Raw genomic sequence first — 55,648 nt, 5'->3', positions numbered from 1 at the left:
GAGATTTTCTTCGAGCTGCTGGAGATATTCCCCATGGTTTTCACCACACCGGACACCATCTGGCCGCCGCGGCTGGCTTTACCGGAAGCATCTTCCGCCAGTTTGCTGGCATGATGCGCGTTGTCGGCGTTCTGTTTCACCGTCGCGGTGAGCTGTTCCATGCTGGCTGCGGTCTGCTCGATGGCAGCGGCCTGCTGTTCAGTACGTGATGAGAGATCGGTGTTACCCGCAGAGATTTCGCTGGTCCCGCGATAGATCTCTTCCGCGCCCTGACGCACGGTGCCTACGGTCCCCACCAGCGAACGCTGCATGGTTTGCAGGTCGTGGGTCAGACGGCCAATTTCACTGCGTCCGGTCTGATCCTCGGCCAGCGTCAGATCGCCTTTGGCGATATGTGCAATGCGATTCGCTGCGCGTTGCAGCGGGTTAATCACCGTGCGACGCAGCACAACAAAGGTGATCACCGTCAGCACCAGCGCCAGACCAAAGGCACCGACCATGAACATCAGACCCATTTGGGTGCGGGTATGCGCCTGTTCAGTCAGCATATTGGCACGGTCGGTACGGATCTTGATCGCCTTGAGCAGAACCACGTTATAGGCATCATCCAGCGGACGCGCCGACTCATTTTCATGGTTGATGATGGCTTCAAACATGCCGTTTTTGGCATATTTCAGCATCGGCTTCATGCCATCAATATAGGCCTGGTAGCTCGTTTTCAGTTCGCCATCCAGCGCTTCATCCGCCGGGGTGCGCACACCACGATCCATATAAGCGGCAAAGCCCGCCTGGGATTGTGTAATACGTTTCTCTGCTTCCGCGATGTTCTCTTTCATCGCATCCATTTCCGCAATACGGCTGGCCGCACCCGCATGGATCATATTGATACGCGCCGTGCGCAGGTGGTTAGAGCTGTTTGATAACCCGGTACGCACCTGAATTTCAGCAGTTACATCCCGCAGATCGTTATCGGCCTGCAGTAAAAAATAGCCTGCCAGCCCGGCGCTCAGGGCAAACAGCAAAATAATGCCACCCAAAATCGAGGAGAAAAGTGGAAGCAGCCTGATGTGATGCAGGAAGCCCAGCTTATGTTGCGCCCGAACTGTTGTTGTTTTGTCCATAGCCGTTGACTCTCTCATAGGTAAGATGCGTGGAAACACGCCTGTAAAGTAGTCATCGGCACTGCACTGAATTTAATTACGGCTAAAATCGCAACACTGGTCACACTTTCGCAATGATTTTTAAAGAAATGTCGTCCCGCTGCCCCTGAAGGCGCAGCGGGAGAAAGATTTGATCAGTTATCGCCGAAATGGATAACGGTACGGATGGATTTACCTTCGTGCATCAGATCGAATGCTTCGTTGATCTGGTCCAGCGGCAGACGGTGGGTGATGAACGGATCGAGCTGAATTTTACCCGCCATCGCATCTTCTACCATGCCCGGCAGTTGGGTGCGGCCTTTGACGCCGCCAAAAGCGGAGCCACGCCAGACGCGACCGGTAACCAGCTGGAACGGACGGGTCTTGATCTCCTGCCCGGCCCCGGCCACGCCGATGATCACGCTTTCGCCCCAACCCTTGTGGCAGCACTCCAGCGCTGCGCGCATCACGTTGACGTTACCAATGCACTCAAAGCTGAAATCGACGCCACCGTCGGTGAGTTCAACAATCACCTCCTGCACCGGCTTGTCGTAGTCGTTCGGGTTGATGAAATCGGTCGCGCCCATTTCACCCGCCAGTTTGAATTTTTCCGGGTTGGTGTCCACCGCCAGAATACGTCCGGCTTTCGCCTGAACCGCACCCTGGATAACCGCCAGACCGATGCCGCCCAGACCGAATACCGCAACGGTATCGCCCTCTTTTACTTTAGCGGTGTTGTGTACTGCGCCAATGCCGGTTGTGACACCGCAGCCCAGCAGACAGACCTTATCCAGCGGTGCCTGTGGGTTAACTTTTGCCAGCGAGATTTCGGCGCAGACGGTGTATTCGCTGAAGGTGCTGGTGCCCATGTAGTGATAGATCGGCTCGCCGTTGTAGGAGAAACGGGTGGTGCCGTCCGGCATCAGGCCTTTACCCTGGGTGGCGCGAACCGCCTGGCAGAGGTTGGTTTTGCCGGATTTACAGAACTTACACTCGCGACACTCTGCGGTGTACAGCGGGATAACGTGGTCGCCCGGCTGCAGGCTGGTAACGCCCTCGCCGACTTCCACCACCACGCCGCCGCCTTCATGGCCGAGCACCGCCGGGAAAACGCCTTCCGGATCATCACCCGACAGGGTAAACGCATCGGTGTGGCACACGCCGGTGTGGGTGATTTTGACCAGCACTTCGCCTTTCTTTGGCGGTGCCACATCAATTTCAACGATTTTCAGCGGCTGGCCTGGGCCAAATGCAACAGCAGCACGTGATTTCATCTTGCTTTCCTTTTAGTGATGTCAGGTTTTTATTTTAGATAAGAGCGCAGCAAATGACCGACTTCTGCCATTCTGACGGCCCGCTGATCGGCGGTGGTCTCGCCCGTCACCAGCTCATCTTTGAGGTGAATTTCAACCATCTCGCCCATTAACCCGTTTGCCGCCCCGCGCACTGCGGCGATTTGCTGGAGGATGGCAAGGCAGGGTTCGCCGGATTCGAGCGCCCGCTCCAGGGCATCGACCTGCCCGCGAATGCGGCGCACGCGCGTCAGGACACGTTTTTTATCTTCAGGTGAATGTGGCATAGAAGAGGCTCCTGGATACTGTAGGGGGGTATACTATTTTATTTTGCAGAGGTCTGTAAACGACAATGTTTGTGGGGTTGTGACTAAGGTTGTTATTGGGGTTGTGACTAAGGTAGTTATTGGCGTTGTGACTGGAGGGGCAGACTGGATGACACTTCAGGAGAGGTCACTGCCCTTGTTAAGGGCAGTTTGCGCGAACATTAATGCTTAAATATCATCCCGCGTAAAACCGACAACAATTTCAAGCGTATTTCGGATTACATCGGCAGCCTCTTGATCCGTCGTTTGTTCAAGCGCGTAAATCAACTGGAGAATAATTTGTTTATTGGTCAGGTTATCTCCACTGAGAATAATACATCTTATTGCTGAACCTAAGACGGCAGACTCAACGGATAAGGCACCGCCAGCTGAACTGAAGTACGATGCCAGCGCCTGATCCTGGAGTGCATTGAAATGCTGTGTGTGCTGAGAAATATTGGTTTTCATATCATTCACTCAAAGATTAGTGTTTTTTATCGTATTAATGCTGTTTAGGATTCACCGCCAGATACTGCATGTTACTGATAAAACTCTTTTTTATGACGTCAGAATGCATGCTTTCGCTGGACTTGACCTTTTGGTCCACCTCTGCGACTGCCGCCGATAAGGCGCTACGTCTTTCAGTATCACGTTCTGTACTGGCCATTTTCTTCAATTTAATGGCCAGAGACTTAAAATTTATTGGACCGTTGTCTTTTAAAATTAATAAAACAGCCTCACCAATAAGATCGTCTTTTAGTTTTTCAAATCTCGTTCTATGCATAACTTTTCTCACATTGCTATTGAGCTAAAGCAGCACGTTACGTGTTATCGCTCAAAAAAAAGACTGATTAGCGCATTATAGTGCGCTATTTCTGCTTCATCTTCCGTCTGTTCCACGCGCCGTAATAATTTGGTACAGATAGCCAGTCGGCTCAGATTACGTCCTTCATTCAGAATCTCCCCTACGATTAAACCCAGCGTCTCCTGCTGACTACGCATATGGGCTTTATTAAAGTAGGCCGTGATTGCCTGGGCTGAACTTTGGCGCGAACTGTAACCTCGCATAGATGCTCCGTGCTGATGGTGAGAGTTTTAAACATATGCAAAAAAAATATACCAATTTGCGATAGTTGTACACACCAGCTGTACAACTTTGTACGCTTTTAAATGGCGCTCTATGTGGATTTTTTAAAAAACTCAAAATAAACAACAACTTAAAATGAGAATATATTTTAAGATTTACAAAAATATTTTATCCAGGTTTTTATGAGTCAAATTTAAGTATTACCCATAAAACCGGGAACCTTGCCTCAAAATAAACCTTCCAACGCGTCCTGAACTTCAGTTTTAAAAACTCTGCCTAATTACGCCTGACATCCAGCCACCGCAGTCTATGCCTGTATACGGTTGTCAGGCGCAATTCTTTGCCTTATACCGGCCTGATATTCTGATTCATCCTGAACAAATTTGTCGGGTCGTACTTGCTCTTCAGCTCCACCAGCCGGTTCCAGGTGGCGCCATACGCGAAGGCAATACGGTCGGTCTCCTCCTGGGTGAGAAAGTTGATGTAGGCCCCGCTGCTGGCAAACGGCTGGGATTTCGCAAAAAACTCCCGTGCCCAGGCGATGCAATGCTCATCCTCGGCGGCGGTTTCCCAGCGGCCGTGCACGTTCAGCACGTAGTTCGCGTCCCGGCTGGAGTACGCCATGGCCTCGGGCATAATGCGGGTCGTCTGGCCGCCAATCGTTCCGATGAAGATCTCGCAATGCGGTGACGGCAGTCTGGCCGCGTATTCGACAATGGCATCGATTACGCTGTCGCTGATGTGCACGAAGTTATGCGACTTCCAGTAATTACGCGCGCCTTTCGCCAGCAGGGGATCGAATGCCTGCTGCCAGGCGACATAAGGCTGCACGCCAACGTGTTCGCCAATCACCGTGCCGAACCCGCGCAGCGGATCGATAAGTTGCTCCCCCATTTCAGGATGGCCTACATAGCACAGGGCAAGCGCTACCATCTCTTTGCCGTGAAACGTGTCGGGCAGGAAAGGCAGCGGCGGTGCTTTGCGCGTGACCATCCACACGTTGAGTTCTTCCGGCATCGTACAGGTGAAGCGGGCAAACTGCGAAATCACCTGTTTCGCTTCATCAAAGGGAAAGACAATTAGCCCACTCAGCACATCCGGTCCAACGGGATGGAGCTGGAAGTCAAAGCGCGTCACCACGCCGAAGTTGCCTCCCCCACCCCGCAGGCCCCAGAAGAGGTCCGCGTTTTCTGATTCACTGGCGTTGAGTTGTTGGCCGTCCGCCGTAATCACTTCGGCCGAAAGCAGATTGTCGATGGTCATGCCGTACTTACGGCTCAACCAGCCGAACCCGCCGCCCAGCGTCAGGCCCGCCACCCCGGTGGTGGAATTGATACCCAGCGGCGTGGCAAGGCCATGAGCCTGCACCACCCGATCAACCTCGCCCAGGGTGCAGCCTGGTCCGACGCTGGCCGTACGGGTTGTCGGGTCCACTTGCACGTCCTTCATCAGCGAGAGGTCGATCATCAGGCCGTCGTCGCACACGGCATTGCCTGCGATGTTGTGTCCACCCCCTCGGATGGAAATCAGGAGATGTTGCGTGCGGCCAAACTGGATGGCGCGAATGACATCCTCTGTGGATCTGCAGCGGGCAATGACCGCGGGTTTGCGGTCGATCATGGCATTCCAGATCTGGCGCACGTCGTCGTAGCCGGCATCGTCCGGCAGAAGCATTTCCCCCTGGAAGTGCGTTTTGAATTCATCGATTGTGACTTTCATGATTTTCACCTGGCGTGGTTTAACCCTACTAATTATGGTGGGTTTCATGCGCCATGATGACCTGAAGGGTGATTTATTCGGGCTTGGCCGTAAGAGAGAGGATTTTCAGCATAACCTTAAAGCAGCCCCCGCGGGGATCGGTCAGACTTAACCTTTTTGTTTATAAGGATGCCATGCGATGAGACGTCTGATTACGTCGATTTTCTCCAGCCCGGAGTCGCTGCTGCAGGTCATGAGTCAGCAGGAAATTATTGAGGCCGTCGAGGACGGCGACCGTATTATTATCGATCAGGACGGCAACGCCTCGGTCAACTACAAAAGCAAAGAGGTGCGAGAGGACTTCCTGCGCCATGTTAACGCGCTGAAGAGGGCCTGATATGGGAACGGCGATATTCATGGTGCTGATGGTGTGTGGCTACTGGTACACCAGTCGCGACCTCTCCACCCGCTTTAAAATTAAGCGTTCCTTCGGCTGGGATGTCTATTTTCTGGTTGCGCTGTACGGCTGTATCTTCGTACTACAGGGCGTGATCGCCACCGGCCTGCTCTGGCTGCTCCTCCTCGGGTGCTCTTATGCTGCCAATACGTTCCACTTAATCCCGCAGGCCAACGCCAACTGGCAAGTGGATTTTATGAACTGGAGCTTTTTGGGTATCCAGGCGCCGGTAGTGGTGATGCTGGCCTTTGCCATTCTGTTTTGTCTCTATCGTTCGAACTGGGCAGGCAGCGCCAGGCTGGACGGTGAAGGCCGTAAACAGCTTTATAAGCGCCTGTCGCAATCCAGCGGTATCGAACAGTTGTTGTATCAGTGCATGGAGGAAGGCGAGCTGGCGCTGGTGACCCTGAAGTCGCGACGCATTTATGTCGGCATGATCCATACCGCGACCCTGGAATATGAAAAAACCGCCAATATCGTGTTGATCCCGATGCTCAGCGGCTATCGCGACGGTACGACGCTTAATCTGTGCATTGAGCATAATTACAGCAAGTGGTATGCCGACCACGACATCACGCTTGATTCCCAGCCACGTAGCGCGATGGCCTTCCGCAAGGTGATTATGTTGGATCAAATTGAAAGTCTTTCACTATTCGATCCTGCCAGCGCCAGCGCGCTGGATCTGGAGCAGCGTTCGGAGAAAACAGACTGATCGGTTCTTCGATCATGAAGATGGCTCATGTTGTAGTGAAATTTAGTCGCTTTCCCTCGTACAGAGGCTCTGGCATAAAAGATGCATTAACGTATTAGCAACATAAAAAGTGAAATTCGTGACAACGACGAACATCACTTTTTATGCCAGAGCCGAGGAAGTGAGATGACGATCAATAAAGACTTCACCTTTACGATTAAGCACAGTCGTTTCGATGAAAATTATAACCCCTCCGAAAACACACGTATTACCACCAACTTTGCGAACCTGGCCAGAGGCGATAACCGCCAGCAGAACCTGCGTAATACGTTAGTGATGATCGACAATCGATTCAATGCGTTAGCTCACTGGGACAATCCAAAAGCCGATCGTTATGCTGTTGAGCTGGATATTATCTCTGTCGAGATGAATATTGACTCGGAAGCGGATCGCTTCACCTTCCCGGCCATTGAAATATTAAAAACCAACATTCTTGATAAAAAAACGCACGAGCGTGTTGAAGGCATTGTCGGGAATAATTTCTCTTCCTATGTGCGGGATTATGATTTCAGTGTCTTACTGCCGGATCATAATAAACAGCAGGACGCGTTCAGCATTCCGCATGATTTTGGCGCGTTACACGGCAATATCTTTAAGCATTTTGTCAACTCACCCGCGTACCAGCAGAACTTTAACAAGCCGCCGGTCATTTGCCTTAGCGTATCCAATAAAAATGTCTATCAACGCATCGGGAATGAACATCCGGTATTAGGCATTGAATACCAGCAACAGGGTTCGTCGTTGACGGAAGCCTACTTCAAAAAAATGGGTCTGCAGGTTCGCTATTTTATGCCGCCACACAGTGCCGCGCCGCTGGCGTTTTATTTCACCGGCGATTTACTGAGTGACTACACCTTTATTGAGTTGATCGGCACCATCAGCACCATGGAGACGTTCCAGAAAATTTATCGTCCTGAGATCTACAACGCTAACTCGGTCGCCGGGCAATACTACCAGCCCAGCCTGACGAACCAGGACCACTCCTTAACCAAAATTGTTTACGATCGCGAAGAGCGTAGCCAGTTAGCGATTGAGCAGGGAAAGTTTACTGAGGAACACTTCATTAAACCGTACAAAAATATTCTTGAGCAATGGTCTGCTCAGTACGCGCTTTGATTAATTAAAACAATAAGGTCACCTGTTATGAAAACATTGCTCCCCACGTCCACTGCTGGCAGCTTGCCTAAACCGTCCTGGCTTGCCCAACCGGAGACCCTCTGGTCCCCCTGGAAGCTGGAAAATGAAGAATTAATTGCCGGTAAGCAGGATGCGTTGCGTTTATCCCTGGACGATCAGCTGCGGGCTGGCATTGATATCGTCAGCGATGGTGAGCAAACGCGCCAGCATTTCGTCACCACCTTCATCGAGCACCTGAGTGGCGTCGATTTTGAGAAGCGCGAAGTCGTTAAAATCCGTAATCGCTATGATGCGAGCGTGCCGACCGTCGTGGGTGCCGTGGCTCGCCAGAAGCCGGTGTTTGTTGATGATGCTAAATACTTACGCCAGCTCACCACGCAGCCCATTAAATGGGCGCTGCCTGGCCCGATGACCATGATCGACACCCTCTATGACAACCACTATAAAAGCCGCGAAAAACTGGCATGGGAGTTCGCAAAGATCCTCAACCAGGAAGCCAGAGAGTTAGAGGCCGCGGGTGTGGATATTATCCAGTTCGATGAGCCTGCCTTTAACGTGTTCTTCGATGAAGTGAACGACTGGGGCATCGCCGCGTTAGAGAGAGCCATCGAAGGGCTGAAATGCGAAACGGCGGTACACATTTGCTATGGCTATGGCATCAAAGCCAATACCGACTGGAAAAAGACGCTGGGGTCAGAGTGGCGGCAATATGAAGAGGCGTTCCCGAAACTGCAAACCTCTAATATCGACATTATCTCGCTTGAGTGTCATAACTCGCGCGTACCCATGGATCTGCTCGAACTGATCCGCGGTAAAAAGGTGATGGTGGGTGCCATTGACGTGGCAACCCATGCCATCGAGACGCCAGAAGAAGTTGCCAGTACGCTTCGCAAAGCGCTGCAGTTCGTAGATGCCGACAAGCTCTACCCCTCTACCAACTGTGGAATGGCGCCGTTATCCCGTCAGGTTGCCAACGGCAAGCTGAATGCCTTAAGCGCCGGGGCGGAGATTATCCGCAGAGAACTGAGCACCCGATAATCTGTCAGGCCGGGCAAGCGAAGCGCCCCCGGCCTCTCCTTTTACGCCATTTTTTGGCGTCTACTTCAGCCTTAAACCGGCATCAGGATGTCTTTCCCGATAGCCACGCTGCAATTGCCGCGCCCCTCCCCCGGCTCCTTATTAAGAGTCAGTTTAAATCTGCTGCAATAGTGCGCAGGTCTTCGCACTTAAGTTTATATCGACGTTACGTCTGTTTTTTAAGCTATATGAAACTGCCGTGCCGCTCATCGCGAAAAGCAAACATTCATTGCGTGTCGACATTTTCACTATATGAAATGAGTCTAAAAGAAGATAAGCAGAATAATGCGCAGGCTGCCCCTTCTCTGATAATTTTACGGGAAAAATACATCTGCATCAGACTGATACACTGAAATTGCACAGCGACTGGTTTCGGAAGTTGAGAGTCGTTAATCTGAATTTTTGTTATGCATTCTCGCATCTTAGCCATGCTAATAATGCGGATTACTGCGCTACCTGCCTATTTCACTCCAGGACTGATAATGAAAAGACGTTATGTCATCGCAGATGTTTTTACTGATACCCCCTTTCTTGGTAACCCTGTCGCCGTGGTATTAGATGCTGAGGGAATGAGCACCGAACAAATGCAACGGATTGCCGTCGAGTTTGGTTACAGTGAAACAACATTCGTTCTTCCCCCAGCCGACCCGGCTAATACAGCGCAGGTCAGGATTTTTACCCCTTCCCGCGAAATCCCGTTTGCCGGACATCCTAATGTCGGCACAGCCTACGTGCTGGCATATTATGCCGCACTGGAGGGCGCGCCCTTCCCTGAAACCATGCTGTTTGAAGAAATTGCCGGGCTCGTACCCGTAAAAATACTTAAAGATCACGGCGTGATTACTGGCGCTGAACTGCTTGTTCCAGAGGCATTATCCTGTCGCTCTGAAGTCAGCCCGGAAAACGTCGCCGCCTGCCTGTCTTTAGCCCCAGAGGATATTTGTACCACAACCCATGTTCCGCTTGTCGCCTCGGTGGGTTTGCCGTTTCTGATCGTCAATCTCGCCTCACGAGACGCGTTGCGCCGATGCGTGCCGAATTTACAAGGTTTTCGCCATATTTTACCGCTTGATGGTGCGGTCTCTATTTACGCTTATATCGATGAATCAGATCCTGAGACGCAATGCGATCTTCAGGCCCGCATGTTTACTCCCCGTATGACTGAGGATCCGGCCACAGGTAGTGCAACCGCAGCAGTTACGGCATTGCTGGCAACCCTCAAGGATAAAAAGCAGCTTTCATTGCATATAAGACAGGGGGTTGATATGGGGCGGGCCAGCTCTCTGTATACCCGTTACGATGGTACCTCAGACACCCCGGTGATCAACGTAGGGGGTAAAAGTGTCATTACGATGGAAGGGACATTTAAACTCTGACGCGAATGTACCGTCTGGAAAAGACTATTTCAGGGCGAGCAGTATTTTTTATTGTCTCGCCCACTTTATTGTTCGCTTGCACCGGGTTTTTAGTGGACGGGGGCGCTGAAGGTCCGCGATGAGCGAATAGCGGACATCTACCAGCTTAAACAGATGTCCGCAAAACATGTTGTTTATAAAGATAAGCAATAATCTTTGATTAATTAATCAGTAAGAACCAGCATTTAATACATATCCTTTACGAGCAGTGAGCCAGGCAAGATAAGCTAAGCCCAGAGCAATAAAGGACAGAATAGCGCCCGCCCAGTTAGGTGAGGCCAGACCAAATCCTGCGGCAATGGTTACCCCGCCAGCCCATGCTCCCAGCGCATTTCCCAGATTAAACATGCCAATATTGACCGATGCAGCCATCGTGGGGGCACCCGCCTGGCTTGCCCGTTCCATCACCAACTTCTGAATAGGCGAGACTGTCGCAAAGCCGAATGCCGCCATCAGGAATACTGACATTCCGGCAATCCACTGATTTTCCACTCCCATCCAAAATACCAGCAGTACCAGGCCCTGAGCCGCGAGGGTGACGAAAAGCGTGCCAAACAGGGAGCGATCGGCAAATCGTCCGCCAACCCAGTTGCCAACGGCAAGCCCGAGACCAAACAACACCATTAACCCCGCCACGCCGCCTTCGGAGAAACCGGCCTCCTGAACCATCATTGGGGCAATATAGGTGATAGAAGTGAAAAAGGCAGCCGGGCCGAAAATCGTAATCCCCATGACCAGCAGCACCTGCGGATCAACAAAAGCCCTAAGCTCGTTACGTAAAGCAATAGTCTTACCTTTTGCAATGTGTGGAACCAGTATGGCTACGCTTGCCATTGTTAGCAGACCGATACCAGCAATCACCCAGAATACCAGTCTCCAGCTAAATGTCTGAGCAAGCCACGTCCCGGCAGGCACGCCGAGAAGATTGGCTAATGTCAGCCCCGAAAACATAAAGGCGATGGCACTTGCCTGACGACCGGGCGCGACCAGCGATGCAGCAATTATTGAGCCTATACCGAAAAACGCTCCGTGATTAAAGGAGGTGATAATACGACCCACAACCGCTACCGCCATCGTCGGCGCGAGTGCAGTAATAACATTGCCCAGAGTAAAAATTCCCGCTAACGCGATTAGCATAGCCTTACGAGGAACTCTTGCGCCCAGCACGGTTAACAGCGGTGCGCCAACAAAGACGCCAAGCGCATAGGAGGTCGCCATCATTCCTGCTTTGGGAATACTGACACTAAGTTCTGAGGCAATTTGCGGGAGAATTCCGGCAATGACAAATTCAGTCAGACCGATACCGAATGCTCCGACAGCAAGGGCGAAAAGTGCGATAGGCATTGCAACTCCATTATCTGTTTTGTAGCTTAATAATATTAGGTTAAATAAAGTATATTCATATTTTCATTCAGAATGAGAACCCTTATGAGCGCATTTGATAAAGAAAAAGATGGTATTCGGCAGACAAGGCATAAACCAGCGGAGCTGGACGCCATTGACCGAAAAATATTAGGTGCCTTAGCGGAGGACGCAGGCCGTAGCTACACGGAGTTGAGCGAGATTGTGAGTTTATCGGCCCCCGCTGTTCACGATCGCGTAAAGCGACTGAAGCGTGATGGGGTTATCAAGGGTACTGTGGCGGTACTGGATGGCTGCAAACTGGGACGGACTCTTTTAACGTTCCTTGTTATCGATACCAGCAGCTATCATGCGACACGGGCCCTTTTGCAGTTCACTAACCGCAAGGAAGTGGAAGAATTACATACCGTCGCCGGTGACGGCTGCGTCTTTATCAAAGTGCGGGCCGCCGATACCGAATCACTGGAGAATTTCCTGATGGAGATTCAGAGCCTTGAGGGCGTACGCTCTGTGCGCAGCTATATCGCGCTTTCTACGTTCCTGGAACGTGGCCCATCACCTGATTCAGCTTGATAAGAGCAGGCTTGTCAAAGTTAACTCAGTTCTTTTACAAATAAAGGTCCGCTTCTGGCACAAAGCGGACGATACGTTATTACTGTCATCCTGAAACAAGGCGACCCATTACAGGCCCCTCCTTTTTCATGCATGACATATCTGGTCCATTACTAAACCCGAACTGTTTCACAGGTTTATGCAGGTATATCGCGTGCATCCATGTTCTCGATTCTGTTTTGCAGAAAATCAATAAATGCCCTCACTTTTTTTGGCACATGGCGTGTATGAGGGTAAAGCGCGTAAATGCCTTGTCGGGGAAAATGATGGTCTGGCAGTAAGCGAATCAAATTTCCTTTGGCTACCTCATCTTTTACCAGCCAGTCGGGCAAAATCGCAACGCCAGCGCCTTGCAGAGTAAAAGCCAGTAATGAGGAGGCGCTATCGGCCATTATCATTGCGGGGCTATCGGCACTGAAAATCACCTTTTCTTTCTCTGGTGTAGTTACCTGCCAGCTTAATGGCGTGGATAAACGGCTGTGAGCAATCCAGTTCGCCTTAGCAAGCTGTGCCAGTTCCACGACAACCTGCTCTCCCAACGTATTCAGATAGTCAGGGGAAGCGACCGGATAAATATCGAATCGATCAATAAGACGGGCGTGGTGGCTGGAGTCAGCAAGATGACCCAGCCGTATCGCGACATCAAAACGGCCGGAAATGAGATCGTCATTTTGCGATGATGAAACATGCTGTATACGTAACTGCGGATGGCGAGCGCGAAAGGCCGCCAGTGCCGGGACAACCACGCGCACGCCATATTCTGCTGTTGTGGTAATTCTGAGTGAACCGCTTAATCCAGAGTGATCGCTACGAATGTCGTCCAGAACACGTTCGGCTTCCTGAAGAAGGTGCAGACAGTGCTGGTAAAATCGTTCACCGGTATCCGTAGTTGAAACGTGCCTGGTGCTTCTCGACAATAATGAAACGCCCAACTCTTTCTCCAGCACTTTGATACTGGCGCTGACGACCGCTTTAGTCAGACCCAGCGTCTGGGCTGCGTCGGTGAAACTCCCCGCCTCAACCACCGCAACAAAGATTGCAGCGCGTTGCATATTAATCATTTTTTTGTGCTCGCCGAGATAACTACTGTCAAAATTTTTTTGACAGTGTAACAACAGAGAGGAAATTTATCCCGATTTCCGCAGCGCTTATACTGCGCGCCTGATGTACTTGTTTGAGAACAGAATGAATTATCGTGCACGCGTTACCACCCTCTATCTGCTGGGATTTTTTATTGATCTAGTTAATATGTTTATCGCCAACGTTGCATATCCCGATATTGCACGACGTTTTGATGCCACCGTCAGCGAGGTAGCCTGGATAAGTAATGGTTACATCTTAGGCCTGACACTGGTTATCCCCCTTAGCAGCTGGCTGGCAAGACGCGCTGGTGCTAAACGTCTTTTCCTGTTTTCCCTGCTTATTTTCATTGCTGGCACCTGTGGTGTTGGGGCGTCATCATCAATTTCACAACTGATTGCATGGCGCTGGATACAGGGTGTTGGTGGCGGATTACTCATCCCTGTCGGTCAGGCAATGACCTATGCACTCTATCAGAGTCATGAACGTGCAAAGCTCTCTTCAGTTGTGATGCTGATTGCCCTGCTGGCTCCGGCACTGTCGCCGTTAGCAGGAGGGGTTCTGGTCGACAACCTCAGTTGGCGCTGGGTATTTCTGGCAAGCCTGCCGTTAGCCGTTGTCGCCCTGATACTGGCCTGGCTCTGGCTCAAAAATGAGGCCCGGGAGGGATCGCGCGAGCGGTTAGATCTGGAGGGTTTGCTGAGTGGCTGCGCAGCGTTAACCCTGATACTCCTTGGGCTGACATATCTGGGTGAACCCAATCATCATTTTCATGGCGCCTTGATACTGACTGCCGGCTTGTTTTGTCTGGCGGGCTATGCGTGGCAGGCCCTGAAAAAAAGCAAACCCTTACTCAATTTGCACCTGATCAGAGATCCGCTTTTGCATACCGCCATGCTGATTTATCAGTTTGTACCAGGCGTATTTACCGGTGTGAATATGCTCTGCATGCTCTATCTGCAGAATCAGCTCGGCATGCGTGCCAGCGTTGTTGGCGCGATGATGCTGCCATGGTCACTGGCTTCGTTTGCAGCGATCGGCATGACAGGGAAAAAGTTCAACATATGGGGACCTCGCCCCCTGTTTATCACGGGTTGTCTGGTTAACGCTTTCGGTATGGCTCTACTGGTTCTGACGGGCCACACTCTGGATGTGACCGTTTGTGTCATAGCGTTCACGCTGATGGGTTTTGGCAGCAGCCTGTGCAGCAGCACAGCGCAAAGTTCCGCCTTCATCCAGATAGCAGATCGCGAGCTCGCTGATGCCAGCGCGTTGTGGAATATCAATCGCCAGCTCAGCTTCTGCCTGGGCGTTACCCTGCTTAACCTTCTGTTTAATCTTATCGCCAATACCGGCCTGCCCACAGAAGGGGCTTATCATCTTACCTTTGGATTAGCAGCATGCAGCGCCGTTATTCCCCTGCTGTGCTGTTATCGGCTCAACAATCATCGCGTACTTTATTTCGTTAATCAGGAGCAGCAATGAATCGTTATTTCAAAGAAGTGCTGGATACCCACGTATTGATCCAGGATTGGTTAGGCGATGCTAATGCGCATGCTGATATCTGTGACAAATTACTGTTACGCTTCAGCCTGACATTCTCGATGGTGACACCGGGTGGAGTCTTGCTCGATTTTGCCGCATTAAAAGCTTTTTTCTCTACTCAGCGGGGTGCCCGCCAGGGACTGAATATTGAAATCATTGATATGCAGGTTATCGCTGAAAATGAAAGGGGAGCTACAGTCACCTATAAAGAAATACAGCAATTACCAGGGGAGAAAGCAACGCGCCGTTTTTCAACTGCTGTGTTTGAAATGAGGGATGACAGTCATGCAATCTGGCGGCATCTTCACGAAACCTCTCTGCCTTAAAATCAGGCAGTAATGCAGAGCGCTGCTGGAAGTAACATGGCATCTTGTCAGCAAAGTCCGCCTTTGAGGAGGCGGACAATTAAAGGCCAGCATACGCTATGAGCCAAAAGTGAGTGTATCAATATGCCCTGGCCTGAAATGCTTCTCTTAGAAAAAGGTCTCTGTTTTGGCTCATTATTAAAGCTGATAAGCGAAAAATGTTTGAAAAGTTACTGAGGAGTGGCTTGCCTTTATTGATAGCGACAGCGACTTAACAAGGGAAACCAGAAATGGCGATTATCATACTTTTTGGTCGGGGCCTTCCTCGTATAAAGAGACATGGATTGACTGGAGTGACGGCAATATTTACACCAAATGGCCAGACACGCAGCTATATAGAAAGATGTTAGAAATCGCCGAGTGTCTTAAGGCCCGAGTGATGGACGTCGATGGTAATATGTACAGCCCCCCATCTGACCGGGAGTACGGCCCAGGTAGACTTCTTAATGTCCGCTTCTGGCACAAAGCAGACCCTGCATTAACATGCTTCAAGTTCCCTACAGCTTACCGGCAAGCGGAATCATCAACGCATAGCTTAACTGGCAGCGTGATGCTGTTCTGCCGAATCATCGAAAGCCAGGTCGCTCAGGCGATCACCATAAAGGGAATAATTCACCATGCTGTCATTTATCCTTCCTCCTAAAGACTGATAAAAATGGTTTGCTCGATGGTTTGATTTCTCGGCGTTCCAGCTGAGGTTATAACATCCCTGCTCAAGAGCGAGTTTCGCAATAAAGCGCATTATGGATTTCCCTGTACCCCTACTTCTCTCTCTTTGGGAGACATACAACTCTTTGATGTGAAGCTGACCACTGTATCGAGGAGAAGGATAGAGAATGCTACAGCAGGCCAGCCCAACAATATGAGCGCCACAGCGAGCCCTGACCACCAGGGTACTGGAAAGCTGGCTGAACAATTTATGTTGTAGGTAATCCTTCAACAGCGGTTCCTGAATGATTCCCTTACCATAATAGTGTTCTTCCATTTCGGTAAAAATTTCCACCATGGAATCCCATTCATCTTTAGGACAGAGTTCTATCGTTATTTCCATGTTTACTTCCTTTTGTTAACTCAACGCCCTGGCCGGGTCAGCTTGCCGCGTTGAGTCTACCAACCCACCAGCAGCGCTGTTTTGATTTATCTGATGCAGATTGGTCACGTTAATCAGGAGCTTATCTGCCATGAGTAAATATGAATATGCAGTTTAGATGTGTATGTAATAACCTGCAATTTATGCCAAAATGATTGATATTTAAAGATTAATGGAAACGTACTAATAATGGCTGCGGTTGAAGAGTTAAAAATAAAATATCCAGGCGCAGACGCCTGGCAAGTGGGTGACAGCCCGGCACTGGCTAGCGAGCTTGCGAACCTGATTAAAAAAGGGATCAAAACGGCCTCCTGCGGATCGCTCACCTCTTACCAGCAGGAAGAGTCTGCCCCGAAGATTGGGAGCTATAACATCATCCTTGATGGCCAGGGTCTCCCGGTCTGCGTAATCAGACTGGTTTCAATGCGTCTGGTGCGTTTTTGTGATGTTACGGAGGCGTTTGCCCGTAAAGAAGGTGAAGGCGATTTAAGCCTTGAATACTGGCAGAGAGAACATCAGCGGTTTTTCACCCGCGAAGGGCATTTTTCTGAAGATATGGAACTGATCGCAGAAGAATTTGAAGTGGTTGAGGTCGTCTAAGAGGAGATAACAGTCCGGGGTTTGATCTTCTGTCATTTATCACCCTATCCACTCTGTGCCAGACGCAGACCTGCGTCATCATGCGGGTTAGCTGGCTATCAACCGTTATGCCCAAAATCAGGATTGCCAATATTGGGCCCGGGATACCTTTCATATCACCAGGGGGCTGATTCAGACAGCCCCCTCCTCAGGACGTTACGTTATGCTGACTTTTGCCTGCCGTTCTTTCACGATACCTATAAATGCAAGACCCACAGGCACAAGTGAACCCCACAAGACGGCGTTCCAGCCATAGAAATTGAGCAGCGCACCTGAAGAAAATGACCCGACGATCATCACCCCAAACACCACAAAGTCGTTCAGGGACTGGACCTGGGTTTTCTCTTCAGGACGGTGATATTCAATGATTTTCGCCGATGCGCCAGTGAAGCCAAAATTCCAGCCAAGGCCCAGTAAAATCAACGACAGCCAGTAATGGAAAATATCGGTTCCGCCGAGACCAGCCAGGACAGAGCATGCTGTGATAAGCAGACCCGTCGCGGCGATACGCATGGCACCAAAACGGCTGATTAACTTGCCGGTGAAAAATCCCGGGCCGTACATGGCAATAACGTGCCACTGAATCCCCAGATTGGACGCCTGCTGAGAAATGCCGTGCATGTGCATCGACAGCGGTGCAGCCGTCATCAGGAAGTTCATCACCATATAGGTGACCGCGCCGCTAAATACGGTTCTGGCAAAGCCCGGCTGACGCACTATTTCGCGCAAAGGCCGCCCACCCGCTCTGGCTGCACTGGCAGGTTCGGCTGTTTTTACGCCGTTGAGGATAAACGCCGAGATGACGGCCACGAACGCCTGGGCAAGAAAGGTGACGGCAAAGGTGTGAGGTGGCCAGAGATGCATTGTTGCGGAAACCAGCATGGGCCCCACCACACCGGCGATCACCCCTCCTCCCATCACCAGCGACAACGCCCGTGCCCGTCGTTCCGGTGTCACACCATCGGTGGCGGCGAAACGAAAGCTGAGCGCCACGGCTGCATATGCCCCCCCGATAAAGGCGGCAACGCAGAAGAGGATGAATGAGCCAATCAGGACGGCCAGGGCAGCGATCAGCCCGGTAATCACCCCCGCCCCGGTGCCGACCATAAAGGCAGCCTTACGGCCATTTTTTCGCGCCAGTGAACCTAACGGCAGGATGCAGGCCGCCATGCCCAGAACAAACATGGTGATGGGCAGCGTAGCCAGAGAACTACTGGGCGCGATAGCGTTACCCACAATGGCCCCCGTGGCATAAAAAACCACCGAGTTAGCACCGGCGAGAGCCTGGGCGGTCGAGAGGCGAATGATATTATTGTTCTGGTCTGCAACAGGCAGGAACGGTTCTGTGGACATGGGATTAATTATCCTGATTCATTGTGAGCACCATCCGGTAACGCGCCTGACCCATCTTCAGCCTGTTGAGCGCCTCATTGGCCTGCTCAAGCGGCAGTTGTTCTGTGACGGGCAACGTCTGAAAGAGGTGGCTGAAACGCAGCGCACGTTCGGTTTGAGCGGGTGTGCTGACGAAGGAACCTGACAGCGCGCGTTCCGCGCCAATCATCATGCCCGGCATAATCTGCAGGGGCGTTCGTCCGGTCCCCAACAGGATCGCTTTCCCCTGGGGGGCCAGAGCAGGCAGCAGGCCTGAGACCGTTTCTGAATCCGAAGCCGTGGCCAGAATAAAATTCACCCCGCCGTCAGCTTTCAGGCGCGCTGATGCGTCTTCACTGAGCGCATCGATGTAGTGATGCGCGCCCAGCTGAAAGGCCGCACGTTCTTTTTCATGGCCACGCGCCACCGCCGTTACCTCAAAACCCATTTTACGGGCGTACTGAACGGCCATGTGGCCCAGTCCCCCCATCCCGAGAACAGCGACTCTGTCGCCTGCCCTGGCGCCGGAATGACGCAGCGCGTTAAAGGTAGCCGTACCGGCGCAGAGGATCGGAGCGGCATGCACGGTAGAGAGTTCTGCGGGAATAGCGATCAGCGCGGTATAACGCATGACAACGTACTCGGCATAGCCGCCATCGCAGCTGAGACCTGGCGTCAGCTGGTTTTCGCAAAGATGAAAAAGCCCGCTGCGACAGGGGTTGCAGTGCTGACAGTAACCGCCCAGACGCCCGACCCCGACTCGCTGGCCGGTTTGCCAGATATCGGGCACCCTGTCGCCTTTGCGCGCAATGTATCCAACGATTTCATGTCCCGGGATACGCCCGGGCTGGCCCTCCTGCGGCGCTTTTTCCGCGTCCCGGAGATCGGCACCGCATACTCCGCATGCTTCAATTTTGATAAGCACCTCATCCGGGCCGGGAGCGGGTATCGGTCGCTCTGTCATTTCCAGCACACCGGGGGCAACGATCTGCATAGCGCGATATTTTTTATTCATAAATTGCACCGGTAAAAAGGGGGATTATCAGATGGCAAGGGCGACAAGGAAACGCGACACCATGTTATAGGCCGCAACGGTCGCGACAGCTTCCACGGTCTCTTTTTCACCAAGCCGGCGTTTCAGTTCGTCGATGATGTCTGCATCCACGACCACTCCGTGCGTTGACTGGTCGGTAAGCCGGATGAGCAGGGTTTCGGTTTCATTAAACAGGGATGACACTGAGACAGGCTCAAGCGCAGCCGCTTTTTCAGCCGTTCCACCTGCATCCAGATAAGCAGGGTAATGCACGTTCCATTCAAATTCTGCTTTGTTGAGTGAGGCAACACGCAACATGATCAGTTCCCGGTATTCAAGGCTGAGGGAAAATTGCTGACGAACCCGGACCATCAGTTCGTTCCAGCCTGTGGCCAGCGGAAAGCTTTTAAGCAATATGCGGTCAATGCCAATCAGTTCCCCACCGGGACGTCGGGCTTTCATCGCGTTAAGCAGATCCGCATCGAAAGGCTCACCATCCTGCCAGGGGGTTACTCGTGGTGTGGTCATGGTGTTTTCTCCAGGTTAAACAGGGTATCCGGACCGCATCAGATAAGAATTAAATCACCCTCTATCGTCATGTTCTGAGCCAGTAACCACCGGTTAAGGGAGGCGTTAATGACCCGCTGATGGACGCATTCGAACTGATGGGCCGTCCCTTCCCCGCTGACGTGAATGACATACTGCAGCCTGCCAGCAGAGGTATCTGTGTTTTTTTCACAGTGCCGGGATATTCCCGTCGGAAGCTCACCGCGAGTCTCAATATCAAGATGGGTCAATGTGATGCCCGCACCAATGGCTTCCTGAACAAAGGCGGCCGTCATGCAGGCGTTAAAAGCTGCCAGCAGCAGATCCTGAGGACCGGGTGCCCGCCCTTCGCCACCCAGCGCGACAGGCTCATCTGAATCGATAACGTGGCTTTGGCGCTTGTCACCCGTCATAGACTGGCAACGCGTGCGGCTGGCCATACCCCCCTGCCATGTGGTGACAAGGTCATAGTTTGCGGTCTGGATTTGCATAAATACTCCAGTGCCGCACGCGGTCGCCCGCGTGCGGCAGAGTCATCAGGCGTTACGGCCAGCCATCACGCCGCCATCAATATCCCAGATGGCACCGGTGACCCAGCCAGTCTTGTCAGAAAGCAGGAAGGCAACGGTCTCCGCGATATCGACAGGGGTACCCACGCGGCCAATCGGGTGGAAGCTGTCGAAGCTGTTCATCACGTCCTTCACGTCGTCTTTCGGAATGAAGCCTTCGTAAATCGGCGTGTGAACAACGGCCGGAGAAACGGCATTCACGCGGATCCCTTTTTCGCCCAGCTCAATCGCCAGGTTTTTGGTCAGTGCATGCAGACCGGCTTTCGCCATGGAGTAGGCAGAAGACGGTGTGGCACCAATGGCCTGCTGCGCCCACATGGAGCCGATATTGACGATAGAGCCTTTGATGCCGCCTTCAACCATGTTGCGCACCACGTCGCGGGTAATGAAGAAGGTCGCGCGGTTGATGTTCATGTACATGTCGTAATCAGACATCTCGTGTTCGGTGAACGGTTTCGGGAAGAACACGCCAGCCGCATTGACCAGCAGGCTGATATCTTTATGTTCAGCGTTGATGGTGTCCACCACGTGCTGCATCCCTTCTTCTGTCATCAGGTCGGCAACGATGATAGAAACCTGACCGTCTGCAGCCAGCGCCTGGCGAGCCTGCTCGGCTTTGTCCTGGCGATTGCCAACAAGCACAACGCTGCCACCGTTTTTCAGAACCAGCTTCGCCGTTTCGAAGCCCATACCGCTTGTACCACCGACCACTAACAGTTTTTTACCGGCAAAAGATGCGTTCATCGCTAACCTCTTTAAAATCATCTGGTTGTCATTGATGAAAAGCCCTGCTCCTCATCGTGTGAAACCAGAATGCCATCCGGAAGCCAGGCTGACGACTGAGAAGAAATTGCGACACAGGAAAGAAAATCTTTCTCGCTCAGGTATACTGAAAAAAACTCAATCAGGATACCTGCAATGCGATCGCTTAACCGACTGAAATGGCTGCATGCCTTTGAAGCCACTGCCCGGCACGGCAGCTTTACTGGCGCGGCCCAGGAGCTGGGCGTCACGCCAGCCGCCGTGGGCCAGCTTGTCCGCTCACTGGAGGACTGGGTGGGCCATCCCCTGCTCCACCGTACACGTTCAGGGAAGGAGCGCCTGACCCTGGTGGATGAGGCGCAGGAGGCTCTGCAGGACATCACTCAGGGGCTGGATAAACTGGAAACCGGGTTAAATAAACTGCGCGGCCGACGGGCGCGATCCGTCGTGGTCGTCACCGCCTCACAGGTTCTGGTCATGAACTGGCTGATGGAACGCCTGAACCGCTTCTCAGAAACCCATGAAACAATCGACCTGCGTCTTAACGTGACGGAGAAGCTGATGGACGTGTCGCACGGCGAGGCGGATATCGGTATCCGCTGCGGCCAGGGAGACTGGCCCGGTGTGTACAAAAGCTGGCTGATGGATGAGGAGGCGGTACTGGTCTGCAGCCCGCAGCTGGTACCGGCAGAGAAAATCACCTGCGCTGAGTGGCTTGCCACCCAAAAATTGATCCACGATGACACACCGCATCCTGGCGCGAATTTTCCGTCCTGGGACGATGTCCTGAGCGCGGTTGGTGCGCCTGAAGCGCAGGAAAGTGGCCTGCATATTAACTCCACCTCCGCCGTCATTCTTTCAGCCCTCAGTGGTCGGGGGGTGGCCATTGTCCGTTACGCACTGGTCAAACAGTTGATTGAAACCGGTCAGTTGGTCCAGCTGCATTCCGATCATCGCTGGCCGCTGACCTGGTCTTACTACCTTGTGACCCCACGGCAGAACGCTCTGCGTCATGAAGTTAAAGTGTTTCACGACTGGCTTGTGCAGGACGTTAATTCTGAAAAGGCGTGATACCGCGCCGCAGGCATTATGCCTCATCTTTTCTTCTTCGCAGGCATGATGCTTCCCTGACCGCAAAACCCGGCGACATAGAATTTCTTCTCTGCTTCGCAAGATTATCTGATTTGTTGACGCTCGTGAGCTTTCTGATAATCCCCCTCAACGAACGGCAGTGGCCCCGACGGCATTGCCTTAACCTGAGCGAAGGAGAAAAAGATGGCTTATCTGCAAATCACCCTTGATATCAGCAATGAAAACCGTGCGGCAGCAGCGGGAATCTACCAGAAGTACAAAACCCCGTTTCTGACCACTATCGACGGTGCCACTTCGAAAGAACTGCTTATCCGCGATCAAGACGTGCAGGTACTGCACGGCTTCAAAACCGTCGCCCAGGCGCAGGCCTATCTTAACAGCCCGCTTTTTACCCAGGATGTGGTTGCAGGGCTGAAACCTTATCTGAATAGCGCCCCAGACGTGCGCATTTACGACGTCATGTAATTAATTTTTTCTAAAATAAATAAACACCGGAGTTCTCAATGTTTTTAAACTGGAATGAATATCGCAGCGGCCTGCTCGCCACCATCGGCAAATTTGCCAAACTGCAGCCTGAATTTATGAAAGGCTTTCAGCAGATGGATAAAGGCGCGTCTGAAAATAAGCACCTCGATCCTAAAACGCATGAGCTGATCGCGCTGGCCGTGGCCGTCACCACCCGCTGCGACGGTTGTCTGGCTGTGCATGTGGACGCTGCGGTTAAGCACGGCGCCACGCGGGAAGAGATCGCCGAGGCGCTTGCCGTTGCCATTAACCTGAACACCGGTGCCGCGCTGACGTATACCGCGCGTGCTCTGGATGTTTACGATAACCTGCCGAATAAATAACCCTGACAACGGTACCTGCAAAGGTACCGTTTAACGACTGACTATGATGTTACTGAATGCTGATTTTTCGCAGCGAGCCATCATCACGCCGGATGACTATCGCTGGGTATCTTCCCCGCAGCCGGGGGTGGAACGCGTCATGCTCGACCGGATAGGTCGGGAGCAGGCCCGTGCAACCAGCCTTGTGCGCTATGCGCCGGCATCGGTGTTTCCTGAGCACAGCCACCCCGGTGGCGAAGAAATTTTGGTCCTGAGCGGGACGTTTACTGAAAACGGGGTGGATTACCCTGCTGGCTGGTATTTGCGCAGCCCGGACGGCTCGTCCCATCAACCTTCCAGCCGCGACGGCACGACGATTTTCGTCAAGCTGCGCCAGATGGCTGACGACGAACGCCAGCCCGTCAGAATCAATACAAAAGACGACAAAAACTGGCACGGCCACCCGCAACGAAAAATTTGCCCGCTGTTCTCGGACTCACGGGAAACAGTGGTGCTGCAGAAGCTGGCACCGCGCGAGCGCATCTTCTGTGCACCGCTTGCTGGCGGTGCCGAACTGCTGCTGATTGAAGGAGAGCTCAGCGCACCGGAAGGTCGCTACGAGACAGGAAGCTGGCTACGGTTTCCTCCGGGCGACATGCCCGCCCTGACAGCCACCGCCAGTGGCGCACTTTTTTATCTGAAAACCGGGCACCTCAGCCCGACCACCCTCACCGGAGCAGCATGATGACAGGCAGCGTTATTATCATTGGGGCAGGCCTCAGCGGACTGTATGCCGCCACGCTGCTTGAAAAAGCAGGCGTGGAGTATGTGATTCTGGAAGCGCGGGACAGGACGGGCGGCCGCGTGCTGTCCCCCGACGTTGCAGGGCTGCATGTGGATATGGGTGCAGCCTGGTTCTGGCCGCAGCTCCAGCCTGAATTTGCGCAGTTAATCGGGCAACTGGGACTGACCGTCATCCCACAGGGGCGACCGGGCGATATGTTATATGAGCGTCATCCCGATACCCCTGCGCAACGTTATCCGGCATATGAAACCTCACCGCCATCATTCAGGCTGAAAGGAGGAATGCAGGCCCTGACGACAGCACTCAGGCATCGGGTTCCGGCGAACAGAATTAAGCTGGATCAGCAGGTGAAATCCATTATTCGCACCGGAGAGGGCATGCAGGTCCTGGCGCAGACAGCGGCGGGTGAAGAAACCCTGTATACCGGCGAGCATATTTTTCTCGCCCTGCCGCCTGCACTGGCTGCAAATATTGCGTTTAGCCCGGCGCTGCCTGAGGCGCTGCTTTCACACTGGCGAATAATTCCGACATGGATGGCCCCCCATGCGAAGTATGTCGCGGTTTACAACACCGATTTTTTGCAAGCACAGCGGCTTTCCGGCGATGCCAGCAGTCAGACAGGCCCGATGGTCGAAATTCACGATGTCTCCGAGCCTGACTCAGGAAAAACGGTACTCTTTGGCTTTATCGGCGTACCGGCTAAATCGAGATGGACGGTCAGCGAAGACCTGCTGAAGCAGTTTTGTCGGGAACAGCTTGCGCGCCTGTTTGGTCCTGATGCAGCCGAACCTGAAGCGGAGTTTCTGAAAGACTGGGCAGCCGACCCGTTTACGGCCACAGAATATGATCTGCTTCAGGAAGTGGGACACGCGCTGCCTGAGCAAATCCCTGCTCACGACGCGTGGGCAGAAAAAATAACCGGGATTGCCAGTGAATGGTCACCCCAGTTTTCAGGCTATCTCGCTGGCGCAGTTAACTCTGCATCCGACGGCATTAAGAACTGGCTACAACAGCGATAACCCGTCCTGGTCTGTGCGAACCAGAGGTTAATGCCCGGAAAGCATGATGTCTGGTTCGACAATCCCTCACCTCTATGGCAACCATGGGTTCCAGCAAGCGCGCCGTTGATGTCAGGTTGAATAAATTAAACGCGATATACCGGGACTAATTGACACACTGGGGTTATAGAAATGTTTTAAGTATGGTTTTTTAATAATGTATAAGCATGGGCATTGAATAACGCTATAAAATCATCGAATAAGTCGAACCTTCAGTAAACTGATTGCTTATGGTAATTAATTAGTAAGGTATTTATTTCTTAATTAACAAGCGTGCAGGCAGGGAAAGTCAGGCGTTATTTGTTCATTAATTTAACAAATGCCTTTCCTTATTAACCGCCTGTTAAAGCAACATCTATAAATAACGATAATTGCACACAGGCATACTGACAAGGTTCACGGTATGCGAAAGCAAATCCTTCCCACCCGCGACGTGATAACTCTGGGCTTCATGACTCTGGCACTGTTCCTCGGTGCAGGTAACATCATCTATCCACCCATCGTTGGCAAGATGACTGGCGAATATTATTTAATTTCTTCGATCGGGTTCAATATTTCGGGCGTTGTTTTGCCAATGCTGGCCGTTATTGTGCTCGCCGAAAAGAAAGGTGATCCGCTGGCCGTTTGCGCGCCAATGGGTAAATTCTGGGGCGCGGTGCTGGCATCCAGTTTTTATTTATTCCTCGGCGTGTTCTTCGCCAGCCCCCGCACCGCGACGGTCTCCTATGAAATGGGCGTGGTGAACTTCCTGGACGATACTCCGCTGCACCTGAGCATCTACAGCGGCATCTTCTTTGCGGTCGTGTGGATTCTCGGCCTCTACCCGGGCCGCCTGCTGAAAACCATCGGCTATGTGCTGGCCCCGCTGAAGCTCCTGTGTCTGCTGTGCCTGGCGTTTTACGCCACCCGTTCACAGGTCGCGCCGCTGGTGGCTGCCACCGCTGGCGAGTCCCTGAAAACCTTCTCTGACGACTTTATGAATGGCTACCTGACCATGGATACGCTCTCCGCGCTGACCTTCGGCATGATCGTCATCAACAGCATGAAAGGTAAAGGCGTGACTGACCGCGAGCAGATCAAGCACTACGCCAAAACCTCCGTGCTCTTTGCCGGTATCGGGCTGGTGGCCATCTACCTGTGCCTGATGAAGATCGGCGCGGGCTTCGGTCAGACCGGTGATTTCCAGAACGGGGCGCAGATCCTGCGGGCGTTCATTGTTGAAAACATGGGTATGGCCGGGACCCTCTTCATGGCCGTGCTGATTTATCTGGCCTGTACCGTCACGGCGGTCGGCCTGACCTCGGCCACGGCGACCCTGTTCAGCCAGATGTCCGGCATCAGTTACAGGATCCTGCTGCCTTTAGTGGTTGCTGCGTCGTTCCTGATTGCCAACATTGGCCTGACCCGCCTGATCGGGGTTTCCGTTCCAGCCCTGTCTGTTATCTGCCCGGCTTGCACCACGCTGATTCTGCTGTCTATCCTGCGCTGGCCGACGCATGCGATCGCCCTGCCGGTATGGGTGAGTATTGTATTCAGCACCTACACCGCGGTACTGAAACCCCTCGGCTTCTCTGTCACTCTCATGGATAAACTCCCGCTCACCAGCGTCTCGCTGGGCTGGGTGCTGCCGACCGCGCTGGCGGCGCTACTACTACTGCTAAAAGACAAAACCTCAAACAAAGTCGTCGTAGCCTCCCATTAACAACACGCGGTAAACCACTATGAATACAGCTTCAATCACCACTGGCAACATCACAACGCGCCACAGCTGGCGCTGGCAGGACAATATCTGGGCGCTGGGCCTGTATGGCACGGCGGTCGGGGCGGGAATGCTGTTACTCCCCGTTGAAATCGGCACCCGTGGCCCGGTCATCTTTCTGATCATGCTGCTGCTGGGCCTGCCATTGTCCCTGCTGCCGCATCTGCTCCTGTGCCGGGTATACATGCGGGAGGAAGAGACAGCAACGGGTACGCTGCCGATCTTCGGCTCTTTCTTCAGCGGACGCGGCGAAAAGCTGATGACCCTGTTCTACTGCGTTACCTTTTTCCCGGTAACCCTGGTGTACGGGGTCGCGCTGGTTAACGCGATGGATAATTTCCTGACAGAACACCTGCACTTCACCGGCATCAGCCGTGGCCCCCTGTCGTTTATTGTGGTGGCCGCACTCTATGTAGTGCTGAGTAAGGGACGCGATAAGGTAGTGGCCACCATGAGTGCGCTGGCGCTGCCGTTCGCTGCGTCTGTGCTGCTGATCGGCGTTTCACTCATTCCGGACTGGCATCTGTCGAATTTTACCAGTGCGATTACTGAGGTGAAGAGCACCCCGCTTTCTACAACAATGAAGGGCATCTGGCTGACGCTGCCGCTGATCACCTTCTCGTTCTGCTGTGCGCCAATGGTATCTCCCCTTACCTCTTACTACCGGGAGAAGAGAGCCGAGGGCGAAAGCAAGGCCTTGTTCGTGATCCGCGTGGCCTATGTGGCTATCTTCACCAGCATCATCTTTTTTGTGCTGAGTTGCGTGCTGAGTATCCCCCACGACAGCTTTGTGCAGGCGAAGGCGCAGAACCTGAACGTGCTGTCTGTCATGAAGGGAAACGGCGATTTCAGCCTGATTTATTACCTGGCCCCGTTCATCGCCATCATCGGCATGACCAAATCCTTCCTGGGGGTCGGTCTTTCGGTTGCGGAGACGTTCGGTCAGTTGGCGGCCAGCGTATCGGGTAAAAAGGCCGCCACCAGCAAGCGCGTGGCCTCGCTGGTGCTGTTCCTGCTGACCTTTGGCATCGTTTACGCAAACCCGGACGTGATTAACCTGATTGAAACCTTTTGCGGACCACTGATCGCGGTGATCCTGTTCCTGATCCCCGCGTACCTGATTTATACCCGCGCTGCGCTGGCGCAACTGCGTGGCGTGACGGTATTTCTGGTGGTGCTGGGAGGGCTGGCAACTCTGTCCGCGCTGCTGTGGCCGTTAATTTAAGACACACAATGACGCACCGTACGTGGCAGGCGTAGCGGGCTGTGCGGAATTGACTATTAACTGGACGTGGGATGTCCGCTTCTGTCACGAAGCGGGCATCCCCTGAATTAACGCGCTGGTGGATAACATTTTGTCCAGTTGTAGTTAATTTTCGCTAACGTTAATTCCCCGGCAACATCCCCGAAATCGATATTCTGACGTTTTATAAAAAACTGACGCACTTCTGCCGGTAAAAATTCGGCGTTGTAACGCAAAAGCGTACTGTGCCAGAACGGTGCAGGTAATGGACTATTGGCATGACGCACCAGCAATTCATTTTTCCAGGACGACGCCAGAATCTTCTCGCAGAAGGACTGCCGCATGGCTATCGCCGGCTCATCAGGGATACCCGCCAGCAACAACTGGCTGGGTAAAGCCACTAAGCGAAGTTTTCTGATGACAATCTTTTTCGCCTGATATTCAGCCCAGATCGTGCGCAATTGCTCGACTTTCACAGGCAATGGCTCGTCAACCTTATACAGTGGCTGCGTCAGGGGCAGGAAGGTGAAATGGAAGCCCTGTGCTGGCAGGGTATCGGCAAGGGGATCATCCCCTGTGAGTTTTTTCAGTTCATCAAGGAGACGTGATACCGGAGCGGATATGGGCGGTTGTAGACCTGTCGCAAGTGCGAACTTTACCGGATCGTAGTAGTTTTCTTTTCTGACGTCCCCGATCCCTGCATTTTCCTCCCACATGGCGAGGGTATTTGCATTTGTTGCACGATAAACATCTGGCAGACTCATTAATGTCATGACTGACCTTATGGCGTTAACAGGAACACGGGCTATGACTTACATGTCAGTCAGGTATTTTAGGCCATTCATTAACTTTTTCAGTGATAATTTATTAAGGCGGGAATCGCGTCTGATGAGGTATATCCTTTTGTCTGAGCCAGCAGGATACATTATGCTGAGCAAACTCACCTCGCAGGATATGACCATGATAACCGTCGAAATAGCCGATCCCTTCTCTTCAGAATCCCAGCGTTTAATAGAAACGCTGTCAGCGGAACTTGCCGCGATTACCGGTGATAATGGCAAAAGCAATTTCAACGTTGAAGCAATGAATAATGCCAACGCGTTATGGGTATTAGCAAAGAATAGCCATGGCGAAGCCATAGGCTGCGGTGCGATACGCCCCTTGACGCAAAATATCGCCGAGCTTAAAAGAATGTTTTCAGACCGAAGTGTGCCGGGGATTGGTGGAGCATTACTCGCTTTTCTGGAAACCTCTGCAAAAGAGAGGGGATATAGCGAACTCAGACTGGAAACCCGATGCATCAACCATCGGGCGGTAAATTTCTATGAGAAACAGGGTTATCGCCGCATCGAGAATTACGGCCCCTACACAGGCAGGCCAGAAGCCGCCTGTTTTTCAAAAGACTTGCGCTGATTCTCTTCATCGGACCGGCCACCCGCTGATGGCACTCAGCAGACCGACGCCGTTGCGTGCTCGGTTATGAGCGACAAGCGCAAATTGCATACCCGGATTACAGGCAGCTCAGGATTATCTACAAGGCCCGGAACTGCCGTATACCCGTTGGCGAACGGTATTAAGTGGAAAACGCGCGTTCAGAGTTGGATGGCCATATCCATGCAGCGTAAATCTGTTTGGGCAAGTCTTGATGGCGAGGTACTTTCTTTGATAAACACAAAGCCGTGCTTTTCATAAAAGGTTTTTGCGTTAGGGGTTGCGGACAGGGTTAACTGTTTCAGTCCTCGTTTCATTGCCTCGTCTTTAATCGTTTCAATAATCAGGCTGGCCAAACCCTTACCAAAATAGTCCGGCAATGTAAAAATCGCCTCTACGCTTGCAGCGGCCAGATCCAGATATCCCGTAGCGACCAATCCGACACCCGGTTTTTCGACAACAAAGAAAGGATTTTCCTTTATCACCTCTCTGTAATGTTCAGGCATAGCGTCAGGCGTCCAGGCCTCAAGCACCCTGGCGCTATAACTGGGTTTACACCCCTCCCGGATAGAAAGATTTCTGATATTCCAGCATTCCTCTGCCTCTTCAGGTACCGCAGGTCTGATCTTCATTTTCTTCTTCCTTTGCGTCTTATTATCTTTTCAGATTTATCATGAAACGGGTTCGTTTCAACCTCTTTGTTTACCCCTCTGACACAACGCGGCCTTCAGGTGCGGCCAGGCTGTCAAAGATCAGAAGGGCCATTCCAGGTTAAGAGAATGAGTGCCGCGCCACCCGTTAGGTTTACTGAATCACCCCGAGCAATAATGGGCGTCTTTTTCTTCCGCCCTTCTGCGGGTGAAAGAGGCCCTGAGTGAGGGAGGAAACCGACCTGCCGAACCGCTCTGGTTGGCATTACTTTACAAATTGCCGCTTGCCCGGAGCCGGGTCGCTCACTATCCTCATTGCCCATGACTATCCTGACGGGTTCGACTCACCATAAGAACAGGCAACTGAGCGCTTTGGCGCTGCTATTCGTTGCCGGTCTTGTCATGCTGGTTTGTCTGACCCAGCGGGCCAGTATCCTGCATCACATGCAGGTTAAAGCCGCCGCGCTCTCCCTGACGGTTGAAAACAGTACGCAGGAGCAAGCATCGCCGGGGATATCCCCTTGCGAGTTAAGCGCCCACTCGCTTCTGGCCGCCCAGCCTCTCCACTTTGATAACCTTCTGCTTTTCACTGGTCTGTTGGTGCTGGTGCTGGCGGTGCTGCTCAAAATCAGCGTTCTGCCGAGACCGGTGATCCTCTTTCGTCCTCCGCTCCTTCGAATACACCTCAAAAACTGCGTTTTCCGTGAATGACTGAACCGGACGTTCCTGTTTAGTTAATTTTTCACGGAGAAAATATATGAAAGCCTTTTTCAGGAGCCTGTGGTTCCTGTTATTCAGCCTGTCTGCGGCCTCAGCTGCAGTACCGGGCTGGCCGATGAAGCCTGACAATTCCCATGCTCAGGTTCATGTCTGGCACGATGCGCCTGCGAACGGGAAAGTTCGCCTGCTGCTTGACGTCACCCCTGATGAAGGGTGGAAAACTTACTGGCGAACCCCCGGTGACGGCGGATTCCGGCCCGCGATCGCCTGGGCGTCGCAGGCAAAAACGCAGTGGCACTGGCCCCGCCCCGTCCGGTTTGATTCCGCCGGTTTCACCTCAGTCGGCTATGACCGACGCGTGGTGTTTCCGCTGGAAGTCGCCACCCAGGAACTGCAACGACTGCGCGGGAAACTGACGCTTTCGCTGTGCAGCAATCTCTGCGTGGTCAATACTTTCCCGCTGGATATCAACCTGGCATCCGGTCCGTCAGCCCACTTTGCCGACGCCTGGGAGAACGCGATGCGCGCTGTTCCCCCGGAAAGCGGCACTGTGGCGGTTCAATCCGTTACCGCTGACGATGACACGCTGACCGTGAAACTGACCTCCCCGGAGGGCTGGTCCCGGCCCGATCTTTTTACTGACAACCCTACGGGAGCGACTCTGTCGCCACCGCAGGCGGAGATCCGCGGTGACACGCTGACCGCCCGGTTTAGCGTCAGTGATACGCAGGGAAAACCGCTGGATGCCTTCCGGTTGCAACAGCTTTCTCTGCTGGTCAGCAATGGCGCGCAGAGCCAGCAACTCACGGTCGATATCACCCCGTCCACGGCGCTGTGGCAGATATTGGCCGTGGCGTTAGCGGGTGGTCTTGTTCTTAACCTGATGCCCTGTGTTCTGCCGGTTCTCGGGATCAAACTCGCTTCGCTGATGACACTGGCAGAGAGCACCCGCCGTCAAACGCGGCTGCGTTTTCTGGCAACGGCGGCCGGGATAGTATTCTCGTTTCTGGTGCTGGCGGCGGTGGTTACCGGGCTGCGTCTGTCCGGCGCCTGGATTGGCTGGGGCTTTCAGTTCCAGAACCCCTGGTTCATTGCCGCCATGGTTGTGGTGACGTGGATTTTTTGTTTCAGCCTGGCGGGCCTGCTTGAGATCCGACTGCCTTCCGGCTTGTCCACCCGGCTGGCAACCGCCGGTGGCAACGGCATCGGCGGGAGTTTTCTTGAAGGCGCATTTGCCACCCTGCTTGCCACACCCTGCACGGCACCCTTCCTCGGCACGGCCGTGACGTTCGCGCTTGCGGCACCCGTGCATCAGCTGTGGCTCATCTTTTTAGTCCTGGGTGTCGGGATGAGCATTCCCTGGCTGGCGATAAGCCTTGTTCCCGGCGTGGCACGCTGGCTGCCGAAGCCCGGCCCCTGGATGAGAAAACTGCGTCTGGTGCTGGTGCTCCTTATGCTGGGTTCCTGTCTCTGGCTGATGTCGCTGCTGGTTAACGCGTGGGGCGCCCGCTATGTGCTGATTGGCGGTGGCCTGATGGTGGCGTTTTTCCTGTACCGCTGCGCGAAAGCCATGCCGGACCATCAGGAAAATCTGCGCAGCCTGGCGTTTGGCGTGCTGTTTGGTGCTGGGGTATATGCTTTCCTGGCTCCCCAGCCCCAGGGGAAGGACGATTCTCCCCTCAACTGGCAGCCGCTCAGTGAAGCGGCATTAAACGAGGCGCTGGATGCGAAAAAACGCGTGCTGGTTGATATCACCGCCGACTGGTGTCTGAACTGCCGGGTTAATGAGGTCCTGGTCCTTCATCGCCCTGAGGTGATTGCCGCCTTAAACCGCGACGACGTTGTACTGTTGCAGGGAAACTGGAGTCAGCCCTCTGCGGAAATCGAACAGTTCCTGCGCCGCTACGGTGCCAGCGGCATTCCTTTTAACGCTATATTTGGTCCTTCACTGCCGCAGGGGCATGTTCTGCCCTCTCTCCTGAGCAAAGATGCGCTGCTAACCACACTGACGAAGGCGAATGCCTCCCCGTCGCCTGATTTCACTGAGGAAAAATAATGAAGAAGATACTGTCACTATTAACGCTGCTGATGAGCGCCACCACGCAGGCGCAGACCACTGACCTGCCCGAACCGGTTAAACAAATGGAGAAACAGGGCATTGAAATCATTAAGCCGTTCAGCGCCCCCGGCGGTGTGGAAGGATGGCTGGGTAAATATCAGGACATGGGCGTAACGCTTTATCTCACCCCGGATAAAAAGCATGTTATTTCAGGCTATATGTATGATGCGCAGGGAAATAACCTCAGCGAGAAAACCATTAATGACGAGATTTATATTCCCGCTGGTCGCGAGATGTGGAAGCAGCTTACCGCTGCGCCGGGAATTACAGAAGGCAGCGCAGAGGCCAAGTGTCAGGTGGTTGTCTTTGCCGATCCCTTCTGCCCTTACTGCAATAAGTTCTGGCACCAGGCCCAGCCTTTTATCAAAGATAAAAGCATCAGCACCAAAACCTTGCTGGTGGGCGTGATTCGCCCGGACAGCGCGCAGTATGCGGCGGCAGTCCTCTCCGCGAAGGATCCGGCTAAAGTGTGGTATGACCTGGAAAGTAGCGACGGAAAAATCAAACCGGAGCTGAAAGGCAACACCCCGCCTGACGTGTTTAAGCAGATACAGCACAATCAGCAGCTTATGGAGCAATTAGGTGCCAGCGGTACGCCTGCTATTTATTACCTGAATAAAGCGCGCACCCTGCAACAAATCATCGGCTTGCCTGATGCTAAGCAAATGGCCGATCTGGTGGCCTGTAAATAAACCGCGTTAACCCATAGCAAAACAGCAGCTGTATCAGCTGCTGTTTTGCACTTTTTACCTGCTCACCGCATTATCCCGGTAACGCAGGTGTTTTTTATTCAGGGAGCGCATACACCACTACCTGATCACCCACCTGATCCTTGAGGATAGTGTTCCCGCCCGCGACGAACGCGACATACTGGCGGCCTTTGTATTCATAGACCGACGGATTCGCTACCGCAGGGGCTTCAGCCTGATCGGACCAAAGCTCTTCACCAGTCTCTACGGAATAGGCGCGCACTTTGGCATCCATGGAGGCACCGATAAAGATCACACCGCCCGCCGTCACAGCCGGACCACCGATTGTCGGTGAACCCCAGCTTTCCGGCATAAAGAAGCCGTACTGCTGCGATGCGCCAACCGGACGACGCCACTTCACATCTCCCGTATGCATATCCAGCGCGACGATTTCACCAAACGGCGGCTTCCAGCACGGCATACCCAGCCAGTTATTGGCAACCATCAGACGCAGGCCATAAGGCGCGCCTTCCTGAGGCGCAAAGCCGCTCTCGTTGCCAGCGCTTTTATCGGCTTTATCGTAATCTTCACGGCTGTAGAGCTTCACGTACTGCACGATATGCGAGGTGTTGACGATAGCGATCTGTTTATTGGGATCAAAGGCTACACCGCCCCACTGTACGCCACCGGCGCTGTCCGGGTAGGTCAGCGCACCCTCGCCTTTGGTGGTCGGCGGCGTGTACATTCCCTCATAGGTCAGGTTATCCCACAGGCGGGAACACTGCCCGGCACCGACCATATCGGCCAGCTTCCAGATCTCTGGTTTTTTCGACTGATCGAGCAGCGGCGCGGGTTTGGTCGGGAATGGCTGGGTTGGCGAAAGCACTTCCCCCTGCACCGAACCGTCACCCTGCGGTACAGGACGCTCTTCGATAGGCCAGACGTCTTCCCCCGTCAGGCGGTTAACCACAAACAGGAAGCCCTGCTTGGTGGCCTGAATCAGGGCCGGGATCTGTTTGCCGTTTACGGTGATATCCATCAGCGTTGGGGCGGAGTTAATATCGTAATCCCACACGTCGTGATGCACCCACTGGCGAGACCAGACCACTTTCCCGGTGTTGATATCCAGCGCCGTTGTCGAGGTGCCAAGCGGGATCTCCTCTACACGATTGCCGCCCCAGTAGTTCGGAGATGGCGATGAGACCGGCAGATAGACCAGGCCATTCGCCTCGTCGGCAGACATATGCGTCCAGACGTTGGCCGTCCCGGTGCGTTTGCGGATGTCAGCTGGGATCGCTTCGAAAGCCCATTCACGTTCGCCGGTCTGCGCATTGATGGAAAATACGGTGCCCGGAGGCGCTTCAGCATAGGCCCAGTCCTTACCGGCCCAGCCCACCAGCAGATGGTTCCCGACTACGGTTGGCGGCTGAAGAATGGACAGCGGATATTTGGCGTTAAGCGTGTTCCACTGATTGATATCCAGGACGCCCTTGTCCGCAAAGTTGCCACATGGCTTTCCTGAATCGGCATCCAGCGCATAGAGTTTGCCATCAACGGTGCCCATATAAACGATTTTCTGACAGGCTTCTCCGGCCACCGGATTTTTTGCCTGCCAGTAGGAGACGCCACGGTTTTTCAGCACTGGCTGCGTGAGGGCTTTTCGCGAAGATTTCGTGTCATAGTGCCACTTCTCTTTACCCGTTCCCGGATCCAGCGCAATCAGGCGATCGAAAGGCGTGCCGATATAAATCGTCTCGTTAGCAAAAATCGGCGTCGCGGACCAGACGGTTGCCGGGGTGTCGCCTTTACCATCCGAGACATCACCCGTGTGAAACTCCCAGACTTTTTTTAATTTGCCCACGTTCTCGGCGGTGATCTGCTTCAGCGGGCTGTATTTCTGTGCGTTAAGCTGTCCGTGGAAGCTGTCCCAGGTGGCAGCAGAAGGCACCAGCGGCGTCGCCGGCTGGCTGGCGGATGCGACTTTCTGGCCGCTGCTGTTATCGGTTGAGGCTTCATCCGTGGTTTTTGTGGTGCCCGGCGCCTGATGATCGGCCGCATCCACATTGAGTTCTTCCTGCGTCCCCTGAGAGGCCTCCGCGGCTTTATCCTGCGCCTGCAGGGTAAGCGGAGTGACCAGCAATGCCAGTGCCGTCAGGCTGACTTTCATTAATGGGTTGTGTTTATCGTTATGCACGGGTGGGGCTCCTCAGGCTCTGACGCGGGGATTGTAGTGAACGGAATTGCTGCTCAGCATAATCAGACCAATCAGGCCGACCACCATTGCTGCAGTAATGATGTACTGGTGCAGCAGCGCGGCTGCAAAACCAATACCCGCCAGTGCCACAAGGGTGACAATAATCAGGAAGATGCGCGCGCCACGGCCAGATGCGGCACGTAGCATAAAGGTCAGTATCGCCAGTACCGCGCAGGCAATGGCAACGCCTAACGCACCAATGGTACCCGTGACACCCGTAAGCGGCGTCAGCCAGGCGTATAACGCTACCGCGAAGCCAATCACCGCAGCCAGCAGCAGCAATAGCGTGCCAGCCCGTGAGGGATGAGAATGCAACATACCAGGAAGTCCCCTATCAAAAAAGAAAGATGAAAAAGTCATCAGGATGGCGCTTATGCACGTTCAACAAGCACGGACAGATAGCCAGCCTGAGACAATTCACAGCTGCAACATGCATTAAACGTAAGAAAGTATAGAAGATATTTTTTGGCTGGGTCGTTGAGATGTCTTTCGCCTCATAATCAGAGGCATTAAATGGAAAAGGGCAGTCATTCCGCGGGAGTATTTTCTGAAGCTTTACAGGCAAAAATGGACGCAATAGCAGACCGGTTTCTTCCTGAAAGGTTACAGACGCTTATGCTGGCACGGTCTGTCTGGCGCGAGAGGCGGAACGCCTCATGCTGGTCAAATGTGATCATGAATACTTGCCATGGGCGGACGACCACCCATGATAGACATGGCGCGCCAGTATCAAATGACCCCTGATGCTGTGCCGCGGGTGTGCAGTTAATAGAATTTTTGTTCATGAAAGTTAATTTCTGATGTGTAATAACTTTCCGGCGAAGAGTGCGTCAGCCCGAAGGGACAGTGTTTAAACTGGCAAGGTAATTCACGATCGCATCTCTGGCTCCCATCACGGCGATTTCCTGGACACTCATTTTTCATCCGAAAACCTAACCAACGTATTGATGAATAAGGCATTGCCTGTGCTATCCAGACGCGTTGTCGGCGATGATTAATCAGCATCCCTGTTTCAGTCATCGTGACAATTTCCCCTGGCCGTACGTAATAATCCCCCTTGAACCACAGGATATAATTCAGCCCATAGGGTGTTTCTACTTTGCCAAAAATCGTCCCCGAGTCAGGGCTGGCAACAATTTCGACTATTTTCCACTCCATAAACCCCTCTTTCATTGCTGTTGTGTTGTTATGCCGGCATTCCATACGGCACATATACGTGTTTTGTAATTTTTCGATGTAAAATAAGTTTAGGCATAAAAGAGGTTAAACTCAAACAACCTTACAAAGAAAATGGGAATCTTTACAATTCCCATTTACGTTATGCAAAAACCCGTCGCAGAGCGGGATAGCGAGATGTTTTAGGGAGGCGTATAGGGCTAGGCAATTGCAAGGCGTCAGGCATACTGCACGTAGCGGTACTCAGGCGTTCACAATCCACTCGCCCCTTCTTACTTCCGCCATTTCCTGCCGCCCTTCCTTTAGGACAATAGCTTAATCTGCTGTCGTAACCTGTCGTTCCACTATACTGACCAGTGCAGTTGTAATTTAGTCAGAAGGGTATGCACGGTTAATGACCTGGCACCAACCCTACCCATGACCATCAGGAGAACAACATGCAAAAGCGTAACAACTTGAAAGTCGTGCTGATTGCATCAGCAGTCGCAGCGATGTTCAGCACTGCCGCTGTGCAAGCCCAGAGCTCCAGCGCCGCGCAGAGTGATACGTCAGCCCAGACCAGTTCGACCGGATCGATGGCGAAGCTCAGCTCCGGCGACGAAAAAGCGTTAAAGGACATGGCCCAGGCCAATATCAATGAAATTGCCGCTGCCAAAATCGCGCTGAACAAGGCCGAAAGCAGTGAAGTCAAAGCCTTTGCGCAAAAGATGGTCGATGATCACGGCGATGCCCTGACCAAAGTCCAGACGGTCGCTAAGCAGAAGGACGTGACGCTGCCAACCGAACCAGACGCGCAACACAAAGCCATGGCCGACAAGCTGGAAAAAGAGAGCGGCGCCGCATTCGACAAAATGTATATGGAAAACGCCGGTACCAAAGATCACAAGATGGTCCTGTCTAAACTGCAAAGTGATGCCAAAAACATCAAAGACCCTGATGTAAAGGCTCTGGCCGACGCGCATACCCCGGTCGTTGAGCAGCATCTGAAGTCTGCTGAGCAGATGAAGATGTAAACAGACCAGTAAACAGGGTGTTTGTGGGTCGCAAGCCTTTGTGACCCGCACCATCGGCAGGCAGCATGGCGCGAATAGCGCGAAGGATCGCTTCTGGCACAGTACAGCCAGGCCCAGGGTACATGCTGTCTTCCTCACTCTCTCCCCCCCTGCCAGACCCCCCGCCTGTTAGCGGGATGAATTCTCAAATACGCCTCCTGAAAGCGCGATATCCGTCACGTTATGCCAGGCTTTATGTGCACGACCACAACGTGATGTTAACGCGGCCTGCTGCGCCAGACTAAAGGGAGGACTCATTTGAAAAATGCTAAATACACGATGCCTTTACGCGAGGAAGGGTTCATTGGTCTGGGAGATTATGCGGCGATCGGTGAGGGCCGTTCCGTTGCACTCATTGCCCCGGATGGTTCCATCGACTGGTGGAGCGCGCCCAATCTCGACTCCCCGCCCCTATTTGATCGGCTGCTAGATCCGAAGATCGGTGGTTTTTTCAGCCTGACACCCGCCGTCGACTATACCGTCTCGCGCGCCTATCGCGAGGACAGCAACATTCTGGAAACCCGCTTTGAGACAGATGACGGCACGGTACTATTAACCGAATCGATTAACAGTACCCTGGCGGGACGCCTGCCCTGGAGTGAACTGGCGCGACGGCTGGAGGGCATTCGCGGCACCGTGCCTTTCCGGCTCCATGTGCGGTTTGGCACCATGATTGAAACTCGCTCGCCCTGGCGGTCAGACACCTTCAAGGGCAGCGTTTACCATATCGGCGATCTGATGGCGATGCTGCACACCAGCGAAAACGTTGTTATCACTCGAGCCGATGACGAAGAGATCGAAGCGGAGATCACCCTGAAGAAAGGCAGCCGGGAAGTGGTGGCGCTGCTCGTCACCCAGAGCGAACCCTTGGCCGTCCCGGACATTGAAACCATTGATAACCGCATTGAAACCAGCCACACCGCCTGGCAAGGCTGGGTGAAGGGACTTAAATATGATGGTCTCTATAAGGATCACGTGATCCGTTCCGCGCTGGCGCTGAAGTTCCTCTGGTATTCGCCAACCGGCGCGCTGGCGGCCGCGGCCACCACCTCTCTCCCGGAAGGGATTGGCGGCAAGAAAAACTACGATTATCGCTTTGCCTGGGTGAGAGATGCCTGCCTGATTATCAAAGCCTTTACCTTTTTGGGCACCCTCGAAGAGTGTAAAGCGGCGTTTTCCTGGCTGTCGAAAACCATTATTAAACATGGCCCGGATATGCAGGCCTGCTACACCCTCGAAGGCGAACTGGTCCCGGAGGAGCAGTATGCGGAACTCCAGGGCTACCGGGATTCACAGCCGGTACGCATCGGCAATAACGCCCGTAACCAGCGCCAGTTGAGCATGTATGCCGATATGCTTGGCGTGGCGAAACTCTTTGTCGAAGCGGGTCATATTCTGGATACGGGCACTTCACGCTTCCTTGGGCACCTTGCCAATCAGTGCGCAGACCGCTGGCGCATGAAAGACTCGGGGATCTGGGAATTGCCGGAAGAGCAACATTACACGCATTCCAAAATGTCCTGCCGGCTGGCACTGGACTGCGCGGTGGTACTGGCGGACGCCAGCCATATCGAACCGACATGGAAGGCACGCTGGGCGCGCGAGCGGGACCGGATCCGCGACTGGGTTGAAGAGCACTGCTGGTCGGAAACCCATCAGTCCTACTGTTTTTACGAGGGAGATGGTGGGCAGCTGGACGCCTCGCTGGCCCTGGTTTCTCGTTACGGTATGAAAGTGGATCCGAAACGCATGAAGCTGACCTATGAGGCTATCTACCGCGAGCTGGGCCATAACAGCGCGATGGTCTACCGATACAGCGGCGTTGAGCAGGAGGAGAGCACTTTCATTGCCTGTTCATTCTGGCTGGCAGAGGCCTGGGCCTCGATGGGCGAGCCGGAGAAGGCCGCAGAGAGCATGGATGAAATTCTGAAGACCCTGTGCCACCGCGGCAATGTTGAAACCTTCAATGAAATGTTTGATACCCGAACCGGCGAGTGGGTCGGCAACATGCCCCAGGGGCTGAGCCATCTCGCGCTGATTTGTGCGGCGCAGGCCATCAGCGAGCATCAACGGAAAGCAAAATAACGTCACCGGTTCGACTCAGGCGCGGCCCGCCCGGATAACCATCGTGATGCCGAGCAGCACGGCACACATCGACAGCAGCATGCGCAGGCTGAGTGTTTCGCCAAGCAGCACCACGCCTCCCAGGGTGGCAAGGCAAGGCACACTCAGCTGCACCGTGCTTGCTGTCATGGCTTTCATCCTCGGCAGCAAGGTGTACCACAGGGCATAAGCCGCGCCTGAGGCCACCGCCCCCGACAGGCTGGCTAATAACACCCCCTGCGCACTGGCAAATCTTTCCGCAGCGGGCAAAAACGAGAGGATCAGGGTGAAGGGAACGGCCAGAATAAAATTACCCGTCGTCGCGGGTATAGCCTCCGGCATGCTTTTCCCTTTCACCGAGTAGTAGGCCCAGGCCAGCCCGGAGCCAATCATCATCAACGCGCTGGTCGGTTCCGGGGCATGCGCGCCGGGTAGCAGTAGCAGCACCGTTCCTGCCACCGCCAGCAGCAGTCCCGCCCCCTTCAGCACACCGATTTTTTCTCCCTGTCGCCAGCCATAGATGACCATGGCCGTCTGAACCGTTCCGAACAGTAACAGCGCCCCCGTTCCGGTATCGATCTGCAGATAGGACCAGGACATCGCCAGCACATAGAGCGCCAGCGCCAGGCCGCTCCGCCAGTCATAGTATATTTTTGAGGCAGGCTTTTTTCTGAGGCTCATCAGCATAACCAGGAACAGCGCGCCGCTGATGATCCGTACATTGCTGAAGGTCGCCGGATCGATATGTTTGCCGGTCAGCGCCACTCTGCACAGGACAGAGTTGGCGGCGAACGCCAGCATGGTGAGTATTATTTTTCCTGTCATACCTGCCCTCACGAATCAAGCCCGGCCGAAGGCACGCCCTTCTCCTTCCGCTATGCCTCGTATCCTATACTTAAGTAAACCCCTGGAGGTAACTATGTGTGGACGTTTTGCCCAGGCCCAGACCCGGCAAGAGTACCTTGCCTTTCTCGCCGATGAAGCGGATTGCGATATTCCCTACGACCCGGAACCGATCGGGCGCTATAACGTCGCGCCCGGCACCAAAGTGTTATTGCTCAGCGAGCGCGACGATCTGTTGCATCTCGACCCGGTATTCTGGGGCTACGCCCCTGGCTGGTGGGATAAGTCGCCGCTGATCAATGCCCGTCAGGAGACCGCCGCCACCAGCCGGATGTTCAAACCGCTGTGGCATCATGGCCGGGCGATTGTCTTTGCCGACGGCTGGTTCGAGTGGAAAAAGGAAGGGGATAAAAAGCAGCCTTACTTTATCTATCGCGCAGACGGACAACCCATTTTTATGGCCGCTATTGGCAGCACGCCATTTGAACGTGGCGATGAGGCTGAGGGGTTCCTGATTGTGACCGCTGCGGCGGATAAAGGTCTGGTGGATATTCACGATCGGCGCCCGCTGGTGTTAACGCCACAGGCGGCACGGGAATGGCTGCGCGAGACGGTAAGTGGACAAGAAGCAGAAGCGATCGCCCAGACGGGTGCCGTACCCGCAGACCAGTTTCACTGGCATGCCGTTACCCGGGCGGTGGGCAATGTGAAAAATCAACGTGCAGAACTTATCAATAAAGTCAGCGAGGCGTAAAAATAAGGGCAATGGTACTGACCGCTATTATTTTCTGGCATTTGCTAATACCCAATAAATATAAAAGCGGAAGTAAGCGAAGCGGCAAAATAAACAAGGAGGCCAAAAGCAGGCCCCCCCTTTACACTTATACAACCTGTTTTGGCCAGCGTCTCCTTTTTGGGAGTGGCACGCATGAGTGGGTAGTGAGTCGGGTTCCGCAGACGGAACAAACAGCACCATGAGGGTGGGTTTGCGTTGGGCTGAACGTGGTAAAACGAAATCGCTTACTTGTGCAAACCGGGCACTCAAATTTTAGGTTGGGAATAGCCCCTCCGGGCAGGTGAGTAGAAACACCACCATACAGGAATATGTCATCAAACGGGGATATATCGTTTAATAAAACGTCCTTTTCACCGCTATTTTTATCCCCAGGCTATTTCCAGGATATAGATTTATCTCACCCGCAGTAAATCAGAAAAGCGCGTTGTATAGCGCGGCGATAGCATCTCTCTTTTCATTTGCCATTGCTGTGCGATGCCCTGCCCCGCAAACCAGAGCGTTCCGCGCCCTTTTTTATTAAGGTCGTCGATGACGGCCATTAATTCTGCGCTGTTGCGCCGGGGAGGGTTTTCATCAAACAAATTGAGCTGCGCGACGCCGGAGCTAAAAAAATCCCCCAGCATGACCCCGGCTTTTTGATAACGTAGCCCTTCTCTCCAGATGGCGTCCAGACAGCGTGTCGCCGCGTTAATAATATCCCGGCTGTCTTCGGTGGGCGTCAGCAATTTAACGGAAGCGCTATTGCCATAGTAAGGCTCATTCAGCGCAAACGGCGAGGTCTTCACGAAGACGGAGATAAATCGGCAGTACTGGTGCTCGGCGCGCATTTTCTCCGCCGCGCGGGCGGCATAGCTGCAGATGGCCTGCCGCATCGCCTCGTAGTCACTGACCCGCTCACCGAACGAGCGGGAGCAAATTATCTCCTGCTTGTGGGCGGGAAACTCTTCAAACCCGAGGCAGGATTCGCCGCGCAGCTCCCGGACGGTGCGCTCCAGCACCACACTGAAATGTTTGCGGATAACGGCAATGTGGGTATCTGCCAGATCCAGCGCGGTGTTGATTCCCATGGCATTGAGCTTTTTACTTATCCGCCGCCCAACGCCCCACACCTCTTCCACGGGCAGTGCTGCCATCAGTTTACGCTGCCGCTCGACGCTGGATAAATCGAGCACGCCGCCGGTCTGCCGCTGCCATTTTTTTGCCGCGAAATTCGCTAATTTGGCGAGGGTTTTGGTGGGGGCAATGCCGACCCCGACGGTCAGGTGCGTACGTTGCAGCAGCGTCTGGCGGATTTCACGGCCAAAGGCCTCGAGGTTAAGACAATTGCTGACCCCGGTGAGATCGCAAAAGGCCTCATCAATGGAGTAGATCTCGACCCGCGGGGTTAGCTCCTCCAGGGTGGTCATTACCCGGTGGCTCATATCGGCGTAGAGTTCGTAGTTACTGCTGAAGGTCACAATACCGTGGTGGCGAAAAATATCTTTCTGCTTGAAATATGGTGCCCCCATGGTCACCAGCCCTTTCGCTTCAGCGCTGCGGGCAATGACGCAGCCATCGTTATTCGACAGCACCACTACCGGGCGCCCCTTCAGGTCCGGGCGAAACACGGTTTCGCAGGAAGCATAGAAGCTATTCACGTCTACAAGCGCAAACATGGTTATTTACGCCCTTTAGCAGGCGCGGTGAAGCGCATGGGGATGAACGGCATAGTATCAAATCCATTTAACTGTATATATATACAGTATCAATGAATTCAGAGAGAAATCAAGGGGCCGCCGGGAACATGCGCCGGGCGGCCACCTGACCGCAACATTGCGCCAAAGGCGAGCGCCCGACAGTTTGCCGTCACTGTCCGTCTTTACCGCGCAGTCGCCAGGGTTGATTTTGAAAGCCATCGCCCCAGGGCTTTACCCTACATGCACCTCGACACGCCTGCCTAATCGCCGGGCTAACCCTTTTGCGCCGTCGCGCATCACCCTGTGGTGGTTCCAGCGAAAAACGGGGCCTGCCAGCGGCGCAAGGAGGTTCATCCAGCGGGTATTGGTGCGGATATCCCAGTCATACCGGACGAGCGTCTCCCGACCATGAGCAGACAAAGACCACACGCCCCGCCCTTCCACCTCGCCGCTGGCTTCCCCTTCCAGCAGGCATAAAGGTTGAATCGTTAATACATGAATATCAAAGGTGATGTGATACGGGAGTGCGCCCTTCCAGGTATAACGATGCAGGGCGCCAATCCCCCGCCCATCCCCTTTTCTTAACTCGATAATCTGCACCAGGCTTCCCCACCATTCGGGCCACAAATCAGGATGAGAGAGGATCTCCCAGACTTCCTGGACAGACGCTTCAACCCGTCAGACGGTGGAAAATTGATAGTCAGCCATAGCGCTCGTCTCCGTCAGGGTGCGAAAAAATCAGGCGGGAAACGCACGTCGATAGACATGGCCTCCATCATTACGGTTTCCAGTAATTTGCCATCCAGCCCGTAGCTAACCACTTTAGTGGGCAAGCCGGATTGCTTATCGAACCCAACCTCATAGCGATGCACCGCATCGACGGTCTTGCCTTCTGCGCCAACCACCGACAGATGCACCGCCGGTTTCCCGGCGATCATCTCTTCACCCGGAAGCCGGGTTGCGCCCCCCTGTTGCAGACGACGGATGTTACTCAGCAACACGCCAATGTCGGATTGATCTACCCGGTGACCATTTTCATCCGTTATCAGTGAATCCGTGGGCGACAGTTTCAGCACCGGAAATGTTCCCGCGCCGAAGGGCCACAGCGTTACTTTGCCATTCGAAGGGTTATAGATGAGCACTGCCCCGGCATGGGGCGCGGAAAAATCCATCCGTACATAACCCGGTTTACGGTAGCTATAGCGAATGACTTTGGTTTCATCCTGCGAAGAGACGGAACGCACCATCACCTGGTAAGACGCGATCCGGGCAAAACGTTGCAGGGCGTTCGCAAGGGGATCGGAGGAGGTGGAACTTTGCAAAAAAGCGGCGGCCACAGCGATCTTGTCCGCGGCGTGCGCAGGTTCGTGAAAGCTAAAGAGCAGTAATGTTGCCAGCATTACCGCCACAGAGAGGAAGCCGCTGATGATGGTCTCCTGCAATAACATGACCGGGAACATGATCAGTATGTCGGATAACCGTTAAACCTGCTGGATTGACCATTGCAATGGCTTGCCTGCCCTCACCCGGGCATTAGTGGATGAGGGCTCCAGTATTAGCCATCTGCGGTCAGCGAGCGCCGGTGTATGCCGGTTAATCCGCCGATTTGACGATATAGGTCACCACGCCAAAGATATCGAGTGAATCTTCGCTGTTCACGAGGATGGGCGAATAGGCGCTGTTCATCGGATTAAGCTGCACCCGGGGTCTGAGCTGAAGGCGCTTTACCGTAAATTCGCCCTCCACTGCCGCAATCACAATATCTCCATGTTGCGCCGTCCTGGCGCTGTCAACTATCAGCAGATCGCCGTCGCCAATCCCGGCATCAATCATCGAATCCCCGGCCGCTTTCACGAAATACGTTGAGCTGGGGTGCTGGATCAGCAATTTGTTCAGGTCGATACGTTGTTCCACGTAGTCCTGGGCCGGGCTGGGGAAGCCGCACTGCACGACCTCGCCAAAAAGGGGTAGCGCGATCACCTCGCGCAGCGCTGCAAGTTGGTAAAACACCATGATTCGTTCCTCGAATACTGTTTTTATATACAGTAGTATTAGCGAGGAGCGCAGGCAAGTCACAGGGCGACGGCGACTGTTTATTGCGTAACCGCTTCGCTTATAAGTGATTAATGTGGTTAAGAATATTTATTTTGTAAATATTTCAGGGCGTTGCGTGAACAACGCCCTGACCCTCAAGGGAGAGGCTGGTATGAGGAGGAACTGAACAGCCCGTCCAGACGTGATTAACCCTCAGCCCGTAAGGGCAGTTGCGCCAGCGTCGCCTGCAGAGCATCGCGCTCGTCCCCTGCCAGCGTTTGTAACGGGAAAGGCAGGCAAGGCGCGACGACCCTTCCCGTCAGCTCCGCCACCGTCGCGATGGTTCGCAGGCTGCCGTGACGACGGAAGAAGACCCATAGCGGCTCCAGCGCGCTGTTGAGCTGCCGGGTTTCGTCAACGTCTCCCCGCAGGGCCGCCTGTGCAAGGCGCAGGGCGTCGTGCGGGAACAGCCCTCCGAGCACGGAGTACCAGACGTCACACCCCGCCAGCAACCCCATCGCAGACTGCGCATCCCCACTGATGCCAATCGTAACGCCCTTCGCAACCTGACTTTTCAGCTTCGCCACACGGGCTGACGCCCCAGCCAGATCGGCCGGCAGATCGCCAAGTTTGATAGAACCCATGTTGCGCAAAAAAGACAACGCCACCAGCAGTTCGTCGGTGAATTCAAACCCGCTGGTCGCCGGGTTATCGTAGATAAAGAGCGGGACAGAGATTTCTCCTGCGACGCGCTCGTACAGGCGAAAAACTTCATCCGCCGTCAGTTTTTGATAGGAAAGCGGCGCCAGCAGAAGCCCCTTCACCCCGGCGCTCTGCGCATCTTCAGCCAGCCGCAGGATCATCTCAGCGTTGACGCTGCCGATACTGGTCATCACCGGCACACCCGCGGCGGCACTCACCGCCAGCTTTGTGACGGCAAAACGCTGCTCCCGGGTGAGATAGGCATAGCTCCCCGTGGAACCCAGCGCCCCGACAGAATTCACGCCTGCCGCCACCAGCGTCTCAATCAACGCACCAAAGGCTTTCTCATCGGGTTCACCCTGCACCAGGGGCGTCAGGGGAAATGCACTCAGACCGTTAAACATTTTGGTTCCCTTTTAACATTCAGCGGGCATATTTCCGCGAAGCAATAACACACAGAATGACACCCAAAGTGATAAACAACATAAGTGGGCTGACCCGCTCATGCAGCAACGTGGCGGACAGTCCCAGCCCCAGAAACGGCTGCAGCAGTTGCAACTGCCCGACGGCGGCGATCCCGCCCCGCGCCAGCCCTTTGTACCAGAAGATAAACCCGATCAGCATGCTGAAGAGCGACACATAGCCGAGCGCCGCCCAGGCCGGAAAACCAATGCCGCTGAAGGATACAGGCATCATCAGCACGGAGGCCACCACCATAAAAGGCAGCGCAAGGATCAGCGCCCAACTGATCACCTGCCAGCCGCCTGACTCGCGGGTAAGCGCGGCCCCTTCGGCATAGCCCAGGCCGCAGACGATCACCGCCGCGAGCATCAGCAGATCGCCCGTCAGGGAAAGAGAGGCATCTTGCGAAAAAGCAAACCCCGCCACCAGCAGGCTGCCCAGCACCGAGAAGAACCAGAAAGCCCGGGCAGGACGTTCCTTGCCCCGCAGCACCGCGAAAATGGCGGTCATCAGCGGCAGTAAGCCGAGAAACACAATGGAGTGGGCGGCGGTGACATGCTGCAATGCCAGGGCGGTGAAGAGCGGAAAGCCGATCACCACGCCCAGCGAGACCATCATCAGCGGCACGATCCGGGCCGCTGGCGGGCGTTTTTCCCGTAACCCGAGGATCAGGATGAGTGCCAGCACCCCGGCCAGGGAAGCCCGGGCAAAGGTCAGGAAAAAGGGATCAAAATCCTGCACCGCAAGGCGCGTAGCGGGCAAAGAACCGCTGAAAATCACGACCCCCAGCAGGCCATTGAGCCAGCCAGAAAGCGAGGTTTTATCTGTCACAACACTCATTACCGTTCCCATCTTGAGCCTCTGTTGAGCGGATGGTAATCTCGCCCATTCAATACAATCAAATTATTGTCATGGATACATTTGATGAAAGCGCGCTACAAAGGGATCGTGGATCGCTACGCCGGGTTGATTCGCTCCGCACAGATCCCGGCAGGCACGCGTCTGCCCACCCACCGCACGCTCGCCGCCCGGGAACATATCTCCCTTGCCACCGCGACGCGGGTCTATGCCGAGCTGGAGAAGATGGGGTTGGTCAGCGGCGAAACAGGACGCGGAACCTTCGTCAGGGAGATCCTGTTGCCGTCGGGCCAGGGGATCGATCAGCATGCGGTCGCCACCGATGTACTGGATCTGAACTTCAACTATCCCGCCCTGCCGGGCCAGGGGGAGCTGCTGCGGGAGGCGCTCAGGCAGGTTGCCTCCGGGGGCGATATCGAATCGCACCTGCGCTATCAGCCCCATGCCGGCAGGCAGACCGAGCGGGAGATCGTCGCCGCGCACCTCGCGGGGGCGCATTTTCAACCCACCGGGGACAACGTGCTGATCGTAAACGGTGCCCAGCATGGCCTGACCATAACGGTGATGGGTCTGCTCCGGCCCGGCGACGTGGTGGCAGTAGACGCCCTCACCTACCCGGGCTTTAAGGCGCTGGCGGCGCTATATCATCTGGAGCTGCTCGCCATCCCCTGCACGGAAAATGGCCCGGATCTGGCGGCGTTACGCCAGCTCTGCCAGAGACGCCACGTGCGGGCGGTGTACACCATGCCGACCCTGCATAACCCGTTGGGCTGGGTGCTGAGCCGCGAGCAGCGCAGGACGCTGGCGGACATTGCCCGCCAGCACGATCTGCTGATCATTGAAGACACAGCTTACGGCTGGCTGATCCGCCGCCCTCCGCCGCCCGTCGCCAGCTTCGCCCCGGAACGAACGGTATATGTCACCGGCTTTTCCAAAAATGTCGCAACCGGTCTGCGGGTCGGTGCAGTGATCTGCCCACCCGATCTGCGCCCGGCGCTGGAGCGGGCTATCCGGGCCACCACCTGGAATACCCCGTCGGTCATGACCGCCATGGTGTGTCACTGGATCCAGGACGGCACCGTGGCCCGGTTTGAAACGCTGAAAAGACGCGACGCCCGGCAACGGCAGGCCATCCTGAAAGCGGTGCTGGGGGATCTACCCTGCATCACCCATCCCGACTCGTACTTTGCGTGGCTGCCGCTGGTGGACGACGCCAGAGCCGATCGGGTGGTGAAAGCGCTGATGGATAACCACATCTCCGTTTCGACCGCCGAGCCGTTCTCGACCTCCGGTACGGTGCCGCAGGCGATCCGCATTGCCCTCGGGTCAGTGACGATGGAAACATTACGCCAGGCGTTATCGCAGGTCAGAGCGGCGATAGAACTGGAGCAGAGCCGTTAGGCGGGTTCCCGGCGGGCGGGCTTATTAAGAGTTGTCTTAATCTTGCGCAAAAGGGTTATTTTTATCGATCTTCATCACAGTAAAAATTGCCGCTAAATTTACTCGAACCGCATGTAACTTTTGCTAACTTATTTATTAGCGCGGATATATTCTCCTTAACCACCGCAAATGCCTAAAATTAAATCAGACAGGAGACAGAAAGTCGCCAAATGGCTTATTGAACTTTTTGCCGTTCTGTCTACATTTATTTATGCACATATTTGAAGAGGTTAATTTCCTCTCAATGAATATTTTTAACGAAACACTGGAGACATGTTATGACTAAACATCGAGGCGGTTCCGGCAATTTCGCAGAAGACCGGGAACGTGCATCCCAGGCGGGCCGCAAAGGTGGACAGAGCAGCGGCGGGAATTTTAAAAATGACCCGCAACGTGCCTCTGAAGCCGGAAAAAAAGGCGGACAAAATAGCCGGGGCGGCGGTCGCAAACCGGCGGAGTAATTTTCATAATATATTCTCTGTCTGGCTTCTTTTGTCAGACAATAAAGTTGAGACAGCGAGGGCGGTAAAAATACCGCATCATTAACGGGGTAGTTCGATGAATTATACGGAGGTTATATGCTGCATTTGAGAAGAAGAGTGCGTAACGCACGTAATAATCATCGCACCAGTGATGATGTTGGCTGGATTATTCCGGCGGATGCAGAGCGTACCCGTTCACCGGATAGCGGCCCGGCACTCCAGCTCAGCAGAAATAATGACACCAGCAGTGAGGTGAGGCTCAGTCAGCGTCAGTCGTACCTGGTCAATGCCATGGCGCGTCGCGACCTGAAGTAAGCAGCGATTAAGTGATGTAAAATGTGTTGTGGTTTGTTGTTCGCCCGGCCTTCCCCGCCGGGCTTTTTTATGTTCGCAGCCGCTGCCCTGCGGTCTCTCTGGCCCGCAGCACCGTCAGGAGGGTCACCAGCGCCGCCATCATTACGTACAGCGCCGGGGAAAGTGGATTGCCGGTGACAGTCAGTAGCCAGGCCAGCGACCAGGGCGTCACGCCGCCAAAGAACGCCACCGCAAGGTTATAGGCAATCGCCACGCCGCCAAAGCGGATGCGGGTGGGAAACAGCTCCGCCATCGCCGCGTTGCTGGCCCCGTCAAAGGCGGCAATGCATAACCCCAGCAGCCCCAGCCCCAGCATCGCAGAGAATACCTCCCCGCTTGTCAGTAGCTTCATGGCTGGCCAGGCGAAAAGGATCAACCCGAGACAGCCTGCCAGCATGAGTGGCTTACGGCCAATACGGTCCGACAGAAAGCCCATAAAAGGCACCAGCACGGCGACGAACAGCAGCCCGAGGGTGGTAATGGTATAGGCATCCAGCGCCGGATAGTGCAGCGTCGTCACCAGGTAGGCTGGAATGAAGGCTTGCAGCATCCAGTGCATCACCGCCTTGATCACCACAAACCCGATGCAGAAGCCCAGCGCCCGCCTGCCGGTGATGACGGCCCGGCGCAGTGGCGCAGCTTCCGTTTGACGGCTGTTCAGCAGTGCCTGAAATTCGGGGGAGTCCTGAAGATGGTTTCGCAGATAGAGGCCAATCCAGCCCAGCGGACCGGCCAGCAGAAACGGAATGCGCCAGCCCCAGTCGTTCATGGCCGTCTCTCCCAGCCATGCGGTCAACAGCAGTACCAGACCCGACCCGGCGACAAACGCCATAAAGCCGAAGCTGTCTATCCAGCAGGTGAAGTAGCCCCGGCGCGCGGCGGGCGCATATTCGGCCAGAAAGGTGGTGGCACCAGGGCTTTCGCCCCCGGCGGCAAATCCCTGGATCATCCGCACCAGCACCAGCATAACGGTGGCGAGAAGCCCGACCTGCGAATAGGTGGGCAGCAGCCCGATAATAAAGGTCGCGCCGGAGGTCCACAGGATCACGGTGGAGAGCACCTTGCGTCGGCCGATCCTGTCGCCGAGAGAGCCAAACCACAGCCCGCCGAGCGGGCGTACCATAAACCCGGCGGCAAAGACCGCGAAGGATGCGAGCAGCGCCGAGGCCGGGTTGTCAGTATGAAAAAAATGCATCCCGATGATGGTTGCCAGCGTACCGTAAAGCCCAAAATCGAACCATTCGACAAAATGGCCAAGGCCGGTGGCTAACAGCACCTTACGCCGTTGAGGGGACACAGGCAGCCCTTAACGCTTTTTCGGCATCATGCGCAACAGCGTGTTGTCCTTCCAGAAGTAGTGATGAAGCAGCGCGGCAAAAGCATGAATACCGATGATAAAGTAACCGAGGTTCGCCAGGGTGACGTGCCAGGCTTTCAGCGTGTCCACCAGGTCAAAATTCGACTCGGCGGCGTGCGGCATCCCCAGGCCAAAGGCAAACCAGGTGCTGCCCCGGTTATACATCATCACCAGACCAATCAGCGGCAGGGCAATAAACAGCAGATAGATAGCAAGGTGACCTAAATGGGATAACCCGATATACATCGGTTTTGGCTTAGGCACGATGGGCGGCGCAGGATACTTAAGGCGCACCAGCAGACGCGCCACCATCAACACCAGAATAGAAATACCGCAGGAGACATGGATCATGTTGATCAGCGGACGGTCGCTGCGGGGGAAAAAGCCGCGAAACTCCATGGCACAGTAGGCCACGATCACCAGCAGAAAAACCAGCCAGTGAATAGTAATTTGCAGGCCGGTGTATTTATTGCGCATAGTCTTTCCTGAATAGAAGACGAATAAAAAGGTAAAATAACCAGCTTCAGTTAAAAATTCATTAAATTTTGTTCCCGACTTTTCAAAAACTTCCGTGCAGATGAGCCATCTTCAATTGCCTCGCTGGGCTGCATGGTCTAATCCTGGATGAGTTTAACGTCCCGTATACCACACAGGAGAACATCATGAGTAAGATTGGCATTAACGGATTTGGTCGTATTGGCCGACTGGTGCTTCGTCGGTTGCTGGAAACCCAGGACAGTAACAGCGTGGTGGCAATTAACGATTTAACGTCACCGAAAGTGCTGGCCTACCTGTTAAAACATGACTCCAACTATGGCCCCTTCCCCTGGAGCGTGGACTTTACGGAAGATTCGCTGATCGTCGACGGGAAATCCATTTCGGTCTACGCCGAAAAAGAGGCAAAACAGATCCCGTGGAAAGCCGCCGGGGTGGATCTGGTGGTGGAGTGCACCGGGTTCTACACCTCTCAGGAGAAGTCGCAGGCGCATCTGGACGCCGGGGCGAAAAAAGTGCTCATCTCCGCCCCTGCTGGCGAGATGAAAACCATCGTCTTTAACGTCAATGACGACACCATCGAAGCCAGTGACACCATTATTTCTGTGGCCTCCTGCACCACTAACTGCCTGGCGCCGCTGGCGAAGGTGCTGCACGATGCCTTTGGCATCCGGGCGGGCACCATGACCACCATCCACGCCTACACCGGCACCCAGGCGCTGGTAGATGGCCCGCGCGGCAAAGATCTGCGTGCCTCACGCGCCGCCGCGGAAAATATCATCCCGCACACCACCGGCGCAGCCAAGGCTATCGGGCTGGTGATCCCCGAACTGAGCGGCAAACTGAAGGGCCATGCCCAGCGTGTGCCGGTCAAAACTGGCTCCGTGACCGAGCTGGTCTCGATTCTGGAGAAAAAAGTGAGCGTGGATGAGATCCATCAGGCGCTGAAAAAGGCCACCGAGGGCAACGAGTCATTTGGCTATACCGATGAAGAGATTGTCTCGTCGGATGTCATCGGCTCGCACTTTGGTTCCGTCTTTGATGCCACCCAGACAGAAGTCACCGACGCGGGCGACGTCCAACTGGTGAAAACCGTGGCCTGGTACGATAACGAGTACGGTTTTGTCACTCAGCTGGTGCGTACTTTAGATAAGTTCGCCGCCCTGTAATCACACCGCGGACAGCCCTGCTGTCCGCAACCTGTGAGGCGTTGCTGGTTTTAATTTCGTTAACGCTGGTATAACAAACGCTTTCCAGAGAGGGAGCGTTATTATGGAAGCACTCAGCCGCGACACACTCGAACAAAATATGGCGCACGCCGTTGGCCGTTCGGCCACCTTTACCATCTGGCCCGATAATGAAGCCCCGGGCGCACGCACCAGCGATGCCGTTTTCACCCCTGAACCCCGCCATACCGGCACCTCTGACTACGATCGCGCCGTCACCGGTGTTCGCGCACCCGCGATCACCGTTTATGCCCCCAGCCGACCTAATGGGGTGGGCATTCTGGTCACGCCGGGCGGCTCCTATCGCCGCGTGGTGCTGGATAAAGAGGGCAGCGCACTGGCCTCGTTCTTTAATGCCCGCGGCTATACCCTGTTTGTGATGACCTACCGCATGCCGGGGGATGGTCATGAAGAGGGAGCTGACGCGCCGCTGGCTGATGTTCAGCGCGCAATGCGCATGATCCGCGCCAGTGCCACAGAGTGGAAGCTGGATCCGGCCCGCATTGGGGTGCTGGGCTTCTCCGCGGGCGGACACGTGGCGGCAAGCCTCGGCACCCGACATGATGAAGCGGTCTATGCCCCGCTGGACGCTATTGACGCGCTCCCTGCCCGTCCGGCCTTTATGGCGCTGGTCTATCCGGTGATCACCATGCGTGACGAGCACCACCACGCTGGCTCGCGCCATGAGCTGATGGGGGATAAGCCGTCAGAAGAGGAGATCCGTCGCTATTCGCTGGAGGAGCGCGTCACCCGTGACGCCCCGCCGACCTTCCTGCTGCATGCCGCAGACGATCCGGCGGTAAAAGTCGAGAACAGCCTGGCGATGTTCAGCGCCCTGCGCCGCCTGGGGGTGCCCGTTGAGATGCACCTGTTCGAGCGAGGAAAGCACGGCTTTGGTATTCGCGATGCCCAGGGATTACCGGTGGCCGTCTGGCCGGAATTGATGATGAACTGGATTGCGACGAAGGTGTAAGCCTGTTTTACCGGTGTATTGCCGGGTAGCGGCGACGCTTTACCCGGCCTATAAAAATACAAACCCTTTTTTGAGTAAAAATATTCATTTAATCTTTATATCCAGCGATATCTATAATTATTCTAAATGAACCATTCATTTTTTATAATTATATCTCAGCCAGAAAAATAACTATTATGCATCCAACCCGGCAAACACTCCCATTAACGGAATTCGCTTTGCCGCTTAATGCAATTAAATAAATCACGGAAGGATTAAAAAATGAAAAAAGTTATTCTGGCTACGGCTATCGCGCTCTGCACCACATCTGCTTTTGCGGGTGAAACGGCTGTACTGAAGGTACAAGGTACATTAACTAACTCATCCTGCTCGGCTGAATTGGGTCAGGGTGGTGTGATTGATTACGGCAATATTCGTCTCGGTAGTTTATCCGCTGATGCAAACAATACTATCGGTCAAAAACAGATCCCGGTAAGTATTACCTGTACTGCTGCGACCAAAGTCGGTTTCACCATTACCGATAACCGTAGCGACAGCAATGCACAGTTACCTGTAGATGTTAAGACCACCCCTAACGTGACAGATAAATATTATACCTATGGCGTGGGCAAAACCGCGGGCCAGGTAAATATCGGTAACTACAGTATGTGGATGACGGATGTCACCGCCAATGGCAATACTGTAGACCCTATTATTCAAAACAAAGACTGGACTGACGGCCACTGGATAAAAGGCTCCGTTCCTCGCAGCGATACGTTTGCTACCACGTCATTTGCAGACACAGGAACAAAAACCCCTATTGCAATCACTACCGCGACCTTTAATTTCGTGACCAATCTGGTCATCCGCGATACGAAAACCCTGGCGATCACTGACGACACGCCTCTCGACGGCCAGGCAACCATGACGCTGGTTTATCTCTAACCGTCATGTTCTATACGCACCGGACACTTTCTCGGCCGGTGCGATTTTTTATGACTGCAAATATGTCTGCGAACCTATAATTATTCATGATATAAATAATCAAGGCTTAATTTAGATGCCAGCGGAATCATAATTTCTCCTACAATATCCATTCTTTTTTTGTAAATATACCGCAAAGCCAAAATACGTATTATATTGAGCCGGTGAGTAAGGACCCGTATATGAATATCCTTACTCGAATCTCACCGTCCACTTAAATACAAAAGGTTCATGGATGAAAAAAGTCATTCTGGCTACGGCTATCGCGCTCTGCACCACCTCTGCTTTTGCCGCTGAAACTGCGGTTCTGAAAGTAAAAGGCGTATTAACTAACTCCGCCTGCTCAGTTGAATTGAGTCAGGGTAATGTATTTGATTACGGCACTATTCATCTCGGCGGATTAGATGCAGATAAAAACAACGTTCTCGGCCAAAAACAGCTCCCGGTAAGCATTAATTGTACTGCTGCAACCAAAGTCGGTTTCACCATTACCGATAACCATGGCGACAGCAATGCACGTTTACCTGTAGATGTTAATACCACCACTAACGTGACAGACGCCTATTATACCTATGGCGTGGGCAAAACCACGGGCGGGGTAAATATCGGTAACTACAGTATGTGGATGACGGATGTCGTCGCCGATGGCAATACTGTAGACCCTATTGTTCAAAACA

At 54.0% G+C, this 55,648-nt stretch carries 58 protein-coding genes and 1 pseudogene (2 of these 59 cut by a window edge); 30 read left to right on the top strand and 29 right to left on the bottom strand.

What is annotated here, in order from left to right:
- The 7 genes from ACF8PE_RS14615 to ACF8PE_RS14585 form a co-directional block, all read right to left on the bottom strand.
- Positions 1–1,121: the 5' portion of a methyl-accepting chemotaxis protein gene (locus tag ACF8PE_RS14615; RefSeq protein ID WP_032610926.1), read on the bottom strand. It extends 571 nt beyond the left edge of the window; the window shows 1,121 of its 1,692 coding nt (coding positions 1–1,121); the start codon lies at positions 1,119–1,121; its stop codon lies beyond the left edge, outside the window.
- Between the two features lie 173 nt (positions 1,122–1,294).
- Complete coding sequence (locus tag ACF8PE_RS14610; protein ID WP_059307835.1) at positions 1,295–2,413, bottom strand: S-(hydroxymethyl)glutathione dehydrogenase/class III alcohol dehydrogenase; 1,119 nt, start codon at positions 2,411–2,413, stop codon at positions 1,295–1,297.
- A 29-nt stretch (positions 2,414–2,442) separates the two neighbouring features.
- A complete protein-coding gene (locus ACF8PE_RS14605) occupies positions 2,443–2,718 on the bottom strand; it encodes a metal/formaldehyde-sensitive transcriptional repressor (protein WP_032610935.1) in 276 nt (91 codons plus the stop codon).
- Positions 2,719–2,925: 207 nt separating this feature from the next.
- A complete protein-coding gene (locus ACF8PE_RS14600) occupies positions 2,926–3,204 on the bottom strand; it encodes a biofilm development regulator YmgB/AriR family protein (RefSeq protein ID WP_032610937.1) in 279 nt (92 codons plus the stop codon).
- A gap of 34 nt (positions 3,205–3,238) precedes the next feature.
- The gene (locus ACF8PE_RS14595) at positions 3,239–3,520 is read right to left on the bottom strand and encodes a hypothetical protein (protein ID WP_051915972.1); all 282 of its coding nucleotides are present in this window, start codon (positions 3,518–3,520) and stop codon (positions 3,239–3,241) included.
- Positions 3,521–3,564: 44 nt separating this feature from the next.
- Positions 3,565–3,804, bottom strand: a complete 240-nt coding sequence (gene ycgZ / locus ACF8PE_RS14590) for a regulatory protein YcgZ (protein WP_032610938.1) — start codon at positions 3,802–3,804, stop codon at positions 3,565–3,567.
- Positions 3,805–4,168: 364 nt separating this feature from the next.
- Positions 4,169–5,590, bottom strand: coding sequence for an FAD-binding oxidoreductase (locus ACF8PE_RS14585; RefSeq protein WP_392495015.1), 1,422 nt, complete (start codon positions 5,588–5,590; stop codon positions 4,169–4,171).
- A gap of 130 nt (positions 5,591–5,720) precedes the next feature.
- On the opposite strand from ACF8PE_RS14585, the gene ACF8PE_RS14580 reads away from it, so the two are divergent.
- The 5 genes from ACF8PE_RS14580 to ACF8PE_RS14560 all read left to right on the top strand — a co-directional run bounded on the left by ACF8PE_RS14580 (position 5,721) and on the right by ACF8PE_RS14560 (position 10,319).
- Positions 5,721–5,918 carry a hypothetical protein gene (locus tag ACF8PE_RS14580; protein ID WP_032610941.1) on the top strand — a complete coding sequence of 66 codons (198 nt, stop codon included), beginning with the start codon at positions 5,721–5,723 and terminating at the stop codon, positions 5,916–5,918.
- Position 5,919: 1 nt separating this feature from the next.
- Entirely contained in the window at positions 5,920–6,690 is a 771-nt protein-coding gene (locus ACF8PE_RS14575; protein WP_032610942.1) for a hypothetical protein, read from the top strand.
- Positions 6,691–6,861: 171 nt separating this feature from the next.
- Positions 6,862–7,845, top strand: a complete 984-nt coding sequence (locus tag ACF8PE_RS14570; protein WP_032611020.1) for a DUF1852 domain-containing protein — start codon at positions 6,862–6,864, stop codon at positions 7,843–7,845.
- 27 nt (positions 7,846–7,872) lie between these two features.
- A complete protein-coding gene (locus ACF8PE_RS14565; protein WP_117385597.1) occupies positions 7,873–8,904 on the top strand; it encodes a methionine synthase in 1,032 nt (343 codons plus the stop codon).
- 521 nt (positions 8,905–9,425) lie between these two features.
- Positions 9,426–10,319, top strand: coding sequence for a PhzF family phenazine biosynthesis protein (locus ACF8PE_RS14560; RefSeq protein WP_059307831.1), 894 nt, complete (start codon positions 9,426–9,428; stop codon positions 10,317–10,319).
- A gap of 207 nt (positions 10,320–10,526) precedes the next feature.
- Here ACF8PE_RS14560 and ACF8PE_RS14555 read toward each other — a convergent pair whose 3' ends face one another.
- Positions 10,527–11,702, bottom strand: a complete 1,176-nt coding sequence (locus ACF8PE_RS14555; protein WP_032610945.1) for an MFS transporter — start codon at positions 11,700–11,702, stop codon at positions 10,527–10,529.
- 84 nt (positions 11,703–11,786) lie between these two features.
- Here ACF8PE_RS14555 and ACF8PE_RS14550 point away from each other — a divergent pair, with 84 nt between their 5' ends.
- Positions 11,787–12,293: an Lrp/AsnC family transcriptional regulator gene (locus ACF8PE_RS14550; RefSeq protein ID WP_392495014.1), complete on the top strand. Its 507-nt coding sequence runs from the start codon at positions 11,787–11,789 to the stop codon at positions 12,291–12,293.
- A 176-nt stretch (positions 12,294–12,469) separates the two neighbouring features.
- On the opposite strand, the gene ACF8PE_RS14545 is transcribed toward ACF8PE_RS14550, so the two are convergent.
- A complete protein-coding gene (locus ACF8PE_RS14545; RefSeq protein ID WP_059307830.1) occupies positions 12,470–13,393 on the bottom strand; it encodes a LysR family transcriptional regulator in 924 nt (307 codons plus the stop codon).
- Between the two features lie 124 nt (positions 13,394–13,517).
- On the opposite strand from ACF8PE_RS14545, the gene ACF8PE_RS14540 reads away from it, so the two are divergent.
- Together ACF8PE_RS14540 and ACF8PE_RS14535 are read left to right on the top strand one after the other, a co-directional pair.
- Entirely contained in the window at positions 13,518–14,897 is a 1,380-nt protein-coding gene (locus ACF8PE_RS14540; RefSeq protein ID WP_336653992.1) for an MFS transporter, read from the top strand.
- Positions 14,894–15,283: a hypothetical protein gene (locus tag ACF8PE_RS14535; RefSeq protein WP_059307828.1), complete on the top strand. Its 390-nt coding sequence runs from the start codon at positions 14,894–14,896 to the stop codon at positions 15,281–15,283. The genes ACF8PE_RS14540 and ACF8PE_RS14535 overlap by 4 nt, the downstream gene beginning before the upstream one ends.
- A gap of 574 nt (positions 15,284–15,857) precedes the next feature.
- Here ACF8PE_RS14535 and ACF8PE_RS14530 read toward each other — a convergent pair.
- Positions 15,858–16,373 carry a GNAT family N-acetyltransferase gene (locus ACF8PE_RS14530; RefSeq protein WP_082697330.1) on the bottom strand — a complete coding sequence of 172 codons (516 nt, stop codon included), beginning with the start codon at positions 16,371–16,373 and terminating at the stop codon, positions 15,858–15,860.
- A gap of 228 nt (positions 16,374–16,601) precedes the next feature.
- Between ACF8PE_RS14530 and ACF8PE_RS14525 the strand changes: the two genes are divergently transcribed.
- Positions 16,602–17,012 (top strand): ASCH domain-containing protein, encoded by a 411-nt coding sequence (locus ACF8PE_RS14525; protein ID WP_059307827.1) that lies wholly within the window; start codon positions 16,602–16,604, stop codon positions 17,010–17,012.
- A gap of 195 nt (positions 17,013–17,207) precedes the next feature.
- Here the strand turns inward: ACF8PE_RS14525 and ACF8PE_RS14520 are convergent, their stop codons facing one another.
- From ACF8PE_RS14520 to ACF8PE_RS14500, 5 genes are read right to left on the bottom strand one after another with little or no spacing between them, the layout of a single operon-like run.
- Positions 17,208–18,404 (bottom strand): MFS transporter, encoded by a 1,197-nt coding sequence (locus ACF8PE_RS14520; RefSeq protein WP_103792279.1) that lies wholly within the window; start codon positions 18,402–18,404, stop codon positions 17,208–17,210.
- A gap of 4 nt (positions 18,405–18,408) precedes the next feature.
- Entirely contained in the window at positions 18,409–19,437 is a 1,029-nt protein-coding gene (locus tag ACF8PE_RS14515) for an alcohol dehydrogenase catalytic domain-containing protein (RefSeq protein WP_103792278.1), read from the bottom strand.
- 27 nt (positions 19,438–19,464) lie between these two features.
- Complete coding sequence (locus ACF8PE_RS14510) at positions 19,465–19,983, bottom strand: carboxymuconolactone decarboxylase family protein (RefSeq protein WP_103792277.1); 519 nt, start codon at positions 19,981–19,983, stop codon at positions 19,465–19,467.
- A gap of 38 nt (positions 19,984–20,021) precedes the next feature.
- Positions 20,022–20,492: an OsmC family protein gene (locus ACF8PE_RS14505; RefSeq protein WP_103792276.1), complete on the bottom strand. Its 471-nt coding sequence runs from the start codon at positions 20,490–20,492 to the stop codon at positions 20,022–20,024.
- A 45-nt stretch (positions 20,493–20,537) separates the two neighbouring features.
- Complete coding sequence (locus ACF8PE_RS14500) at positions 20,538–21,314, bottom strand: SDR family NAD(P)-dependent oxidoreductase (protein ID WP_103792275.1); 777 nt, start codon at positions 21,312–21,314, stop codon at positions 20,538–20,540.
- Between the two features lie 174 nt (positions 21,315–21,488).
- Here ACF8PE_RS14500 and ACF8PE_RS14495 point away from each other — a divergent pair, with 174 nt between their 5' ends.
- The 7 genes from ACF8PE_RS14495 (at position 21,489) to ACF8PE_RS14465 (ending at position 28,098) form a co-directional block, all read left to right on the top strand.
- Positions 21,489–22,403, top strand: coding sequence for a LysR substrate-binding domain-containing protein (locus tag ACF8PE_RS14495; RefSeq protein WP_103792274.1), 915 nt, complete (start codon positions 21,489–21,491; stop codon positions 22,401–22,403).
- Between the two features lie 204 nt (positions 22,404–22,607).
- Positions 22,608–22,889: a hypothetical protein gene (locus ACF8PE_RS14490; RefSeq protein WP_059307820.1), complete on the top strand. Its 282-nt coding sequence runs from the start codon at positions 22,608–22,610 to the stop codon at positions 22,887–22,889.
- Between the two features lie 38 nt (positions 22,890–22,927).
- Positions 22,928–23,272 (top strand): carboxymuconolactone decarboxylase family protein, encoded by a 345-nt coding sequence (locus ACF8PE_RS14485; protein ID WP_007712977.1) that lies wholly within the window; start codon positions 22,928–22,930, stop codon positions 23,270–23,272.
- Between the two features lie 43 nt (positions 23,273–23,315).
- Positions 23,316–23,996, top strand: coding sequence for a cupin domain-containing protein (locus ACF8PE_RS14480; RefSeq protein WP_103792273.1), 681 nt, complete (start codon positions 23,316–23,318; stop codon positions 23,994–23,996).
- A complete protein-coding gene (locus ACF8PE_RS14475) occupies positions 23,996–25,075 on the top strand; it encodes an FAD-dependent oxidoreductase (RefSeq protein ID WP_032610965.1) in 1,080 nt (359 codons plus the stop codon). Before ACF8PE_RS14480 ends, ACF8PE_RS14475 begins: the two co-directional genes overlap by 1 nt.
- A 442-nt stretch (positions 25,076–25,517) precedes the next feature.
- The gene (brnQ, locus tag ACF8PE_RS14470) at positions 25,518–26,816 is read left to right on the top strand and encodes a branched-chain amino acid transport system II carrier protein (protein ID WP_392495013.1); all 1,299 of its coding nucleotides are present in this window, start codon (positions 25,518–25,520) and stop codon (positions 26,814–26,816) included.
- 19 nt (positions 26,817–26,835) lie between these two features.
- On the top strand, positions 26,836–28,098 hold the full coding sequence (locus ACF8PE_RS14465; RefSeq protein ID WP_392495012.1) for an amino acid permease: 1,263 nt from the start codon (positions 26,836–26,838) through the stop codon (positions 28,096–28,098).
- A 107-nt stretch (positions 28,099–28,205) separates the two neighbouring features.
- Here the strand turns inward: ACF8PE_RS14465 and ACF8PE_RS14460 are convergent, their stop codons facing one another.
- Entirely contained in the window at positions 28,206–28,889 is a 684-nt protein-coding gene (locus ACF8PE_RS14460) for a hypothetical protein (RefSeq protein WP_032610969.1), read from the bottom strand.
- A 187-nt stretch (positions 28,890–29,076) separates the two neighbouring features.
- Between ACF8PE_RS14460 and ACF8PE_RS14455 the strand changes: the two genes are divergently transcribed.
- Positions 29,077–29,529, top strand: coding sequence for a GNAT family N-acetyltransferase (locus tag ACF8PE_RS14455; RefSeq protein ID WP_098946291.1), 453 nt, complete (start codon positions 29,077–29,079; stop codon positions 29,527–29,529).
- 179 nt (positions 29,530–29,708) lie between these two features.
- Here the strand turns inward: ACF8PE_RS14455 and ACF8PE_RS14450 are convergent, their stop codons facing one another.
- Positions 29,709–30,179 (bottom strand): GNAT family N-acetyltransferase, encoded by a 471-nt coding sequence (locus ACF8PE_RS14450; RefSeq protein ID WP_151584796.1) that lies wholly within the window; start codon positions 30,177–30,179, stop codon positions 29,709–29,711.
- A gap of 339 nt (positions 30,180–30,518) precedes the next feature.
- Between ACF8PE_RS14450 and ACF8PE_RS14445 the strand changes: the two genes are divergently transcribed.
- The 3 genes from ACF8PE_RS14445 to dsbG are packed head-to-tail and all read left to right on the top strand — an operon-like array spanning position 30,519 to position 33,728.
- Positions 30,519–30,908, top strand: a complete 390-nt coding sequence (locus ACF8PE_RS14445) for a copper-binding protein (RefSeq protein WP_186371176.1) — start codon at positions 30,519–30,521, stop codon at positions 30,906–30,908.
- A gap of 46 nt (positions 30,909–30,954) precedes the next feature.
- Entirely contained in the window at positions 30,955–32,973 is a 2,019-nt protein-coding gene (locus tag ACF8PE_RS14440; protein ID WP_392495011.1) for a protein-disulfide reductase DsbD family protein, read from the top strand.
- Positions 32,973–33,728, top strand: a complete 756-nt coding sequence (gene dsbG, locus ACF8PE_RS14435; protein WP_165717912.1) for a thiol:disulfide interchange protein DsbG — start codon at positions 32,973–32,975, stop codon at positions 33,726–33,728. The genes ACF8PE_RS14440 and dsbG overlap by 1 nt, the downstream gene beginning before the upstream one ends.
- A gap of 94 nt (positions 33,729–33,822) precedes the next feature.
- Here dsbG and ACF8PE_RS14430 read toward each other — a convergent pair whose 3' ends face one another.
- The 3 genes from ACF8PE_RS14430 to ACF8PE_RS14420 all read right to left on the bottom strand — a co-directional run bounded on the left by ACF8PE_RS14430 (position 33,823) and on the right by ACF8PE_RS14420 (position 37,137).
- Positions 33,823–35,919 (bottom strand): pyrroloquinoline quinone-dependent dehydrogenase, encoded by a 2,097-nt coding sequence (locus ACF8PE_RS14430; protein ID WP_032610976.1) that lies wholly within the window; start codon positions 35,917–35,919, stop codon positions 33,823–33,825.
- A 12-nt stretch (positions 35,920–35,931) separates the two neighbouring features.
- A complete protein-coding gene (locus ACF8PE_RS14425; protein WP_164540480.1) occupies positions 35,932–36,297 on the bottom strand; it encodes a hypothetical protein in 366 nt (121 codons plus the stop codon).
- Positions 36,298–36,744: 447 nt separating this feature from the next.
- Positions 36,745–37,137, bottom strand: coding sequence for a hypothetical protein (locus tag ACF8PE_RS14420; protein ID WP_262660381.1), 393 nt, complete (start codon positions 37,135–37,137; stop codon positions 36,745–36,747).
- A 455-nt stretch (positions 37,138–37,592) separates the two neighbouring features.
- Between ACF8PE_RS14420 and ACF8PE_RS14415 the strand changes: the two genes are divergently transcribed.
- Together ACF8PE_RS14415 and ACF8PE_RS14410 are read left to right on the top strand one after the other, a co-directional pair.
- Positions 37,593–38,168 carry a DUF4142 domain-containing protein gene (locus tag ACF8PE_RS14415; RefSeq protein ID WP_077227270.1) on the top strand — a complete coding sequence of 192 codons (576 nt, stop codon included), beginning with the start codon at positions 37,593–37,595 and terminating at the stop codon, positions 38,166–38,168.
- A gap of 297 nt (positions 38,169–38,465) precedes the next feature.
- The gene (locus ACF8PE_RS14410) at positions 38,466–40,292 is read left to right on the top strand and encodes a glycoside hydrolase family 15 protein (protein ID WP_392495010.1); all 1,827 of its coding nucleotides are present in this window, start codon (positions 38,466–38,468) and stop codon (positions 40,290–40,292) included.
- Positions 40,293–40,307: 15 nt separating this feature from the next.
- Here ACF8PE_RS14410 and ACF8PE_RS14405 read toward each other — a convergent pair whose 3' ends face one another.
- Entirely contained in the window at positions 40,308–41,135 is an 828-nt protein-coding gene (locus tag ACF8PE_RS14405; RefSeq protein WP_059307806.1) for a DMT family transporter, read from the bottom strand.
- A gap of 94 nt (positions 41,136–41,229) precedes the next feature.
- Here ACF8PE_RS14405 and ACF8PE_RS14400 point away from each other — a divergent pair, with 94 nt between their 5' ends.
- Positions 41,230–41,907 (top strand): SOS response-associated peptidase, encoded by a 678-nt coding sequence (locus tag ACF8PE_RS14400; protein WP_059307805.1) that lies wholly within the window; start codon positions 41,230–41,232, stop codon positions 41,905–41,907.
- A 434-nt stretch (positions 41,908–42,341) separates the two neighbouring features.
- Here the strand turns inward: ACF8PE_RS14400 and ACF8PE_RS14395 are convergent, their stop codons facing one another.
- The 6 genes and pseudogenes from ACF8PE_RS14395 to ACF8PE_RS14370 all read right to left on the bottom strand — a co-directional run bounded on the left by ACF8PE_RS14395 (position 42,342) and on the right by ACF8PE_RS14370 (position 47,663).
- Positions 42,342–43,604 carry a Y-family DNA polymerase gene (locus ACF8PE_RS14395; protein WP_059307804.1) on the bottom strand — a complete coding sequence of 421 codons (1,263 nt, stop codon included), beginning with the start codon at positions 43,602–43,604 and terminating at the stop codon, positions 42,342–42,344.
- A 252-nt stretch (positions 43,605–43,856) separates the two neighbouring features.
- Positions 43,857–44,333: pseudogene (locus ACF8PE_RS14390) on the bottom strand (SRPBCC family protein).
- A 14-nt stretch (positions 44,334–44,347) separates the two neighbouring features.
- On the bottom strand, positions 44,348–45,085 hold the full coding sequence (locus ACF8PE_RS14385) for a DUF1571 domain-containing protein (RefSeq protein ID WP_241258633.1): 738 nt from the start codon (positions 45,083–45,085) through the stop codon (positions 44,348–44,350).
- Positions 45,086–45,218: 133 nt separating this feature from the next.
- Positions 45,219–45,638 carry a translesion error-prone DNA polymerase V autoproteolytic subunit gene (locus ACF8PE_RS14380; RefSeq protein WP_032610985.1) on the bottom strand — a complete coding sequence of 140 codons (420 nt, stop codon included), beginning with the start codon at positions 45,636–45,638 and terminating at the stop codon, positions 45,219–45,221.
- Between the two features lie 227 nt (positions 45,639–45,865).
- Entirely contained in the window at positions 45,866–46,765 is a 900-nt protein-coding gene (locus tag ACF8PE_RS14375) for a dihydrodipicolinate synthase family protein (RefSeq protein ID WP_392495009.1), read from the bottom strand.
- Positions 46,766–46,784: 19 nt separating this feature from the next.
- Entirely contained in the window at positions 46,785–47,663 is an 879-nt protein-coding gene (locus ACF8PE_RS14370) for a DMT family transporter (protein WP_392495008.1), read from the bottom strand.
- Between the two features lie 84 nt (positions 47,664–47,747).
- On the opposite strand from ACF8PE_RS14370, the gene ACF8PE_RS14365 reads away from it, so the two are divergent.
- The 3 genes from ACF8PE_RS14365 to ACF8PE_RS14355 all read left to right on the top strand — a co-directional run bounded on the left by ACF8PE_RS14365 (position 47,748) and on the right by ACF8PE_RS14355 (position 49,918).
- A complete protein-coding gene (locus ACF8PE_RS14365) occupies positions 47,748–49,082 on the top strand; it encodes a PLP-dependent aminotransferase family protein (RefSeq protein WP_148569422.1) in 1,335 nt (444 codons plus the stop codon).
- A gap of 317 nt (positions 49,083–49,399) precedes the next feature.
- Positions 49,400–49,582, top strand: a complete 183-nt coding sequence (locus tag ACF8PE_RS14360) for a general stress protein (RefSeq protein WP_032610990.1) — start codon at positions 49,400–49,402, stop codon at positions 49,580–49,582.
- 117 nt (positions 49,583–49,699) lie between these two features.
- Positions 49,700–49,918, top strand: coding sequence for a hypothetical protein (locus tag ACF8PE_RS14355; RefSeq protein ID WP_127472164.1), 219 nt, complete (start codon positions 49,700–49,702; stop codon positions 49,916–49,918).
- 67 nt (positions 49,919–49,985) lie between these two features.
- Here the strand turns inward: ACF8PE_RS14355 and ACF8PE_RS14350 are convergent, their stop codons facing one another.
- Both ACF8PE_RS14350 and cybB read right to left on the bottom strand, forming a co-directional pair.
- A complete protein-coding gene (locus tag ACF8PE_RS14350) occupies positions 49,986–51,254 on the bottom strand; it encodes an MFS transporter (protein ID WP_392495007.1) in 1,269 nt (422 codons plus the stop codon).
- A 9-nt stretch (positions 51,255–51,263) separates the two neighbouring features.
- Positions 51,264–51,791 (bottom strand): cytochrome b561, encoded by a 528-nt coding sequence (gene cybB, locus ACF8PE_RS14345; RefSeq protein WP_077227261.1) that lies wholly within the window; start codon positions 51,789–51,791, stop codon positions 51,264–51,266.
- 185 nt (positions 51,792–51,976) lie between these two features.
- On the opposite strand from cybB, the gene gap reads away from it, so the two are divergent.
- The 4 genes from gap to ACF8PE_RS14325 form a co-directional block, all read left to right on the top strand.
- Complete coding sequence (gap, locus tag ACF8PE_RS14340; RefSeq protein ID WP_032610993.1) at positions 51,977–52,978, top strand: type I glyceraldehyde-3-phosphate dehydrogenase; 1,002 nt, start codon at positions 51,977–51,979, stop codon at positions 52,976–52,978.
- A gap of 103 nt (positions 52,979–53,081) precedes the next feature.
- A complete protein-coding gene (locus ACF8PE_RS14335) occupies positions 53,082–54,008 on the top strand; it encodes an alpha/beta hydrolase (RefSeq protein ID WP_077227259.1) in 927 nt (308 codons plus the stop codon).
- A 261-nt stretch (positions 54,009–54,269) separates the two neighbouring features.
- Positions 54,270–54,932 (top strand): DUF1120 domain-containing protein, encoded by a 663-nt coding sequence (locus ACF8PE_RS14330; RefSeq protein ID WP_032610996.1) that lies wholly within the window; start codon positions 54,270–54,272, stop codon positions 54,930–54,932.
- A 274-nt stretch (positions 54,933–55,206) separates the two neighbouring features.
- On the top strand, positions 55,207–55,648 hold the 5' portion of the coding sequence (locus ACF8PE_RS14325) for a DUF1120 domain-containing protein (RefSeq protein ID WP_130588766.1). 221 nt of this gene lie beyond the right edge of the window; only the first 442 of its 663 coding nucleotides appear in the window; its start codon is at positions 55,207–55,209; the stop codon falls past the right edge of the window.

The sequence above is a fragment of the Leclercia sp. GLN_9 genome (assembly GCF_043105735.1).
Classification (GTDB): Bacteria; Pseudomonadota; Gammaproteobacteria; order Enterobacterales; family Enterobacteriaceae; genus Enterobacter; species Enterobacter adecarboxylatus.
This window is presented reverse-complemented; position numbering and strand designations above follow the sequence as displayed.

What these genes read in the sequence shown, in the direction of transcription:
- cybB (WP_077227261.1), bottom strand. Translation starts at nt 51,791, where the DNA reads ATGCGCAATAAATACACCGGCCTGCAAATTACTATTCACTGGCTGGTT.
- ACF8PE_RS14595 (WP_051915972.1), bottom strand. Translation starts at nt 3,520, where the DNA reads ATGCATAGAACGAGATTTGAAAAACTAAAAGACGATCTTATTGGTGAG.
- ACF8PE_RS14415 (WP_077227270.1), top strand. Translation starts at nt 37,593, where the DNA reads ATGCAAAAGCGTAACAACTTGAAAGTCGTGCTGATTGCATCAGCAGTC.
- ACF8PE_RS14600 (WP_032610937.1), bottom strand. Translation starts at nt 3,204, where the DNA reads ATGAAAACCAATATTTCTCAGCACACACAGCATTTCAATGCACTCCAG.
- ACF8PE_RS14605 (WP_032610935.1), bottom strand. Translation starts at nt 2,718, where the DNA reads ATGCCACATTCACCTGAAGATAAAAAACGTGTCCTGACGCGCGTGCGC.
- ACF8PE_RS14500 (WP_103792275.1), bottom strand. Translation starts at nt 21,314, where the DNA reads ATGAACGCATCTTTTGCCGGTAAAAAACTGTTAGTGGTCGGTGGTACA.
- ACF8PE_RS14460 (WP_032610969.1), bottom strand. Translation starts at nt 28,889, where the DNA reads ATGACATTAATGAGTCTGCCAGATGTTTATCGTGCAACAAATGCAAAT.
- ACF8PE_RS14545 (WP_059307830.1), bottom strand. Translation starts at nt 13,393, where the DNA reads ATGATTAATATGCAACGCGCTGCAATCTTTGTTGCGGTGGTTGAGGCG.
- dsbG (WP_165717912.1), top strand. Translation starts at nt 32,973, where the DNA reads ATGAAGAAGATACTGTCACTATTAACGCTGCTGATGAGCGCCACCACG.
- brnQ (WP_392495013.1), top strand. Translation starts at nt 25,518, where the DNA reads ATGCGAAAGCAAATCCTTCCCACCCGCGACGTGATAACTCTGGGCTTC.
- ACF8PE_RS14485 (WP_007712977.1), top strand. Translation starts at nt 22,928, where the DNA reads ATGTTTTTAAACTGGAATGAATATCGCAGCGGCCTGCTCGCCACCATC.
- ACF8PE_RS14400 (WP_059307805.1), top strand. Translation starts at nt 41,230, where the DNA reads ATGTGTGGACGTTTTGCCCAGGCCCAGACCCGGCAAGAGTACCTTGCC.
- ACF8PE_RS14420 (WP_262660381.1), bottom strand. Translation starts at nt 37,137, where the DNA reads ATGGAGTGGAAAATAGTCGAAATTGTTGCCAGCCCTGACTCGGGGACG.
- ACF8PE_RS14515 (WP_103792278.1), bottom strand. Translation starts at nt 19,437, where the DNA reads ATGAATAAAAAATATCGCGCTATGCAGATCGTTGCCCCCGGTGTGCTG.
- ACF8PE_RS14540 (WP_336653992.1), top strand. Translation starts at nt 13,518, where the DNA reads ATGAATTATCGTGCACGCGTTACCACCCTCTATCTGCTGGGATTTTTT.
- ACF8PE_RS14530 (WP_082697330.1), bottom strand. Translation starts at nt 16,373, where the DNA reads ATGGAAATAACGATAGAACTCTGTCCTAAAGATGAATGGGATTCCATG.
- ACF8PE_RS14360 (WP_032610990.1), top strand. Translation starts at nt 49,400, where the DNA reads ATGACTAAACATCGAGGCGGTTCCGGCAATTTCGCAGAAGACCGGGAA.
- ACF8PE_RS14480 (WP_103792273.1), top strand. Translation starts at nt 23,316, where the DNA reads ATGATGTTACTGAATGCTGATTTTTCGCAGCGAGCCATCATCACGCCG.
- ACF8PE_RS14335 (WP_077227259.1), top strand. Translation starts at nt 53,082, where the DNA reads ATGGAAGCACTCAGCCGCGACACACTCGAACAAAATATGGCGCACGCC.
- ACF8PE_RS14375 (WP_392495009.1), bottom strand. Translation starts at nt 46,765, where the DNA reads ATGTTTAACGGTCTGAGTGCATTTCCCCTGACGCCCCTGGTGCAGGGT.
- gap (WP_032610993.1), top strand. Translation starts at nt 51,977, where the DNA reads ATGAGTAAGATTGGCATTAACGGATTTGGTCGTATTGGCCGACTGGTG.
- ACF8PE_RS14585 (WP_392495015.1), bottom strand. Translation starts at nt 5,590, where the DNA reads ATGAAACCCACCATAATTAGTAGGGTTAAACCACGCCAGGTGAAAATC.
- ACF8PE_RS14380 (WP_032610985.1), bottom strand. Translation starts at nt 45,638, where the DNA reads ATGGTGTTTTACCAACTTGCAGCGCTGCGCGAGGTGATCGCGCTACCC.
- ACF8PE_RS14525 (WP_059307827.1), top strand. Translation starts at nt 16,602, where the DNA reads ATGGCTGCGGTTGAAGAGTTAAAAATAAAATATCCAGGCGCAGACGCC.
- ACF8PE_RS14575 (WP_032610942.1), top strand. Translation starts at nt 5,920, where the DNA reads ATGGGAACGGCGATATTCATGGTGCTGATGGTGTGTGGCTACTGGTAC.
- ACF8PE_RS14520 (WP_103792279.1), bottom strand. Translation starts at nt 18,404, where the DNA reads ATGTCCACAGAACCGTTCCTGCCTGTTGCAGACCAGAACAATAATATC.
- ycgZ (WP_032610938.1), bottom strand. Translation starts at nt 3,804, where the DNA reads ATGCGAGGTTACAGTTCGCGCCAAAGTTCAGCCCAGGCAATCACGGCC.
- ACF8PE_RS14405 (WP_059307806.1), bottom strand. Translation starts at nt 41,135, where the DNA reads ATGACAGGAAAAATAATACTCACCATGCTGGCGTTCGCCGCCAACTCT.
- ACF8PE_RS14560 (WP_059307831.1), top strand. Translation starts at nt 9,426, where the DNA reads ATGAAAAGACGTTATGTCATCGCAGATGTTTTTACTGATACCCCCTTT.
- ACF8PE_RS14385 (WP_241258633.1), bottom strand. Translation starts at nt 45,085, where the DNA reads ATGTTCCCGGTCATGTTATTGCAGGAGACCATCATCAGCGGCTTCCTC.
- ACF8PE_RS14475 (WP_032610965.1), top strand. Translation starts at nt 23,996, where the DNA reads ATGACAGGCAGCGTTATTATCATTGGGGCAGGCCTCAGCGGACTGTAT.
- ACF8PE_RS14565 (WP_117385597.1), top strand. Translation starts at nt 7,873, where the DNA reads ATGAAAACATTGCTCCCCACGTCCACTGCTGGCAGCTTGCCTAAACCG.
- ACF8PE_RS14330 (WP_032610996.1), top strand. Translation starts at nt 54,270, where the DNA reads ATGAAAAAAGTTATTCTGGCTACGGCTATCGCGCTCTGCACCACATCT.
- ACF8PE_RS14395 (WP_059307804.1), bottom strand. Translation starts at nt 43,604, where the DNA reads ATGTTTGCGCTTGTAGACGTGAATAGCTTCTATGCTTCCTGCGAAACC.
- ACF8PE_RS14365 (WP_148569422.1), top strand. Translation starts at nt 47,748, where the DNA reads ATGAAAGCGCGCTACAAAGGGATCGTGGATCGCTACGCCGGGTTGATT.
- ACF8PE_RS14510 (WP_103792277.1), bottom strand. Translation starts at nt 19,983, where the DNA reads ATGACCACACCACGAGTAACCCCCTGGCAGGATGGTGAGCCTTTCGAT.
- ACF8PE_RS14440 (WP_392495011.1), top strand. Translation starts at nt 30,955, where the DNA reads ATGAAAGCCTTTTTCAGGAGCCTGTGGTTCCTGTTATTCAGCCTGTCT.
- ACF8PE_RS14370 (WP_392495008.1), bottom strand. Translation starts at nt 47,663, where the DNA reads ATGAGTGTTGTGACAGATAAAACCTCGCTTTCTGGCTGGCTCAATGGC.
- ACF8PE_RS14505 (WP_103792276.1), bottom strand. Translation starts at nt 20,492, where the DNA reads ATGCAAATCCAGACCGCAAACTATGACCTTGTCACCACATGGCAGGGG.
- ACF8PE_RS14580 (WP_032610941.1), top strand. Translation starts at nt 5,721, where the DNA reads ATGAGACGTCTGATTACGTCGATTTTCTCCAGCCCGGAGTCGCTGCTG.
- ACF8PE_RS14355 (WP_127472164.1), top strand. Translation starts at nt 49,700, where the DNA reads ATGCTGCATTTGAGAAGAAGAGTGCGTAACGCACGTAATAATCATCGC.
- ACF8PE_RS14465 (WP_392495012.1), top strand. Translation starts at nt 26,836, where the DNA reads ATGAATACAGCTTCAATCACCACTGGCAACATCACAACGCGCCACAGC.
- ACF8PE_RS14555 (WP_032610945.1), bottom strand. Translation starts at nt 11,702, where the DNA reads ATGCCTATCGCACTTTTCGCCCTTGCTGTCGGAGCATTCGGTATCGGT.
- ACF8PE_RS14610 (WP_059307835.1), bottom strand. Translation starts at nt 2,413, where the DNA reads ATGAAATCACGTGCTGCTGTTGCATTTGGCCCAGGCCAGCCGCTGAAA.
- ACF8PE_RS14535 (WP_059307828.1), top strand. Translation starts at nt 14,894, where the DNA reads ATGAATCGTTATTTCAAAGAAGTGCTGGATACCCACGTATTGATCCAG.
- ACF8PE_RS14445 (WP_186371176.1), top strand. Translation starts at nt 30,519, where the DNA reads ATGACTATCCTGACGGGTTCGACTCACCATAAGAACAGGCAACTGAGC.
- ACF8PE_RS14455 (WP_098946291.1), top strand. Translation starts at nt 29,077, where the DNA reads ATGATAACCGTCGAAATAGCCGATCCCTTCTCTTCAGAATCCCAGCGT.
- ACF8PE_RS14550 (WP_392495014.1), top strand. Translation starts at nt 11,787, where the DNA reads ATGAGCGCATTTGATAAAGAAAAAGATGGTATTCGGCAGACAAGGCAT.
- ACF8PE_RS14450 (WP_151584796.1), bottom strand. Translation starts at nt 30,179, where the DNA reads ATGAAGATCAGACCTGCGGTACCTGAAGAGGCAGAGGAATGCTGGAAT.
- ACF8PE_RS14490 (WP_059307820.1), top strand. Translation starts at nt 22,608, where the DNA reads ATGGCTTATCTGCAAATCACCCTTGATATCAGCAATGAAAACCGTGCG.
- ACF8PE_RS14425 (WP_164540480.1), bottom strand. Translation starts at nt 36,297, where the DNA reads ATGTTGCATTCTCATCCCTCACGGGCTGGCACGCTATTGCTGCTGCTG.
- ACF8PE_RS14495 (WP_103792274.1), top strand. Translation starts at nt 21,489, where the DNA reads ATGCGATCGCTTAACCGACTGAAATGGCTGCATGCCTTTGAAGCCACT.